This is a genomic window from Aliiroseovarius sp. S1339, from assembly GCF_023195695.1.
Classification (GTDB): Bacteria; Pseudomonadota; Alphaproteobacteria; order Rhodobacterales; family Rhodobacteraceae; genus Aliiroseovarius.
In genome coordinates, this window is record NZ_JALPQG010000008.1 from 111,353 (window position 1) to 167,541 (window position 56,189).

Consider the following 56,189-nt stretch of genomic DNA (forward strand, 5'->3'; position numbering starts at 1 on the left):
CCAAGACCTTGGTTTGGTCCACGGCAAAATTTGACGAATGGGGGTCGTGGTTGAAGTCTGTCGACACCAAGGGGCGGTCGACAATACCAAGGACGCCCTTCAAAGGTCCGTTGGCTGCGGCTATGGCTGCGGCGTTGATTTCTTCGACCGTGGTGTCGCGGGCGGCTTCAAACGTGAGGTCTACGCAGGATACGTTTGGCGTGGGCACGCGGACCGCGACGCCGTCCAGTTTGCCTGCCAGTTCGGGCAGCACAAGGCCAACCGCACGGGCAGCACCGGTGGTGGTTGGGATCATACTTAGGGCGGCGGCGCGGGCGCGATAGAAGTCGCTGTGCAGCGTGTCGAGCGTAGGTTGGTCACCCGTGTAAGCGTGGATCGTGGTCATGAAGCCTTTGTTGATGCCGACGGCGTCATTCAGTGCTTTGGCGACCGGAGCCAGGCAGTTCGTTGTGCATGATGCGTTTGAGACATGCACGTCGTCTGCGGTCAGCGTGTCATGGTTTACGCCATAAACGATGGTCTTGTCCGCGCCGGAGGAGGGGGCCGAGACCAAGACGCGGCTTGCTCCGTTTTCAAGATAAACACGCGCTTTGTCGCCTTTGAAAATGCCCGTGCATTCCAACACGATATCCACGTCGCCCCAAGGCAAGTCGGCGGGATTGCGGATCGCGGTAACTTCAATCGGGCCGCGTCCGGCGTCGATGGTAGTGTCTGTCCATTTCACTTCGTTCATGAAACGGCCATGGACGCTGTCAAATTGTAGCAGGTGGGCGTTCATCTCAACCGGGCCAAGGTCGTTGATCGCGACCACCTCGATATCATCACGACCTGTTTCATGCAGGGCACGCAAAACCAGTCGTCCGATCCGTCCAAATCCGTTGATGGCCACTTTGACTGTCATATTCATATTCCTTGCATGAGCGTCGCCTGCCGATGGAAGCGGCAAAGCCGATCTTGTGATGTGAGCGCTAACATGATCATTTTTGCCGAAAGGTCAAGAGATGATCACAGAATGGGGCGACGCGGGCTACCGCCAGAATGCCATCCATTCGGTGAAATCGAGGAACTTTTTGGATAGAAACACAAGGTTGGTGCCGTCTGCCAGTAACAGATCGCCTCCGATCAGCACCAAGATCAGAATGCCAAGAATAAGCGCGATCTGGTTTGTCACGGACTGCTCCTGCCTGTTTGGCCGTATTGTTGCAATGCCTGTCGGGCCGGGGCAAGGGGGAAAAGAAAACCCCCGCCACACAGGGTGACGGGGGGTGATTTCGAAGTGTTTGGGTCGCTTAGAACGATCCCATCTTGACCGCGACATCTGCCATACGGGTCGAAAAACCCCATTCGTTGTCATACCAGCCCATCACACGTACGGTGCGACCGCCCACGACCTTGGTCTGGTCGGGTGCGAAGATCGAGCTTTGTTCGGTGTGGTTGAAGTCGATTGAGACCTTAGGTTCGGGGTCATAGCCCAGCACGCGCGACATGGCTCCTTCCGCGGCTGTACGCACGATCTGGTTGACCTCTTCGACCGTGGTATCGCGACCTGCTTCAAATGTCAGGTCGATGGCCGAGACATTCGGGGTCGGCACGCGCATCGCGGTGCCGTCCAGCTTGCCAGCCAGTTCAGGCAGTACTTCGCCCAAGGCTTTCGCTGCCCCGGTCGAGGTCGGAATGATCGCCATGGCGGCCGCGCGCGCGCGGTAAAGGTCGCTGTGGCGGCGGTCCAGCGTCGGCTGGTCGCCAGTGTAGGAGTGGATGGTGGTCATGATTCCACGCTCGATCCCGAGCGCCTCATGCAGCACCTTGGCCAGCGGGGCTAGGCCATTGGTTGTGCATGATCCGTTCGAGACCATGTTGTGGTGCGCTTCCAGTTCTTTGTCATTCACACCCAGAACGATGGTTTTTTGCACGTTCTTGGCGGGGGCCGAGATCAGCACCTTGCGCGCGCCCTGTTCGATGTGGCGCTTGGCTTTTTCGCCGTCATTGAAATTTCCGGTGCATTCCAGAACGACGTCACAGCCGGTCCAGTCCAACTCGCCCATATCATAGGTCGACATCATCTGCATCGGGCCACGACCCACATCCATGGTGCCATTGCCCAGCGAAATCTCGTTCGGGAACCGTCCGTGGATGCTGTCGTATTTCAGCAGGTGGGCGGCTGTTTCCAGCGGGCCGGTCGCATTGACCTTGACCACATTGATGTCATTGCGGCCCGATGCCGCGATCTGCGCCAAGGTGCAGCGGCCGATGCGGCCAAATCCATTGATACCCACTGTGACGGTCATGCGTCTTCCCCTCAGGTTTGGCCCGATGGCCACGAAACTTTCCGCTGATATAACGACCGACGCGCCATGTCCCAACCCGCAAAACGCGTTTGATGCGAGCTTGTTAGCGAAAACATGACGAGTCGTTCGGTCGTTAGCGCAAACGACCCAGATCAATGCGCCACATCGCAAATTCGTGGTGAGTGCTTTTCACCGCCACAGAAAGCCACTAGGTTTTCCGGAAAGATCACGAAAAGGGTGAATTTGATGAGTGGTTTGATCGCGCTTCTGGACGATGTGGCAGGTATTGCGAAAATTGCGGCAGCGTCGGTGGACGACGTGGCCGGGCAAGCGGCCAAGGCTGGGGCGAAAGCGGCCGGGGCGGTGATCGACGATGCCGCCGTCACGCCGAAATACGTTCAGGGGTTCGAGCCCAAGCGCGAGCTGCCGATCATCGGGCGCATCGCGTGGGGATCGATCAAGAACAAGCTGATCATCCTGCTGCCAATCGGGCTGCTATTGTCGACGTTCGCGCCGTGGCTGATTGCTCCGCTTTTGATGCTGGGCGGGGCCTATCTGTGTTTCGAAGGGGCGGAAAAGGTCTGGCACGTCCTGTTCCCCCATGAAGAAACTTGGGACCACGCCGAACATGACATTGGCGACCCGGCCCATCTTGAGAAAGAGAAGATTGCCGGTGCGATCAAAACTGACTTTATCCTGTCGGCCGAGATCATGACCATTTCGCTGGCGGCCATCCCTGAAAGCAACATCTGGATGGAGGCGGCCACACTGGCCGTCGTCGCAATCGGGATCACAGTGATTGTTTACGGGTCGGTGGCGTTGATCGTAAAAATGGACGACGTTGGCTTGTATATGGCACAACATGCCAAGCTGTCGGCCGCACGCGCCTTCGGGCGTGGCGTCGTGAATGCGATGCCGGGGCTTCTAAAGCTTTTGATGGTTATTGGAACGGCCGCGATGGTCTGGGTGGGTGGCTCTATCATCATTCACGGGCTGCAGGAACTCGGCTTGCATCAACCCTATCAGATCATCCACGACATCGCCGTCGCGGCCGCCCTTGCGGTGCCCAGCATGCCGGGCTTTGTGGAGTGGTTCGTGACAGCGGCGCTGGACGGTGTTGTCGGGCTGGTGATTGGCGTGCTGATCATCCCCATTGCAACGCGTGTTATCGGGCCGGTTTGGGCATCCGTGGCCAAGGGGAAGGCCTAAGCGGTCGGCGCGAACGCAAGGGAAGCAAAAGTTCGTCTGTGCTGTTTGTTAAGGAAGGGTTCGCGGGACAGAGTGAGCTTTGCCTTCAATTGGGCAAATAACTGGTTTCGAGAGACGGGTATCTGATCAGCCGCAACAATTGCGACCCTAAAACGGTGGTTTCTGGTCACGAAGGGCGGCGCAGCTTGCCAGTCATCCTGAGGCCATCGCGCATGTTGAGGCCCAGCAAGGTAATGTTCACCGCGCCCGCGCTCAATTCCAGCGCCTGGACGACGTAGAACCCTGTGTCAAAGGCCCCCGCCTGCGCCTTGAACGACAGGTAGAGCGCCGACGGAATCAGGATCAAGATGCCATTGGCGGCAACGATGGGCATGCGTTTTTGTTTTTTCGCGACCAGGGGCCCGCGGCGCTTTTTCGAGAGTTGGAAACCTGAACCGCCCACCGCCGCAAGCGCCGGAACCAAGATCAGAAAACCCCACGGGATCAGGCTTTTGACTGTTGTAACCGCCGCAACGCTTGCGAAGAGTTCTGACAGAGCGGTGGACAGCCAGAAAGTAAGGATCATCAAGAGGGCGATGCCGCCAGCGATAGGGTGAACGACTTTAAGCATTGCGGTGCTCCTTAGGTTGAAGTGAATGTATATAGCTTGCTATATACTATTGCATAGCAAGCTATACAAGTAGTAAGCTAGGTGCATGGAGTTTTTGAAAAAACAATCAGCGGGATACCTTGCAAACCACATGGCACGGCTGTTTGCGCGTGGGTTGGCGGCGCGGATCAAGCCGTTGGGTCTGTCCATAGGCGCTTTTCCGGCGCTATTGGAGCTTTGGGAAAAAGATGGTCAGACGCAGAAGGAACTGGTCGTCCGGCTCGACATTGAGCAGGCAACCATGGCCAACACACTGGCACGGATGGAACGTGACGGGCTGATCGTCCGCAAGAGGGATGAAAGCGACGGACGGGTGCAGCGCGTTTGGCTGACCGATTGCACACGTAGCCTGCGAGGGCCTGCCATCGAAGCGGCGACCGCGGTCAACACCGCCGCACTCAGTGGTCTGTCGGAAGACGAACAACGTCATTTGATCGCGCTGATGCAGAAGGTCATCGCCTAAGTCGGGTGATCAACCGCAAATGCTCTGGTATGATCCTGTGAAAACCACCGAAATCAATGCCATCTGAGGACGCCGTTCGAAACACAAGCAGTCGTTGAAGGTTTATGCGTCTCCCATGTGGGCAGCCATTCTTGGGGCGGCAGAAAATCGGTAGATCGGGCGCAACGTCGGCGCTGTCCAGAATAGAAAACGCCCCGCCAAAGGTCTGGCGAGGCGCTTCAGTTTGCTGCTGTTGAGTGACTTAGCCCAAGAGGTCTTTGGCTTTGGCGACGACGTTTTCCGCCGTGATACCAAACTTCTCAAACAGGGTGCCCGCGGGCGCAGACGCGCCGAAGCTGTCCATCCCCACGAAGGCGGCTTTGGCCTCGCGGCCACGTTCGCCCAGAAGCCAGCGATCCCAGCCGCCATCACGCACGGCAGCCTCAATGCCGACGCGCACAGGGCCGGGGGGCAGAACCTTGCGGCGATAGGCTTCGTCTTGCTGGGCAAACAGTTCCATACAGGGCATGGACACAACGCGGGTGCCGATGCCTTGGGCCTCAAGTGTCGCACGCGCTTCCATCGCCAGCGACACTTCAGAGCCGGTCGCGATCAGGATCACCTGACGCTTGCCAGCTTCTGCATCCGCCAGAACATAAGCACCCTGCGCCGTGAGGTTGCGTTGCTTATATTCGGTGCGCACGGTCGGCAGGTTTTGCCGGGTCAGAACCATCGTCGAGGGCACCTCTTTCGAGGTCAGCGCCAACTCCCAAGCTTCTGCCGTTTCCACCGTGTCCGCTGGGCGGAAGGTGTAGCTGTTAGGGGTCGCGCGGCAAATCGCCAGATGCTCGACCGGCTGGTGCGTCGGGCCGTCTTCGCCAACGCCGATACTGTCGTGGGTCATCACGAACACGGTCGGGATTTTCATCAGCGACGCCAGACGCATGGCTGGGCGGGCATAATCGGTGAAGCAGAAGAACGTGCCGCCATAGGGGCGCATACCGCCATGCAGCACCATGCCGTTCATCGCAGCGGCCATGCCGTGTTCGCGGATACCCCAATAGATGTAGCGACCCTTGCGGTTGTCCGTGTCAAAGACGCCCAGATCACCGGTCTTGGTGTTGTTCGATCCAGTCAGGTCTGCCGATCCGCCAACGGTTTCCGGCATCACCGGGTTGATCACCTCAAGCGCCATTTCCGACGATTTTCGGGTGGCAACCTTGGGCTTGCCTTCGGCCACCTGACGTTTCAGGGCACGCACGACGCCGCCAAGTTTCTTGGGCACATCCAGCGCATAGGCGCGATTGAACTCGGCCTGTTTGCGTTCGCTGATCGACGCAAAGCGGGCTTCCCACTCAGCACGCGCCTCGGCCCCCTTGGCGCCGATGGCTTCCCAGGCTTTCTTCACATCATCAAGAACCTGGAACGCTCCAAGCGGTGCGCCATAAGCCTCTTTCGCAGCTTTCAGCTGGTCGGCGTCGGTCAATGCGCCATGCCCCTTCGAGGTGTCCTGCGCCGCATGACCCAGCGCGATATGCGTCTTGCAGGCGATCATCGACGGTTTGTTGGTAGACTTGGCCTTGGTGATCGCAGCGTCGATCTGTTCTGGATCGTGGCCGTCGATTTCCTGAACATGCCAGCCCGCCGCTTTGAAGCGCATAACCTGATTGGTGCGGTCAGACAGCGAGACTTTGCCGTCGATCGTGATGTCATTGTTGTCCCAAAACACAACCAGCTTGCCCAGCTGGTGACGCCCGGCCAGACCGATGGCTTCGTGGCTGATGCCCTCCATCAGGCAGCCGTCGCCCGCGATCACATAGGTGTAGTGATCCACGATCTTCTTGCCGAAACGGGCGCGTTGAATTTCCTCGGCCATGGCAAACCCCACGGCATTGGCAATGCCCTGACCCAGTGGGCCGGTGGTCGTTTCAACGCCCGAGACGTGGCCGTATTCCGGGTGACCGGCGGTGATCGCGTCCCACTGGCGGAAATCCTTGATCTGCTGCAGGGTCACATCTTCATAGCCCGTCAGGTGCAACAGCGAATAGATCAGCATCGAGCCGTGACCGGCCGACAGGATGAACCGATCGCGGTCCGCCCAACGCGGCGCGGACGCATCAAATTTCAGGTGATTTTCAAAAAGCACCGTTGCCACATCGGCCATGCCCATCGGCATGCCAGAGTGGCCCGAGTTTGCGGCAGCAACCGCATCCAGTGTCAGCGAACGGATCGCAGTGGCTTTTTTCCAGTGATCGGGGTGGCTTGCGCGCAGTGTGGCGATGTCCAACGGTCAACATCCTTTGACAAAGTTGAGGTTGGACCCCTGATAACAGCCATTTGCCAAGGGTCAAGCCAAGGTGCATGTCGCCCGCCAAGTGACTGGAATAGAACGAGGGGCGCATTTTCAAATGCGGTCGGTTATGATTGTCGTATTGACGCGTAAGGCCGATTCGCCCGCATGTCTTGCGTTGTCAGGTTGACAGGCATGTGACAAGATCGGGCAAACAAACTGGTTCAGGGCAGAACATGAGCGACATTTCCGAATTGGAAACCCGCATCACCACCGCGCTCGAGCGGATCAGCAGCGGCCTTTCGGCGCTGCCCCCTCAGGCAACGGGTGCGGATGATGAGATTGCGCGGCTGAAAGCTGCGCTAGATGATGAACGCACCACCAACAGCCAGATGGCTGAACGCTTGAAAGCGGTGCAGCACAGCCGCACTGAAGAAGCGGACCGGTTGCACAAAGAACTCGAACGTCTGACCGCGCAACTGGCGACCGACGAAGTGGTCATCACCAAGATGCGGCAAGCGAATGCCGATTTGCGGGCCAACAATGATGCGTTGCGCAATGCAGTTGGGGACGGTGTGGTGGATGCCGAACTGGTCAACGCGTCTATGGCGACCGAACTTGAAGGGCTGCGCGTCGCGCAAGCTGCCGACCGGGCCGAACTGGATGCGGTGCTGGGCGAGCTAGGGCAATTGATTGCTGAAAACGACCCCGACGCGCCGACCGAGTCTAAGAAGGAGGGTACCGATGCCTGATATCAACATCACCATTGGAAGCCGCACCTTCGACGTGGCCTGTCAGGAAGGCGAGGAGCATTTCCTGATCACGGCAGCCAAGCTGCTGGACAACGAAGCCTCGGTTCTGGTCAGCCAGATGAGTAATCTGACCGAAAGCCGGATGCTGTTGATGGCCGGACTGATGCTGGCCGACAAAACGGCCGGGCTTGAAGACAAGGTTAAACTGGCCGACAAGAAAGTGACGGATATGGAAGCCCAGATCTACGCGTTGCAAAATGCGGCACCGCAAAAGGTCGAAGTGCCGGTCATTCCCGATGCGGTCACAGATACTTTGGCCGAAATCGCAGCCCGCGCCGAAGCCGTCGCTGCGGAAGTTGAAGAACGCGCCTCATGATATTGAATGTCCGCAATGCGTGTGCCCTTTGCGCCTGTCTTGTTATGTCAGCAAGCGCGTTCCCTGCTTGGTCGAGCGATTCCCTGCAAACTGTGCACTACGCCTGCGAACGCGGGGCAATCGTAGCTGCCACCTATGTCAACAGCGCGGATGCGTCGTTTGCTGTGGTCTCTGTCGAAGGGCAGCAGGTGGGGCTTACGCAGATCCAGTCAGCGTCGGGCGCGAAATACACTCAGGACGCAGATGGTGTGGGCTATATCTGGTGGACCAAGGGCGACGAAGCGTTTCTGACTTGGGGCAATGCCCAAAGCGGTGAGGACGAAACGCTTCTGTCGCAATGTAAGGCGCGGTAAACCAACCCGCGTGAACGGGATTAGCCGTTCGCTTCGCGGATCTTGTCTGCGGCTTCCTTGTTATAGGCGACACCGTTTTCATCAAACAGCGTGTCCAGCTCGCCCGACAACGTCATCTCGGTGATGATATCGCAGCCACCCACGAATTCACCCTTCACGTAAAGCTGCGGGATGGTTGGCCAATCCGAATAGTCCTTGATGCCTTGGCGGATGCCCTCATCGGCCAGCACGTTCACATCGGCGAAGTCCACACCCATGAAGTTCAGAACCCCGGCCACGCGGGACGAAAACCCGCATTGCGGCATGTCCTTAGTGCCTTTCATGTAAAGCACAACATCGTTGGCTTTCACGGTATCTTGGATCTGTGTTTTTGCGTCGGTCATATTATCTGTCCTTTCGGGTATGCTTTATCATACCGCGTGAATATTCCTGCGGATTCTTGGTCACATTAAAACCCGGTCGATGATAGGAATTTTCCCCGCTCATGCCCGTGTCAATCATAGTTTCGCCTTGTCCCGGTTCGGTGCCTTTGTTTTGCGTCGCTGGTGGATATTTTACCCTGTGCCATATTTTTAAAATGAAGGCAGAGACAACCAGCACAGAAAACAAAATCCACCAGCCCCAGAACGCCATCACTCGGGCACTTTTGTGGTCAGTGCCAGCGCGTGCAGCTCGCCCTGGCTGCCAGCCATCTTTTCTTTCAGCGCTGCATAGACGGCGCGTTGCTGTTGCACACGGTTCTGGCCGCGAAAGCTTTCGTCCACCACTTCGGCGGCATAGTGATTTCCGTCACCCGCCAGATCGGTGATGGTAATTTTTGCGTCCGGGAAGGCCTCGCGGATGAGGGCTTCGATTGCGGATGCTTCCATGGCCATGTTCGGAACCTCGTTTGTGTTTCAACTCAATCTAAGATCGGGGGCAGGGCGCCGCAAGGGCTAGCGGCGCGTCGCGGCGTCACGAAAGCTGGTCAGCACAGCGCGGGCGTCGGACAATAGCCCCGCTTGCTCTGCATCGGCCAATCCGGGTGCCGTCCAGGCAGGGTTGGGGAGAAGGGTGTTTAGCATCTTCTGACGCGCTGCTTCCTGCGTCGGGCTGAGTGGCAGGTTTTCGGCCACGCGAAACATCTCGATCATGTCGCAGATCGCGCGCATCCGGCGATAGGCTTCGGAAATGTCCTCTAGCAACTGACGGTCTTTGCGCCAGCGCTTGCGCGGGAAGATGTGGGTCATCACATAAGGCCCGGCCCCTTTGCAGTCAAATCGCGCACAGCCGGGAAACCCTTGATCTTCAAGGGTTTCATGGATGCGGCATAGGTTATCGGCGCCCAGATGACGGCACGGGGCAAGCGCAGGCTTGGCGAAGGCAAAATCGTCGCCCGCGTCAAAGCCCGGCGACACGCAGCATAGCCCGGCACAGGACGCGCAATCGGCCACCAACGCAGTCATGTCCTGTGGGTCGGGTAGGGCTGTCATGGGATCATCGATGTGCCTGATCAAATCCTGTGCGGAAGATCTGGGCCAACTCATCCAGCGGCGCTTCTGAGCCACCCATCTTGACCGTATCGCCTGTAAAGCGACCGACAGAGGCGATGGGGATGCCCAACTTGCCCGCCTCGATCATCAAAGCCTCGGCCTGATCGAAGTTACAAGCCACCAGATAGCGCGCCTGATCTTCTCCGAACAGGGTCGGCGTGTCGGCAGTGTCGAGCGAGACCCCCACGCCTCCCGCTTCGGCCATTTCAAATGCAGCGATCGCCAGACCGCCATCAGACAGGTCAGAACAGGCTTTGATCAGTTCGCGATTGGCGCGGATGAAGTCGCCGTGCTTTTTCTCGGCCGCAAGGTCCACTTGCGGGGCGTCGCCGTCTTCGCGGTTGAAGACCTCGGCCAGCAGGGCGGATTGGCCCAGATGACCAGTGGTCTCGCCAATGACCATCGCGACATGGCCGTCACGGGCCACACCGTCGATCATGTCGTCAAGGCTGTCCAGAAGCCCGACGGCACCGATGGTCGGCGTGGGCAGGATGCCTTGACCGTCAGTTTCATTGTAAAGCGAGACGTTGCCGGACACGATGGGAACGTCCAGCGCCGCGACAGCTTCACCAATGCCTTTGATGGCACCCACAAGCTGGCCCATGATCTCGGGCTTTTCGGGGTTCCCGAAGTTCAGGTTGTCGGTTGTGGCAAGGGGCTTCGCGCCGACGGCAGTCAGGTTGCGGTAAGCCTCGGCAACGGCTTGTTTACCACCTTCAAACGGGTTCGCCATCACATAGCGCGGCGTCACGTCCGAGGTGAAGGCTATCGCCTTGTCGGTTCCGTGCACCCGCACGATGCCGGCGCCCAAACCGGGTGCGCGGACGGTATCGGCCATGACCATGTGGTCGTATTGCTCATAGACCCATTGCCTCGCCGCGTAGTTGGGCGAGCCAATCAGGGCCTTCAGCCCATCAATCGCGTCGATTTCGGGCACGTCTGAAAGCGGTTCAACGGCAGGTGTTTCGACCCATGGGCGATCATATTCGGGGGCGCGACCAGATAGGGGGGACAGCGGCAGGTCGGCTTTGACCTCGCCGTTGTGCATGATCAAAAAACGATCTTCGGCAAGCGTTTCACCGACGATTGCGAAGTCAAGATCCCACTTTTCGAACACGGCGCGGGCTTCAGCCTCTTTTTCGGGCTTCAGCACCATCAGCATCCGCTCTTGGCTTTCGGACAGCATCATTTCATAGGCGGTCATGTTGTCTTCGCGCTGGGGCACGTCTTCAAGGTTCAGCTTGACGCCCAGACCGCCTTTGTCGCCCATTTCGACCGCCGAGCAGGTCAGGCCAGCGGCACCCATGTCCTGGATCGAGATGACAGCGCCGGTCTGCATCAACTCCAGCGTGGCTTCCATCAGGCGCTTTTCGGTGAAGGGGTCACCGACTTGCACCGTGGGGCGCTTGTCTTCGATCGTGTCGTCAAACTCGGCCGATGCCATCGTCGCGCCGCCCACACCGTCGCGTCCTGTCTTGGCACCCAGATAGACGACAGGCATGCCGACGCCGGAGGCGGCGGAATAGAAAATCTTGTCGGTGTCGGCCAAGCCCGCGGCAAAGGCGTTCACAAGGCAGTTGCCGTTATAGGCGGGGTGGAAGCGAACCTCGCCGCCCACATTGGGGACCCCGAAACAGTTGCCGTAGCCGCCGATGCCTTCGACGACCCCGTTGACCAGTTGCTTAGTCTTGGGATGATCAATCTCGCCAAAAGACAGGGAGTTCATCGCGGCGATGGGGCGCGCGCCCATGGTGAACACGTCGCGCAGAATGCCGCCAACGCCGGTGGCCGCACCCTGATAGGGTTCGATATAGGACGGGTGGTTGTGGCTTTCCATCTTGAAGACCACAGCCTGACCATCACCGATATCGACGATGCCCGCGTTTTCTCCGGGACCACAAATGACCTGAGGGCCTTCTGTGGGCAGGGTGCGCAACCATTTCTTCGAGGACTTATAGGAACAGTGCTCGTTCCACATGGCCGAGAAGATGCCAAGCTCGGTGAACGTCGGCTCGCGACCAATGATTTCGAGGAGCAGGTCGTATTCGTCCGGCTTCAAACCGTGTGCGGAAATCAGGTCCTCGGTGATCTTCGGCTCTTGCATGCCTGTTTCCCCCTTAGGCTTTGGTTGGCGCCTTTTATGCGATGCGTGCGTAATGGGAAAGAGCAAAGGCGTTGGCTGCAAAGGCGCGAACAGGCGTTTGCGAAAAAAAAGAGGCCGGGCAAAGCCCGGCCAAGTCCAACAGGGAGGTAAAAACCGACTAAAGCAAAGCTCACCATCGGCTTTGAATAAGAATTAGGGCTCATAGGTCTCTGGATCAAGGGAAATTGCTGCATTGCAGCTATGCAGTCTGCGCATATCAGCGCGCAAAAAATGGGACGCAATCGCGAATAGGTAGAGCAGAGTCGCGATATTTCCTGAATTTATAACGGGTTAAGTGTTTTTTGCGGTGGACGATTGTATGCAGCGGCGTGGAGGGGCAATTTCTGACTGTTGCAAAGAAACATCAATATCGGAAGGGCAGGAATGCATATTTGCATTGAAAATTTAGCCTTGGCGATTCTTCCGATGCTCAACCAATTCCTCAACCACAAAGTCGCGGAACGCTTCGATCCGTTTAGAGGACCGTAGCTCTTCGGGATAGGCGAGGAAAACAGGGATTTTCTTGCTTTCGACGCTGGGGAACACACGCTGTAGCTGCGGTATGTCTTGTGTGACGTAATCCGGCAGCATACCGATCCCAAGATTGTGCAAGACAGCTTGAAGCACGCCGAAATAGTTATTCACGGTCAGCAGAGACTTCACGTCGTGTGTCAGCAGGTCGCGCGCCAGGTCTGCACCCGCCCTGACTTGAGCAGACGAGGTGTTTTGGCAAATCAGCCGATGTTCGGACAGATCATCGAGTGTTTCGGGGGTGCCGTTCTTTTCCAGATAGGCAGGCGTTGCATAAAGGCGCATATGCACGTCCATCAGGCGCTTGCGGATCAGGTCGGCCTGGCTGGGCTCTTTCATGCGGATCGCGACGTCGGCTTCGCGCATCGGCAGGTCAAGCACATGCTCTTCCAGCATCAGGTCGATCTTCAGGTCGGGATATTTCTCGTAAAGCTTGGGCAGGCGCGGGGCCAACCACAGCGAGCCGAAGGCGGTGGTGGTGGTAACGCGCAATTCGCCGAACACTTCTTCTTTGCTATCACGGATGCGCGCGACGGCGGCTTCGATCCGCTGATTGATCGATCGCGAGGCATCAAATAGCAACTCACCTTGTTCGGTGAGAATCAGTCCGCGAGCGTGGCGGTGGAAAAGCGTGGCATTCAGGCTTTCTTCCAGCGCTCGAATTTGTCGCGACACCGCAGACTGTGACAAATGCAGCGCGTCACCCGCATGGGTCAACGACCCGGCATCAGCCACGGCATGAAATATTCTGAGCTTGTCCCAATCCATGGCGAAAGAACCAGTATTTGTTAGCGCATAAAACTTGCACAGTGTTATCATCAGAACAGTGATGAGTGCCAGCACGGATTGTGATGTGAAATGATTTGATAGGTCATAGGTTTTGACCTATCATTCTCTCAATCCAGTTATCACTCTAACGTATTGGGAGGTGCGTCATGGGCAAGCCAGACATCACTCTGAACGACCGATTTGATCTGACCAAGCAGCAGGTGCTGTTGAATGGCACGCAAGCCTTGGTGCGCCTGATGCTGATGCAGAAGGAACGCGACCGGGCGGCCGGACTGAACACGGCGGGGTATGTCACGGGGTATCGTGGCTCGCCCCTGGGGGCTGTGGATCTTTGGATGGGGCGTTCCAAAAAGGTGTTGGAACCCAACGACATCAAATTCCATCCCGGTCTGAATGAAGATCTGGCCGCGACCGCGCTGTGGGGCAGCCAGCAGGCTGAACTGCGCGGCGAGGGCACGCATGATGGCGTGTTTGGCCTGTGGTATGGCAAGGGGCCGGGCGTGGACCGCACCGGTGACGTGATGCGCCATGCCAATATGGCCGGCACCAGCCCGCATGGTGGCGTGCTGATGGCGATGGGCGATGATCACACCGGCGAAAGCTCGACCGTGTTGCACCAGTCTGACTGGGCGATGGTGGATGCCTATATCCCGGTTCTCAGCCCGGCGGGTGTGCAGGAAATTTTGGATTACGGCATCTATGGTTATGGCCTCAGCCGTTTTGCGGGCGTTTGGGCGGGTCTGAAGGTAATGAAAGACACGGTCGAGGCGACCTCGGTCGTCGATGGCGATCCAAACCGGATGCAGCTTGTCACACCTGATTTCGACATGCCGGATGGCGGGTTGAACATTCGTTTGGCTGACCAGCCGGTGCCGCAAGAAGCGCGGATGATCGACTATAAACGCTTCGCCGCCGAGGCTTATGCCCGCGCCAACCGGATTGACCAGCGCAAGTGGGGCAAACCCGGGGCCAAGATTGGGTTCGTGGCGGCTGGCAAGAACTGGCTGGATCTCGTGCATGCGATGGGCCTTCTGGGCATCGACGAAGCCGAGGCCGAACGCCTGGGCCTGACCACCTACAAGGTCGGCCAAACCTTCCCGCTGGATATGGAAAGCTTCCACGAATGGGCCGAGGGGCTGGACCTGATCGTGGTGGTCGAAGAAAAGCGCAAGCTGATGGAAGTGCAGATCAAGGAAGCGATCTTTGACGACCGCGACGGTCGGCGCGTCTATGGCTGGCACAAGGGCGACACGTGGGAAAACGGCCGCCGGTTGGAGCTTTTCCCGACCCGCTATGCGTTGGACCCGATCATGATTGCCGAGAAAATCGGAGACATCTTGATTGAAGAGGGGCGCGGGACCGAATCCGTGAAGGCGGGCCTGACAATGTTGGCCGAGGCGAAAGGCGCGGACAATGCGCCCAATATCGCGGCACGCTTGCCGTTTTTCTGTTCGGGCTGCCCACACAATACTTCAACCAAACTGCCGGATGGGTCGCGCGCCTACGCGGGTATTGGCTGTCACTATATGGTGCAGTGGATGGATCGCGATACCGTCGGGTTCACCCAGATGGGCGGCGAGGGTGCCAACTGGATTGGCGAGGCACCGTTTTCGAAAACCGGGCATGTGTTCCAGAACCTGGGCGACGGAACCTATAACCATTCGGGCAATCTGGCGATCCGGGCGGCATTGGCGTCGGATGCCAACATTACCTACAAGATCCTTTACAACGATGCGGTCGCGATGACGGGCGGGCAGACCAACGAAGGTGGCTTGGACGCAGAGCGTATCGCGCGTGAGGTGCAGGCGATGGGCGTGAAGCACATCTTCCTTGTCTATGACGACAAAGAGGATGTGGACCTGTCAGCCTTCCCTAAGGGACTGTCGCACCACACCCGTGACGAGTTGTTGACAGTTGAAAAGAAATGTCGCGATATCAAGGGTGTCTCGGTCATTCTTTACATCCAAACCTGCGCGGCAGAGAAACGCCGTCGCCGCAAGCGCGGGCAATTCCCTGACCCGGATAAACGTGTGTTCATCAACACCGACGTCTGCGAGGGCTGCGGCGATTGCGGGGTGCAGTCGAACTGTGTCTCGATCGTGCCAGTGGAAACCGAGCTGGGCCGCAAACGCGCCATTGACCAATCCAGTTGCAACAAGGACTTCAGCTGTGTGAACGGCTTCTGCCCCAGCTTCGTGACCGTCGAAGGGGCCAAGCTGAAGAAATCGGCGACCGCCGAGGTGGACATTCCTGATCTGCCAGCGCCAGCGCTTCCCGCCATTGACGGCACCTTTAACACGGTGATCACCGGCGTTGGTGGCACAGGCGTCGTGACCATCGGCGCCATCATGGCGCAGGCGGCCCATATCGACGGCAAGGGCGTCGGCATGATGGAGATGGCAGGCCTTGCCCAGAAGGGCGGGGCTGTCACAGTTCATTTGCGCCTTGCCAACGCACCGGAAGACATCTCGGCCATTCGCGTGGCAACGGGGGAATGTGATGCGCTGATCGGCTGCGATCTGGTGGTGTCGGCTTCGTCCACTACCTTGGGTCTGACCAAAACCGGACGCACCGGGGCCGTCGTAGACAGCCACGAAACCGTGACGGGCGAGTTCACCCGCAACACCGATTTCGCCATTCCGGGCGACCGTCTGCAATTGTCGCTTGAAGCGCGGCTGCGCGACCGTCTGTCGATGTTCGACGCGACCGAGCTGGCGCGGGTGCTGATGGGGGACAACATCTTTTCGAACATGATGGTGCTGGGGGCCAGCTGGCAGGCGGGCATCGTGCCGCTGACCCACGATGCGCTGATGTATGCCATCGAGTTGAATGGTCAGGCGATCGACCGCAACAAGCACGCTTTTGAGCTGGGTCGTTGGGCCGTTCTGCACCCGGAAGAAGCCGAGAAGATGGTTGTCGGTGAGGTGGTTGAAAAGCCCAAGACGCTGGCCGAGATCATCGACTTCCGTGCAAATCAACTGGTCACCTATCAGAACAAGCGGCTGGCGAAACGCTATCGCGCCTTTGTCGATCAGATGCCCGACGCGTTGAAAGAGCCGGTGGCGAAAAGCTATCACAAGCTCTTGGCGTATAAGGATGAATATGAGGTCGCGCGCATGTTATGCGACACCCGTGCCAAGGCCGAGGCCGAGTTCGACGGCGATCTGAAGCTGACCTATCACCTCGCCCCGCCGATCCTGAGTGGGACGGACGCCAACGGACGGCCCAAGAAACGTGGCTTTGGAAGCTGGTTTGAGAAGTCGGCCCCATGGCTGGCCAAGATGAAGAGCCTTCGCGGCACGCCGCTTGATCCCTTCGGCCGATCCGAGGAGCGCTGCACGGAACGTGCGCTCATTTCGGAATTTGAGGCCGACATGAAAACCGTTCTGGCAGGGCTGACCGACGACAATCTGTCCGTTGCGCGCGACTTGGCAGAGCTTCCCTTGTCGATCCGCGGCTTTGGTCCGGTGAAAGAGGCGAATGTCGAAAAGGCGGCTGCACGTCGGGCAGAGCTTTTGGCTCAGTTCAGCGGGCAAGCACCGCTGGTGCAGGCTGCCGAATAAGGATTGCGCCGCCGCTGGCCCAAGCCATGCGGCGACGCGACACCTGCTTGATGGGCGGATTTTCAACCCAAGCCCATTTCCACAATGGATTTCCGTCGCGAACAGACATATGCCTTGTGCAAAGGCAACACGGACGGGACCAAAGACAATGGCAGTAGGTATTTTCGATTCAGGTCTGGGTGGGCTGACGGTGCTGGACGCTGTCACCAAGCGACTGCCCGATGTTGATTTCGTCTACTACGCTGACAGCAAGCATGCGCCTTATGGTGTGCGCGACGCCGATGACATCTATAATCTGACGACCACCGCCGTTCAGGCTTTGTGGGATCAGGGCTGCGATCTGGTGATCCTTGCGTGCAACACGGCCTCGGCGGCAGCGCTGCGCCGGATGCAGGAAAGCTGGGTTCCCGGCGACAAGCGTGTGCTGGGCGTTTTTGTGCCGTTGATCGAGGCGATGACAGAACGGAACTGGGGCGACAACTCGCCGCCGCGCGAAGTGGCGGTGAAACATGTGGCGCTGTTTGCCACGCCCGCCACCGTGTCCAGCCGTGCGTTCCAGCGTGAACTGGCTTTCCGGGCGATCGGCGTGGATGTGGAAGCGCAAGCCTGCGGTGGTGTCGTCGATGCGATTGAAGAGGGCGACATGATCCTGGCCGAAGCGCTTGTGCGCAGCCATGTGGACGCCTTGAAACGCAAGATGCCAAAGCCCGAGGCCGCGATCCTTGGCTGCACCCATTACCCGCTGATGGAGCAAGTGTTCCAAGACGCGCTGGGCAAGGACGTGCAGGTTTACAGCCAAGCCAATCTGGTGGCCGAAAGCCTTGCCGACTATCTTGGCCGTCACCCCGAAATGTTGGGCGCGGGCGCGGGGTCGAAGTTCCTGACCACCGGCGACCCTGACCGGGTGTCCGACCGTGCCACCCAGTTTCTGCGACGAAAGATCACGTTCGACGCGGCCTGATTGAAGCGGGCCGACAAAACCACTACATCTTTCGCGAAGTCTCAGGAGGTCATGATGACCCACAAAATCGCCATTCTTGGTGCGTCCGGCTATACCGGCGCTGAACTTGTCAGGTTGATCGCAACCCATCCGACGATGGAAATCGTCGCCCTGTCTGCCGACCGCAAGGCGGGGATGGAGATGGCAGATGTCTATCCGCAGCTGCGCCACCTCGATCTGCCCAAGCTGGTCAAGATGGATCAGATCGACTTTGCGGATGTTGACCTGGCCTTCGCGGCCCTGCCGCATGGGCTTAGCCAAGCGCTGGTGCGTGATCTGCCCAAGTCGGTGAAGGTCGTGGACCTTGGTGCCGATTTCCGGCTTCGCGACCCCGCGGACTATGAGAAATGGTATGGCGCGCCGCATGTGGCGACCGAGCTTCAGAAAGAAGCGGTCTATGGGCTGACCGAGTTCTACCGCGACGACATCACATCTGCGCGATTGGTGGCCGGCACCGGCTGCAACGCGGCGACGGTGCAATACGCGCTTCGCCCGTTGATTTCAGCGGGCCTGATCGACCTTGACCGGATCATCTGTGATCTGAAGAACGGGGTGTCCGGGGCCGGGCGGTCTTTGAAGGAAAACATGCTGTTTGCTGAACGTTCGACCGATGTGCAGGGCTATGCGCAGGGTGGCACGCACCGGCATCTGGGCGAGTTCGATCAGGAGTTTTCGCTGCTGGCGGGCCGTCCGGTTCAGATTATGTTCACGCCGCACCTTGTGCCGGTGAACCGCGGCATTCTGGCCGATTGCTATGTCGACGGGGATGCGGACAAGATCCACGCAGCCTTGGTTGAGCAATATCAAGACGAACCGTTCGTGACTGTGCTACCCAAGGGCCAATTGCCCGGTATGGGGCACGTCATGGGGTCGAACCAATGCCATCTGGGCGTTGTAGGCGACCGCGTTCCGGGGCGTGCTTTGGTGGTGTCGGCGTTGGACAATCTATGCAAAGGATCGTCCGGTCAGGCGATGCAAAATGCCAACCTCATGTTGGGCGAGGATGAGACGACGGGGCTGATGATGCCCCCGGTCTTTCCATAAGTCTTTGAAAAGGAGCCGACCATGGCCGGTTTGAAAAGTCTGAAGAAAACACGACGAATCCAGATCATTGTTCTGGCATTCGTGGCGCTCGGGATCTCCACCGGGTTGATCGGCTATGCGCTGAAAGACGGGATCAACTATTACCGGTCCCCGACCGAAGTTCTGGCCGAACCGCCCAGCGAAAACGAGGTGTTTCGCATGGGTGGTCTGGTGTCAGACGGCACACTTGTGCGTGGTCAAAGCGAAACGGTGACCTTTTCCGTCACCGACGGTGGGGCGGTTGTGCCGGTCAGCTACACTGGCGTGTTGCCTGATCTGTTTGGTGAAAACCAAGGCATGATCGGCACTGGAAGCTATGTAAACGGCACATTCCAAGCCACGGAAATCCTTGCCAAACACGACGAAGATTATATGCCGAAAGAGGTTATCGACAGCCTCAAGGAAACCGGTGTCTACGTCGAGCCGACCTCCTGATTTGAGGTTTCTTAACGCTTCTTAACCAGCCTTACCCCCATGTTTGACATGCGGGGTATAGGCGCAAATGAAAAGCGTTGAAGAAATAGCGACCGAGATTGTCGCTCGCGAGGGTGGCTATGTAAACGACCCGGACGATCCGGGTGGCGCGACCAAATACGGCGTGACGATCCACACCATGCGGCACCTTGGGCTGGATCTGGATCGCGACGGGCAGGTGACATCGAAGGATGTCAAAGCCCTGACCCGTGATCAGGCCCGCGACATCTTCCTGAAGCATTATTTCCAGAAACCCCGACTGGCGGAGCTTCCGCGCCCGCTGCAGGCCTCCGTGTTCGATATGTATGTGAATGCGGGCGGCAATGCCGTGCGTGTGCTGCAAAAGCTGTTCATCAAAATGGGGTATGAGCTGGCGGTCGATGGCGCGCTTGGCCCGAAAACCCTTGGCGTGGCGCGCGCCGCGATGAAGGTAGCACCCGACCATCTGGTGGATGCCTACGGGATTGAACGGCGCAACTATTACTATCGGCTGGCGGACCGCCGCCCAACATCTCGCAAATACGCCAAACGCCGCGATGGTGGAAAGGGCGGATGGATCACCCGCGCTGAAACCTTCTTGTCCGAAAAATACCACTTCTCAGATCAGGATCACCGCAGAAGGATCGCAGCATGGGCTTGATTGGCAATGTTTTCAATATCCTGTTCGGGCGCGGCGGCAACGTTATCCGCGAAACCGCAGAAGTGTTTCGCGAAAACACCGAGGCCGCGTCTGGCCGCGCGACCGACGTCCAGATGGCCGCGATCGACGCCTTCCGGGCCGAATTCAACGCCGCCCAAGGCGGGCGATTCAATCGTTTCATGGATGGTCTGAACCGGGTGCCTCGTCCTGCGCTCGCGTTGTCGACGCTTGGTCTTTTTGCCGCAGCGATGGTCAGCCCCGACTGGTTTGCGGCGCGAATGCACGGCATCGCGATGGTTCCCGAGCCTCTTTGGTGGCTCATGGGAGTGGTGGTCAGCTTCTATTTTGGCGCGCGCCACCAGATCAAAGGGCAAGAGTTCCAGCGCGCAATTGCGACAGCCTTGTCGCGGGAAAACGAGTTGTCAAAGGCGTCGTCCAGCCGACCCAAACCGCCTTCTGTCTTCAAGCCTGCGCCCTCAACGAGTTCAACGCCCAACAGCCCGCAGCGGGTGCAGGATGGCGTCAACATCTCGGATAATGCCGCTCTGGCCGATTGGCAGGAGGCACAGCGTGGCGGGTGAGGTGATCCTGAAACTTGTCGCAGAACACGGGCCTTGGGTGTTGTTGGTTTTCTATCTGCTCTACCGAGATTTTCAAAAAGATCAGGCAACGCGGGCGGTGTTGGACAAGAACACCTCTATTTTGATCGAGATCACGACGATCATCCGCGAACGCCTGCCCGCAGGTGGGGGGCGATGATCAGGGCGGTTTGGCGACTTAGAAACTGGGTTTGGACCGTTGTGGTCGGATCTCGGTTTCAGAAATCTATTGAACAAAACCAACATGCAGCAGCCGAACTGGATGCTGTTGTGCGAGAGGTCTTGCAGAAATGAAACAGGCGTTCGGTTTAATGATGTGCCTCGCGGTGCTGTTGCAGCTTGGCTACCGCGTGGCGGGCTATGACGCGATGTATCAGATCGGATACGGGGCAATCACCCTGATGGGGTTGATGATCTCGCTGACCTTCTTGTGGCTGTACGTGCAGCGCGCGACCCCGCTGGCACTGGGCATGGCCTATAGTTGGTCGGGGGCAAGTCTGGTGCTGGGCTGGTGGTGGATTTTCGCTTTGATGGGCGAGCCGCCATTTATGGAGCAAAACTCCGCGCATCTTATCCCGCTGTCGCTTTATCTTTCAGGCGCTTTGCTTCACTTCAGCGTGATCCATCGGTCGTTCGGATGTCATGGTATGACGTTCCTGTGGCCGGTGCTGGGGGCCGTGATCTTGTCGACGGTCATTTTTATGGCCGTTTAATGCCCACAAACCCGTGACCAGACGCCGCAGAGGGCTAGGCCCCGCCCGCGACTCCCTTTATGGTCGCTGACATGATTACAGAGCTTGGACATTTTGCGCTGATATTGGCGCTAGGCGTGGCGATCGTGCAGACGATTGTGCCACTGATTGGGGCACATAAAGGCTGGCGAGGCTGGATGGAACTGGCGGTGCCTGCCGCGACGATCCAGTTCCTTCTGGTGCTGGCGTCGTTCCTCGCGCTGACATACGCATTCGTGACGTCAGACTTTTCACTGCAGTTGGTTACGCTGAACTCGCATTCTGCGAAGCCAATGCTGTACAAAGTGTCGGGCGTTTGGGGCAACCACGAAGGCTCGATGCTGCTTTGGGTGTTGATCGTGACGCTGTTTGGCGCGATGGCCGCTTGGTTTGGCGGCAACTTGCCGCAACGCCTGAAAGCGCGGGTGCTTGCTGTGCAAAGCTCGATCGCAGTGGCGTTTCTAGCCTTTGTCCTTTTCACGTCGAACCCATTTATCCGCATCGCGCAACCGCCGTTTGATGGCCGCGATCTGAACCCGCTTTTGCAAGACCCCGGTTTGGCCTTCCACCCGCCCTTCCTGTATCTGGGCTATGTTGGCCTTTCCATGGCGTTCTCATTCGCCGTCGCCGCTTTGATCGAGGGTCGGATCGACGCGGCCTGGGGCCGTTGGGTGCGTCCGTGGACGCTGGCCGCCTGGATATTCCTGACCATCGGGATCGCTCTTGGCAGTTGGTGGGCTTACTATGAGCTTGGCTGGGGCGGTTTCTGGTTCTGGGATCCGGTTGAAAACGCGTCGTTCATGCCGTGGCTCTTTGCTGCCGCGCTGTTGCATTCGGCCATTGTGGTCGAAAAACGCGAAAGCTTGAAAAGCTGGACCATCCTTCTGGCCATCCTTGCCTTCGGGTTCTCGCTGATCGGCACGTTTATTGTGCGCTCGGGCGTCATCACGTCTGTGCACGCCTTTGCCACGGACCCCGAACGCGGCGTGTTCATCCTGATGATCCTCGCCTTTTTCACCGGCGGCGCGCTGACGCTTTTTGCCGCCCGCGCCAGCACGATGGAGGCGCGTGGGGTCTTTGGTTTCGTCAGTCGCGAAAGCGCTCTGGTGCTGAACAACATCCTGTTGGCTGTGTCATCCCTTGTTGTCTTTGTGGGCACGATCTGGCCGTTGATCGGCGAGATTTTCGGTCGCAAAATCTCGGTCGGCGCTCCGTTCTTCGAGGCAGCCTTTACCCCCTTTATGGTGGTGCTTGCTTTGGCATTGCCAGTCGGGGCCATGTTGCCGTGGAAACGCGCCAAGCTTGGCCGTGTGGTGAAGACACTGGTGCCTTTCTTCGTTCTGGCGGTTGCGATTGGGGCGTTGGTCTGGGCGATGCAAACTGAAAAAACGGCGCTGGGGCCCATTGGCATGTTCCTTGGCACCTGGTTGGTGGCCGGGGCGCTTGTTGATCTGGCGGGCCGGACCGGGCGGGGATCGGTTTCGAACCGTCTGTCGCGTCTGACGCGTCTACCGCGGTCCGACTGGGGCAAGCTTGCGGCGCATTCCGGGTTCGGGATCACCGTTATGGGCATCTCGGGTTTGATGGCGTGGAGTGTTGAGGACATCCGCGTGGCGGCAATCGGCGAAACTTTCTCTGTCTCCAGCTATGAAATCACTTTGGTGGATGTCAGAAGCGAACAGGGGCCGAACTATATGACCACAAAGGCCGAGATGCGCGTCACCCAAGACGGGCAACCGCTGACAACCCTTTATCCTGAAAAGCGCGTCTATCCCGTGCAGGCGATGCCGACCACAGAAGCCGCGATTTCGAACGGGTTTTGGCGGGACATCTATCTTGTCATCGGCGATCCGCAGGATGATGGTGGCTGGGCCGTGCGGACCTTTATCAAGCCCTTCGCCAACTGGATATGGGCGGGGTCGATCATCATGGCGCTGGGTGGGTTCATCAGCCTGACGGATCGCAGGTTCCGCGTGGCGGCCGGAGCGGCCAAGACGCGTGCGCAAGGAGTGCCGGCGGAATGAGGCGTATCATTATTTCGGGCCTTCTGGCCGCCACCCTCGCGGTTTCTCCTGTCTTTGCCGTAAACCCGGACGAGGTTCTGGATGACCCAGCCCTTGAGCAGCGGGCGCGCAACATCTCGGCGGACCTTAGATGTGTGGTCTGCCGGGGCGAGAATATCGACGAAAGCAACGCCCCAATCGCGCACGATCTGCGGCTGTTGGTGCGCGAACGTCTGGTCGAAGGCGACAGCAATGACGAGGTGGTGGACTTTATCGTCGAACGCTATGGCGAATACGTTCTGATGAAACCCAACACATCGGGTGCAAATGTGATCCTTTGGGCGGCTGGCCCTGCGCTGTTTATCGTCGCATTGCTCGCAGCCGGGCTTTATCTGCGCCGCCGCTCGCAAGCCAAGGACACCGCAACGGCGCTCTCGTCGGACGAAGAGGCGCGTCTGAAAGTGCTGATGAAGGATTGATCCCGCCCAGGTCCGGCGTGGTTCACCTATTTTTTGCAATGTGACGGGGCGTTTGTCTTTACCTGACCGATTGGTCGGGTAAGCTGCCCGAAATTTGCGGGAGGATCCAATGAACTACGAAACGATCACGGTCGAGGTGACCGACGGGTTGGCAGTGCTGACGTTGAACCGCGCTGATGTCATGAACGCGCTGAACACTCAGATGCGTGCGGAAATGACCCATGCGATCAAGGAAGCCGGCGAAACGGCACGCGCATTGGTAATAACTGGTGCCGGCCGGGCCTTCTGTTCCGGTCAGGATCTGGGCGACCGCGCAAATGTGGCTCATGTCGATCTGGAGCGCACTCTGCGCGATGAATACGAGCCATTGCTGGACGCGATCTATAACAGCCCCATTCCCACCATCGCTGCCGTCAACGGCGCAGCGGCGGGGGCAGGGGCCAACATCGCATTGGCTGCGGACGTTGTCATTGCCGCCGAAAGCGCCTTTTTTATGCAGGCATTTTCCCGCATTGGCCTGATACCGGACGCGGGCGGCACATATTGGATGCCGCGCCAGATGGGTTTCGCCAAAGCGATGGGCGCGTCCCTTTTTGCCGAAAAGACCCCCGCGTGTGAGGCGGCCGATATGGGGCTGATCTGGGAATGTGTCGCGGATGATGAGTTCGAGGCTGTTTGGCGCAAACGCGGCGAACAACTGGCGAAGGGTCCGACCCTGTCCTATCGCAATATCAAGAAAGCCCTGCGCAGCTCGATGAGCAATACGCTGGACGAACAACTGGCACTTGAGGCGAAGCTACAAGGCGAATGCGGCAATTCACGCGACTTCAAAGAGGGCGTGTTGGCGTTTCTTGAGAAGCGCAACCCCAATTACGAGGGACGCTAGGGCCTAGGCCTGATCCCAAGGCTGTCGCCCGTCTTCAAAGACATCCTTGCCGCGTTCAAATAGCGTCGGATCGTCAAGCGCACCAGCGTAAATGGCTATGGCGTCTGGCATGCGGGACGTCGCTTTCAACAGCGGCGATCCGCAATCGCGACAGAATATGAATTCCAACATCGATCCCGAATCCGCCCTTTGGCGATAGGTTTTTGTCGGCCCCTTGGTCATCAGCGCATCGCGGTGGACCATCATTTGCGGGGCGTGTCCGGCCCCGGTCACGTGTTGGCAATCTCTGCAATAGCATTGGATTGTGAAGCGAATTTCGCCGGTATAGTCGAACTGGCACGCTCCACACAGGCAGCTGCCAGATAGATACTGAGACATGTCCAACCTCCTTGATTGATAGAGTAGCCAGTAGCTTGATGCGCGCCATGAAAACAAAAAAAGCCGCCAAAATCGGCGGCTTTTTTCTGGTTCGGAGGAACGGCGTCTTAGCGCTTTGCGACATCCACATAATCGCGCATCGTCTCGCCCAGATACAACTGGCGCGGACGACCGATTTTTTGTGCCGGATCGCCCAGCATCTCTTTCCACTGCGAAATCCAACCGACAGTGCGGCTAAGCGCGAAGATCGGTGTGAACATCGAGGTGGGGAAGCCCATCGCCTCAAGGATGATACCCGAATAGAAGTCGACGTTCGGATACAGTTTCTTCTCAACGAAATAGGGATCTTCCAGCGCAATGCGCTCAAGCTCTTTCGCGACTTTCAGGGTCTCGTTGTTGTCGATGCCCAGAAGGCCCAGCACCTCGTCAGCACTTTCCTTCATGACCTTCGCACGCGGGTCGAAGTTCTTGTAGACGCGGTGGCCAAAGCCCATCAGGCGGAACGGGTCGTTCTTGTCTTTGGCGCGTTCGACGAATTCGGGGATGCGATCCACGGTGCCGATTTCGCGGAGCATTTCAAGACAGGCTTGGTTGGCGCCACCGTGGGCGGGGCCCCAAAGGCAAGCGATACCTGCGGCGATACAGGCGAACGGGTTGGCGCCTGACGACCCGGCCAGACGCACGGTCGAAGTCGACGCGTTCTGTTCGTGGTCAGCATGCAGGGTGAAAATCCGGTCCATGGCTTTGGACAGGATCGGGTCCACGACATATTCCTCGGCCGGGACGGCAAAGCACATACGCAGGAAGTTCGACGCATAGTCCAGATCATTCTTCGGATACACGAACGGTTGGCCGACCGAATATTTGAAGGCCATGGCTGCGATTGTCGGCAGTTTGGCGATCATGCGGATCGCGGCGACTTCACGTTGCCATTCATCATTCACATCAGTCGAGTCGTGATAGAAGGCAGACATTGCCCCAACGACGCCAGTGATGATCGCCATTGGGTGGGCGTCGCGGCGGAACCCGGTGAAGAATTTGATCATTTGCTCGTGGACCATCGTGTGATTGGTCACGCGGCTTTCGAAGTCCAACTGCTCGGCTTGGGTTGGCAGTTCACCGTACAGCAGCAGATAGCAGACTTCGAGGAAATGCGACTTGTCGGCCAGCTGGTCGATCGGATAGCCGCGATACAGCAGCTCGCCCTTGTCACCATCGATGAAGGTGATGGTCGAATCACAGCTGGCAGTCGATGTGAAGCCGGGGTCATAGGTGAACACGTCACCCTTTGCATACAGTTTGCGGATGTCGATCACGTCGGGGCCCGCTGTGGGCGAATACATCGGCAGTTCCAGCTCTTTGTCACCAAATGTAAGCTTCGCAGTTCCGGTCGGTTTGGCCATCTATTTATTCCCTTCGTGTTCGTATCTATCCACGTCCACCCCGGATGGGTCGGTCGCGTGTGCTTGTTCTATGCGCTTGCATCTTCAAGGCGGGCAACAGTTTCGTCACGGCCAAGAACAAGCATCATATCAAATACGCTTGGGGTCACGGCGCGACCGGCAAGGGCTGCACGCAAGGGAGCAGCCAGTTTGCCAAACTTGGTCCCGTGAGCTTCGGCAAGCCCGTTCAGGATCCCTTCCAGCGTGTTGCGATCCCAGCTAGCATTTTGCAGCTGCGGCGTCAATTCTTTCAGTATACCACGGGATACTTCATCCAGTGCCTTTGCTGCTTTCTCGTCCTGTTCGATGGGGCGGGTAATGGTTGCAAAGTGCGCTTTTACAAGGAGTTGCGGGAATGTCTTCGCCCCCGTTTTCAACACATACATCGCGTCCGCTAAAAGTTGACGTTGCTGCGGTTGCAAAGGGAATTGCCCGGTTGCGGCCAAAAAATCCTCAAGCTCGGCCATCACTTCGGCATCGTCCATCGCCGCAAGGTGTTGCCCCGATAGGTTGTCGAGCTTTTTGAAGTCAAACCGGGCCGGGCTTTTGCCGATTCCCTTCAGGTCAAACCACTCCAACGCCTGCGCGTCGGTGAAAAATTCGTCGTCCCCGTGGCTCCATCCCAGACGCGCCAGATAGTTGCGCATCGCGCGGGCGGGGTAGCCCATGGCTTGGTATTCTTCGACCCCCAATGCGCCGTGGCGTTTGGACAGTTTTTTGCCGTCGGGGCCGTGGATCAGCGGAATATGCGCCCAGACCGGCACGTCCCACCCCATCGCCTGATAGACAAGCTGTTGACGTGCGGCGTTGTTCAGGTGGTCATCGCCGCGAATGGCATGGGTCACGCCCATGTCGTGATCATCCACAACGACAGCCAGCATGTAGGTAGGTGTGCCATCAGACCGTAAACAAATCATGTCGTCCAACTGATCGTTGCGGATCGTGACATCGCCCTGCACGGCATCCTTGATGATCGTCGCCCCCTCGCGTGGGGCTTTCAGGCGGATAACATAGGGGGCATCCGGGTGCGTCGCGGGGTCGGCGTCGCGCCACGGCGATTGGAACAACGTCGATTTCCCAGCTGCGCGCGCCTCGTCACGAAACATTTGAATTTCGTCCTGCGTGGCAAAACACTTATAGGCATGGCCGTTTGTCAGCATCTGGTGTGCCATTTCGGCATGGCGTTCGGCGCGGTCGAATTGGCTGATCACGTCGCCGTCATGGTCAAGACCAAGCCACTCCATGCCCTTCAGGATCGCCGCTGTCGCCTCGGGTGTGGAACGGGCGCGGTCGGTGTCCTCGATCCTCAGCAGGAATTTTCCGCCATGGCCACGGGCAAAGAGCCAGTTGAACAGCGCGGTGCGCGCGCCGCCGATATGCAGGTATCCGGTGGGCGAGGGGGCGAAACGGGTGACGATCTGATCGGTGGACATGAAGCGTTAACCTTTTGGAAACCATACGGGCGTTACTGAGGTATCAACACGCGCTGCGCGCGCGATGAAACCCCGGACAGGGCCAGTGTTGCGGTGAAACCGTCGGCCCGAGCTTGTCCCGACAGGCTTTACGCAAAACAGAGGCTGTGAACAAGGGTGCTGGTCCACAACGTCTTGACGCGGATAGAGGAAGAACGCGGTCGCTTCATGCATTGGGCGCCTCTGTTTTTGGGCACCGGCGTCGGCACCTATTTCGCGCTGCTGTCCGAGCCGACGGGGCCGATTTATGCCAGCCTAATTGCGTTTGTCGCATTCTGCGCGCTTATCGCTTGGCTTTGGCCGTGGGGATTTGGGCCACTTGCCATCGCGGTCGGTTTGGTTGGGTTTGGTTTTTGTCTGGCAGGCGCGCGGGCGCATTACGTCGCCGAACCGGTGTTGGGGTTCCGCTATTACGGCCCGGTCGAAGGTCGGATCGTCAAGATCGACCGCTCACAATCTGATGCGGTGCGGCTGACGCTGGACCGGGTGCGGCTGGATGATGTCGGCCCGACGATGCACGCAACCACCGTGCGGGTGTCGCTGCATGGTGATCAGGGCTATCTGGCCCCGGCAATCGGCCAGCGCATCGCGATGACTGCGCATCTGTCCGGCCCCAACGGCCCGGTTGAGCCCGGCGGGTTCGATTTTCAACGCATGGCATGGTTTCGCGGGATCGGAGCGGTAGGCTATGCGCGGGTGCCGGCCTTGTTGCTGAAACCACCCGAGCCGGGCATCGCCCTTGCGGTATCGCGTATGCGCCAGAACATATCGGCTTGGGTGCGTGGGGTGCTGCCGGGCGAAACGGGGGCGTTTGCGGCGGCGATCACCACGGGTGATCGTTCCGCCATGGGCAAAGACACGATTGGGGCGCTGCGTGCGTCTAATCTTGCCCACCTTCTTGCGATCTCTGGCCTGCATATGGGGCTATTGACGGGCTTCATCTTTCAGGCCATGCGCATGGTGCTGAGTCTTTGGCAAAGCGTCGCCCTTCGCTATCCGATCAAGAAGCTGGCGGCCTGCGCGGCTATTCTGTCGGGTGCGTTCTATCTGGCTCTGTCTGGCGGCAATATCGCGACCGAGCGCGCCTTTGTCATGGTCGCCACCATGTTCGTCGCCATCCTGTTTGATCGCCGCGCCCTGTCCTTGCGCGCCGTCGCCATGGCGGCGATCATCGTTTTGACGCTGCATTCCGAGGCCTTGGTTGAGCCCGGCTTCCAGATGTCGTTTGCTGCCACGACGGCTTTGGTTGCAGTGTTTGGCTGGCTTCGCGACAGGGCACGCAATGACGGCGCATGGCGAGCATCCAAATGGGCGCGCCCGGTGCTTGCGGTTGTCATATCTTCCTTTGTGGCGGGCATGGCGACGGCTCCGTTTGGCGCGGCGCATTTTAATCAGATCAGCCATTTCGGCTTGCTGGCGAACCTTTTGTCTGTGCCGATAATGGGCGCGCTGATCATGCCTTTGGCGGTGCTGGCTGCGCTGTTGTCGACGGCCGGGCTTGGCTGGTTGCCGGTCAAGCTGATGGGGCCGCCGATTGACTGGATCATCGGGGTGGCGCGGTTTGTGTCGTCGCTGGATGGCGCGACTGGACAGGTGCCCGCCCCGCCGGATGCGGTGTTGCCCATGGTGGCGGTGGGCGGGATCTTAGCGACGTTGTTGACCCGCCGTGCGCGCCTGATGGCGTTGGTGCCGTTTGTCGCTGCTGCGCTTTTGTGGTCGCAGGCCACGCGCCCGCCAGTGTTGATCAGCTCGACTGGCGGGCTGGTTGGGGTGATGACAGACGCCGGGCGTGACCTGTCCAAACCGCGCGGCGAAGCCTTCGCGGCCCTGTCATGGTTGGAAAATGACGGCGATGCGGCAGATCAGGAAACCGCTTTTGCGCGTGTCGGACTGACGGGGAAGCCCGGGCATTTGACAGCAAAGCTTGGCGGAGCGGTGCTGATCCACCTGACAGGTCGCGGCGCTGGCGATAGGGTGCTGGATGCCTGCGGCGAAGCCGATCTGGTCGCGCTGTCGGGCAAGCCGACAACGGACCCACCCGCGAACTGCACTCTTTTGGACCGCGCTGCCCTTTCAAAAACCGGGGCTGTGGCCCTGTGGCCTGATGCTGATGGGTTTCGCATCGAAACCGCTCGCGCACGCGCCGGAAACCGGCTTTGGACGCGTTAAGGCGCAAGCCTGTTGCCCGCCATGCGCAAAGCCCCTAGCTTTCCGGCAAAGGAGCATAAAAATGGTCGAGACAGCAGGGCGCATCACCCTTTGGGGGGTCGAGGTTTTTGTGGCGGCTGCCGACGAACGCTCGATCTCGGTTGCGGCGCGGCGGCTGGGGGCAAGCCCGTCATCTGTCAGTCAACAACTGACCAACCTGGAAACCGCACTGGGCGCTCCACTTCTTGACCGTTCGGCCCGCCCGATGAGCCTGACACCTGCCGGGGCGTTGTTTTTAAAACGGGCGCAGGCGATCCTGAACGAAGCCGAGCAGGCCCGTGCCGAGCTGGCGCTTGGGGCCATGTCACACCTGTCTCGCTTGCGTCTTGGGATGATTGAAGATTTCGACGCCGACGTCACGCCGCGGCTTCTGTCGGATCTGGCCGGTGAGATGAAAACCACGCGGTTCCTGTTGGAAACAGGCGCTTCGCACCGATTGCATGACCAGTTGGACGCGCGTGCGTTGGATGTGATCATCGCGGCAGACACAGGTGCCTCGGCCCCATGGATGGAGGTGCACGCGTTGATGGAAGAGCCATTCGTCGCCGCAGTGCCGAAGGGCCTGATCAACAAGGGCGATCCAATACAGATACTGCGCGATCTGCCATTGGTGCAATACACCGCGCGCCATCATATGGGGCGGATGATTTCGGACCACCTTGCACGCCACAACATCCGACTGAACAACCGGTTCGAGCTAGACAGTTACCACGCCATCATGGCGATGGTGGCCGCAGGTGCAGGCTGGTCGATCATCACGCCTTTGGGCTTTTTCCACGCGCACCGCTTCCGGGCGCAAACTGATCTGATCGAACTGCCCTTTGCGCCAATGACCCGGCGGATCAACCTGACAGCCCGCGAAGGGGTGCTGGGCGAGCTGCCGCAAGACATGGCCGCCCGTGCCAAGCTGATATTGAGTGAGATGATCGTGGACCCTGCCGCCCAGACCTATCCTTGGCTGCGCGACAAGCTGGTACTGCTTTAAGCAGCGTTTATTTCGGCCGTTGGGGCTTTGACCTCTGCGGCCGCGGCGACAAGTGCGTCGGCAATGAAATCCAGATCAGGCTGTTTCAGGCGCACCGGAAGGCGCGTGTCACAGGCGCGCATCAGCATCGCGCGGGTTTGCGGCAACTCGCCTTGATCGCCAATAAATTTCCAGTTCCAAAAGGCACGCGCGTTGTCGGTGCTCATCCCGAAGACCTGAACCGCGACACCGCGCTGTTTGGCGGCCTCTTGAAACGCCAGCGTGTCGGCGTCGCTCATTCCAACAAGGTTAAACTGGATGGAATCTGGCGCACGCGTTTCGGGGGCGAGTGGTGATGGTACGTCGATCCCTGCACTTTCGTTCAGTCTTGCGGCCACATAATCGTGGTTTCTCAACCCGTCGGTGACACGCCGCTCCAACTCCCCCAGCTGAGGGCGAATGACTGCCGCCGACAGGTTTGACAGCCGTGTGTTGTAAAGCGGCAGTTGATTTTGCCAGCGCGCGAAGGCGTCGGCCAGCGCGGTCGTATTATCGCCGTGGGGTGTTTTGTGTTTCTTCCAATTGTGCTCGTAAGCGCCGGACATGATGACCGCGCGGGCGATCAGATCAGCGTCATCGGTGATCAGAATTCCCCCTTCGCCCGCGTTCAGCATCTTGTAGGACTGGAACGAGAAACAGCCGATCTTCCCAATCGTGCCGATCTTGCGCCCGTGCCACAACGTGCCCAGCGAATGGGCGGCGTCCTCGATCACCGGCACACCGCGCGCATCACACAGCGCCATGATCGCATCCATGTCTGAGGTATGGCCGCGCATGTGGCTGATGATGACCGCCTTGATGTCGTCTGTTAGCTTGGCCTCGAAATCGGCCATATCGATGCGATAATTGTCTTTCACATCTACCAGCACTGGTTGGCAATCCGCGTGGACGACCGAACTGGGCACAGCCGCAAAGGTGAACGCCGGGACCAAAACCTTGGCGTCGCGGGGCAGGTCCAGCGCCTTCAGCGACAAAAACAGCGCCGCCGAGCAACTGGCCACGGCCAGCGCGTATTTCGCGCCCATAAGGTTGGCAAATTCGGCCTCTAGCAGGCTGACCGGCGCGTCGTCTGCAGCGGTATAGCGAAACAGGTCGCCGGATTGCAAAAGCCGGTCAATTTCGGCGCGGGCGGCTTCGGGGATGGGTTCTGCGTCATAGACGTTGGGGGCAAGGGTCAAAATCCGGCTCCTGCTCTTGTGGACGAGAATCGGAATTATTTCGATTTTCCGAAACTCTTCTTCGGAGAATCCGTAAATGACTCCACCGCAAAAAACCAGAGGAATGTTGGTGACGGCCCGTGCATTAACGGAACCCGCCGACGCAAATAGTTATGCGTCGGCGGGTTCCGTTCACAGAAGCTTAGACGTTCAGCAGCAGATGTTCGCGTTCCCAAGGGCTGATGACTTGCAGGAATTCATCATATTCCGTGCGTTTCACGATCGAGTAGACGCGGGCGAATTCCGGTCCAAGCACCTCGTGCATTTTCTTGGCCTCGTCGAACAGGTCAAGCGCGTAGCCTTGGTCGCGGGGAATATCCTCTTCGCCCTCATAGGCGTCGCCTTTAAACTGTGCGGTTGGGCGTTTTTCTTCGATCAGGCCCAGATATCCGGCGGCAAGGCTGGCGGCGATGCCTAGATATGGGTTGCAATCCATCCCAGCGATCCGGTTTTCCACTCGCCGCGCCTTGGGCGAGGACAGAGGCACGCGGATACCTGTCGTGCGGTTGTCACGCGCCCATTCAAGATTGATGGGGGCGGCGTTGTCCTTTACGTAACGGCGGTAGCTATTCACGTAAGGTGCCAACACGGCCACCACGCTGGGCAGGTGATTTTGCATTCCCGCGATGAAATGGAAGAACGCGTCTCGGTCGCCGCCTTGCGGACCCGAGAAGATGTTTTCGCCCGTTTCTCTGTCCAACACCGAATGGTGGATGTGCATGGCCGAGCCGGGTTCTTCAGCGATCGGCTTGGCCATGAACGTGGCAAAGCAATCGTGGCGCAATGCAGCCTCGCGGATTAGGCGTTTGAAATAGAACACTTCGTCAGCCAGTTTAATCGGGTCGCCGTGGATCAGGTTGATCTCAAGCTGGCCTGCACCACCTTCTTGGGTGATGCCGTCGATTTCAAACCCTTGCGCTTCGGCGAAATCATAGATGTCGTCGATCACTGGCCCAAATTCATCGACTGCCGTCATCGAGTACGCCTGACGCGCCGCCGCAGGGCGACCCGAGCGGCCCATCATCGGTTTGATTTTCTCGGCCGGGTCGATGTTGCGCGCGACAAGATAAAACTCCATCTCGGGCGCGACCACGGGTTCCCAACCCTTGGCGTGATAAAGGCCAACAACACGTTTCAAGACATTTCGCGGGCTGAATGGAATGGGCTGGTCGTTGCGGTCGAACGCATCGTGGATCACCTGAAGGGTCCAGTCGCCGGTCCAAGGCGCGGCCGTGGCCGTCGACATATCGGGGACCAGGGTCATATCACGTTCGATGAAGCCTTCTTCGCCCGCCGCTTCGCCCCAGTCACCTGTGATGGTCTGATAGAACACGCTGTCGGGCAGGTGAAAATAGTCCTGACGCATGAATTTGCGGGCGGGCACGGCCTTGCCGCGCGCAATACCGGGCAGGTCCGAGATGATGCATTCGACCTCGTCCAGCCGTTTGCCGTCCAGATAGTCCTGCGCGGCCTCGGGCAGGGCTTTCATCCAGGCATTGGTCTCTGCTTTCAACTTGTCCATTACCTGTCCCCTTTGTTCAGGATATCTGCCATTTGATTTGCGAATTTCTGGGCGTCGATGACCTGCGCCAGACCATCCTCGGCCTTTGCCAGAATATCTTCTGATATATTGCCGCGACCGCGGTATTTGATCAAAGCGTCGATCATCTGCGCGGTGAATTCCGGGTGAGGCTGGATCGTCATGATCTTGTCTCCGATCATCAGCCCTGCATTTTCGCAAAACTCGTTGGAGGCAAAGACGCGCGCGCCCTCGGGCAATTCAACCACCTGATCTTGATGCCAAGCATTCAGCGCGATTTTTTCGCCGTTGATGTCATAGACCTGACGCCCCACAGCCCAGCCGCCATCAAACTTCTGCACCTTGCCGCCAAGGGCTTGCGCGATGATCTGGTGGCCAAAGCACACACCCACAAGCGGCAGGTTCGCGTCGCGAATTTGGCGAACCAGTTCTTCCAGCGGCGCGATCCAGTCGTGATCTTCATAAGCGCCGTGTTTTGAGCCTGTGATCAGCCAGCCATCTGCTGCATCGGGTCCGTCGGGGAAAAGACCATCCACCACACTGTAGGTCGTAAAGTCATAGCCATGCCCGTCCAGAAGGCGGGTGAACATCTGGCCGTAATCGCCAAGATCATCGCGCACTTCGTCAGGGGAATGGCCGGTTTGAAGGATACCGATCCGCATGAATCACCAAATTTGATCAAATTATGAGTTGGACCCTAGCCGAGCCGTTCGACCGGGGCAAGGGGGCAAATCTGCTGACCGGGTTATGCGGCTGGCAGGACTGCGCGGTCGCTTTTTTATAGATGGTGGCGTCGGCCCGTGGAACAACGTTACCGCATCATCGTGCGCATGAAGCCGGGTCTGCGGATGACGGCTTGCGGCAAGTGCCGGTTCAGCCGTTTCCCGATTGTCCCGAAAATCGTGATCACCACCAGCGTCAACAGGATGAAGAAACCTGCCAGAATGGGATAAGGGATGAACGGGTTGAAGGTTTTGTCGGCAAAGTAGCTTGCATAATATAGCGCGTCGCCCCGTTGCGCCCACACCGGAAAGCCCGAGAAGAAGACCAGCGCGGTGGCGTGGAACAGAAAGATAGCCTCGTTCGTATAGGCGGGCCAAGCCAGGCGCAGCATCGACGGCCAGACGATCCGCGTGAACCGCGTGCGCCCGGTTATGCCATAGGCGTCCGCAGCCTCAAGATCGCCCTTCGGGATCGACTGAAGTGCGCCGTAAAAGATTTCGGCGGTGTAGGCTGTGGTGTTCAGGAACAATACCAGCGTCGCACCCAACCAAGCCGAGGTGAACGGCGCAAAAAACGGAAAGCTTTGCTTCAACACGACGAAAACCGCATAGGCAAAGAACATCTGGATAAACAGGGGCGATCCGCGAAACACGTAGATAAAAAATTCAGCAGGCTTGCGCAGCCACGCGTTCTGGCTGTTCTTGGCCAGTGCCATACCGGTCGCCGCAAAAAAGCCAAAGACAATGGCAATCAGGCCGAAATAGATGTTCCAGATCATGCCCGAGCCGATCAACGTCACCTGTTCGCACAGGGTGAAATCCTCGCGCGGAAGCAGCCGTTCGCCGATGCCGAGCGACCGGAGCGCATAGTCCTGAACGGTTTGAAGGCAACTCATTGGGCAGCCTTTCGTTGCGCTTCGCCAGCAGCGGTGGCCTGACCGTGCGACAGGCGGCGCGAGATGCGTTTGAACACGCGTTCGCTGATCGATGTCAGCATCAGATAGAACACGAGTAGCGCGAAGAAATAGATCGCGTGCCAGTTGCCATGCGGATATTCAGTAAACCTCGCGGTCTTCAACCCGCCAAGCTCCTTCGCCCAATAGACGATATCCTCGACCCCCAAAAGGAACAAAAGCGGCGTGGCTTTGACGAGGATCATCCACAGGTTAGACAGGCCGGGCAGGGCGTAGATCCACATCTGCGGCACGAGGATGCGCCAAAAGGTCTGGCGCTGGTTCATGCCATAAGCTTCAGCGGTTTCAAGCTGGGCACGGGGCACAGCCCGCATCGCGCCATACAGCACATTGGCCGCAAACGCGCCGAACACGATGGCAAAGGTCAGCACCGCGAGCGAAAAGCCATAGGCCTCGTGCATCCACTGGGGGCTTGTCGACAGGGGCAGTTTGGCCTGTGTGCAGACCACGAAGTCGCTGCCTTGGCGGATCGGCTCGGACCAATCGGGGCATTTAACTTTGTGGCGCAGATATTCAAACGCCTGATCCAGAGCGATCACGAAAAACATAAAAAACGCAATGTCGGGCACGCCGCGCACAATCGCCGTATAGGTCTTGCCCAGCAGGCTCAGCGGCAAGAACCGTGACCGCGCGGCGGCGGCACCGGCAAAACCGAACATCAGCGCCACCGGCGCGGTGATCAACAACAGCACAATCACCGTCAGGAAGGACGCGTAAAAGCCCATGTGCTTCCCAGTGGTCAGGTAGCAGCTGAGCCAGCTAAAGCCCTCAAGCGTTGACGGATCGGTGCAGTAGGAAAACATTGCGGATACCGGTTGGAAATCAGGCCACGCCGGACGGACGGTGTCAGTTCGGGTGGCAAAAAAGGCCCGCGCGGCAGTTGAGCGCGGGCCAAAAGATCAGTTTAAAACTGCGAGGAGACTTCCCACTTGGCAATCAACTCGTTCAACGTGCCGTCGTCCTTCATGGACTGGATGGCTTTGTCGAACATGTCGCGCATGTCCGCATCGCTTTCGCGAAAGCCCATGCCGACGCCGCCGCCGATGGCTTCCATCCGCTCCAACATCACCAGCCCGTCCGAGCCGACCATCGTATCAAGGAAGCTTTTGTCGGCCAGAACCGCATCAGCTTCGCCGCTTTTCACAGCGGCTACGGTTTCTTCGGGGGTCGGGAATTCGACAAGGGTCCAACCCTGTTGGGCCACAAACGCGGCTTGAATGGTGGTCGCCTGCGCGGCCACAACAGCCGATGCCGGGTCAACGTCAGTCGACATGGCAAGGTAAGCCGAGGGGTCTGGCGGGGTGTAGGGCTGAGTGAAGTCAATCACTTCGTCACGTTCGTCGGTGATCGACATGCCTGCGATGATGGCATCATAGTTGCCCGACACGAGGTTAGGGATGATCGAGTCCCATTCGTTTTTGACCCATTCACAGGTCATTTCAGCGCGTTTGCAAAGCTCGTCGCCCAATTCGCGCTCGAAGCCGTCAATCTCGCCGGCGTCGTTGACAAAGTTCCACGGAGCATAGGCGCCTTCGGTGCCCAGACGCACGGTCTTGCCGTGGTTGTCGGCCATCGCGAAGCCTGCCGTGACCGCAAGCGCTGCGGTCGAAAGGATCAGCTTTTTCATTAGTTAACTCCCTTTGAGTGTTGGTTGATTGTTTGATTATGCAAGTCAGCCCGGTTGGGTGGCCGACAGGAACTGTTGAAGTCGCTCGCTTTTTGGCGACCCGAACAGCGTTTCGGGGGGGCCTTCTTCTTCAATAAGACCCTGATGTAGAAAAATGGTATGATCGGATACGTCAGCCGCCAAGCGCATATCGTGGGTGACGATTACCATGGTGCGCCCCTCTGACGCCAAATCCTTAATGACCTTGACCACCTCTTGTTCCAGCTCCGGATCAAGCGCCGAAGTCGGCTCGTCAAACAACAGCGCTTTGGGCTCCATGCACAACGCGCGCGCAATGGCGGCGCGTTGTTGCTGCCCACCGGACAGTTGTGCGGGCCAGACATCGCATTTGTCGCCAATGCCAACTTTCGCCAGATAGGCGCGGGCCTTTTCTTCGACTTCCGCCTTGTCGCGACCCAGCACCGTGACCGGCGCTTCCATCACGTTTTGCAGGATGGTCATATGGGACCAGAGGTTAAACTGTTGAAATACCATCGAAAGGTTGGTGCGAATACGGGTGACCTGTGCGCGGTCGGACGGGTGGCGATGCAACGCATGGCCGCGCCATGTAATCGGCTCGCCTTCAAAAATCACGTCCCCCTGCTGGCTGTCTTCAAGCAAGTTCGCGCAACGCAGCAGTGTTGACTTGCCCGACCCCGAAGACCCGATCAGCGACACGACGTGCCCACGTTCGGCCACCAGATCGACGCCTTTCAAAACCTCAAGCGCCCCATAACTTTTATGGAGATCGCGGATTTCGATGACGGGCGTTGCTGTGGTGGGGCTTTGGGCAGCTTTGTCTAGTGGCACGTATGAACCTAGTGGTGAAACAAATGGTGTGACAACGGAGTAGGGCGCATATTTACCTGAAATGCAACGGCGAAAAGGCGGGGAAGTTGCGTAAATCTGGGCGGATCGGCGGTTCAGCGGTCATATTGCGCAGTGCTAAGTGCTGCCCGCGCGCATGAGTGGAAGCCGAGGATGGCGACGCCCGCGGGCTGGTATCAGCGGCGCTTGTCTCCGGATTCACGGGCGCTCCCATCGCGGCGCAGAGGGCGATAACCAAGCTATTGAATCAGCCAGCGCCACCGTTCATGGCCTTGGCCGCGCGCAGGCGTGCTTCGTTGCTTTGAAGGTCCGTGATGCCCAGAAAACGCGGGATCATCCGCATCAATGCGTCCTCTTCCGCCGTGCGCACGCCGTCGGCCAGCACGACAGACCAAGCGGCTTCGATCACCGCGATGCGGTCATCAAGTCGGACGCCGTCTTTGACCGCATTGGTAAAGCGCACAGTGTCGGGCGCGGCGGCCTCGACCTCTTCCGCCTCGTGCAAAAGGGCGACCGCGGCGTCGGGCGTCAACCCATAGCGTTTGGACAGAATGCGGGTGATCTCGTCGATTTCACTCGCGCCATAAGCGTGGTCTGAACGGGCAAGCCGCACCAGGATGGCGGTGATCGCAAGACGCGCGTCATCGTCCCCCAGCGGGGCGGGATCAGGTTGCGTCAGTTTGGTCAAAAGAGCTCGGATCATCAGGGATATCTACGTGCGTTTTAAGAAAATGTCAGGAGTCAGAGGACTTACGAGCGATCACTTAGCCGTCATATCCACCGATAATGATCAAATCGCAGATCGCAGCAGGTTCGCGGAACGCCTTCGCCGCTTGGTATTCATCGCTGTCATAACAGGTTTGGGCGGCTTCAAGGCTTGGAAATTCGATCACGACATTGCGCGTGCGGCTGGTGCCTTCGCGCGCGTCAAATGCACCGCCGCGTACCAAAAATCGCGCGCCGAACGTGGCGAACGGCGCAGCATTGGCGGCGATGTATTTCTGATAAGCGGCGTCGTCGCTGACGTCGACCCGTCCGATCCAGTAACCTTTGGGCATGACAACCTCGTTCAAATTCAACTGCCCAAACTGTCCAGTGAATAGCGGATATCGTCAACGGCAATTCCGCCGGGGTCGTGATGGGTCAGCGTGACCGCCTTGGCTGGCGGGGTGATCAACAGTCCGATCTCGTTCACGCCGTGGGCTGGATGCAGGTCATGCTGCGCGATCCTTGCACCGGTGGGATCGTAAAACGTTAGCGTCACTGTCCCCGGTGCGGGGCGCGTGCCCAAAGGGTCGGCATAATCGGCGTGCAACTTGATTGCGAAGGCCGAGGTCCCGCCTTCAAACACCAGCGCCAACGCGCCTTCACCCCGCCCAGAGCGTTTCTCAAACCCATCAGGCCCAAGCGGGAAAGCGGCGTTGGAGCCGAATCCTGCGTGATAGGCGACCGCAATTGCGGCGTGTTTTCCGCCCATGCTGGCGCGGGCTGGTAGGCTGAGTTGGCCGTCAAGCACATCAAACCCGTCAACAGCGCGTAAGCTTTGCCCATGTAGCTGTGCACCGATGGTCAAACCGGGAAAGGTGAGCAGGCCCTGCACGATCTGTCCGGGCTCCGGCAGCGTTGCAAAGTCTTCAAAATCGACAAGACCCGGCAAGTGCCCGGCGAGATCGCTGTAGTCGACTGATGTAATTTCTCCGCCCAGAAGGGGTGTGGCGATGCAGACCAAGAGGGTGGCCAACGCCCGGATCATACCAGACGCTCGACCTCTTTCGCGGCGCGCACGAAGTCGGCGAACAGGGGGGCCGGGTCGAACGGTTTTGACTTCAGTTCAGGGTGGAACTGCACGCCGATGAACCACGGGTGGTCCTTCCATTCGACGATTTCAGGCAGGCGGCCATCGGGTGACATGCCCGAGAAGTGCAAACCGCACTCTTCCAACTGTTCGCGGTATTTGGTGTCGACCTCATAGCGGTGACGGTGGCGTTCTTCGATGGTGGTCGTGCCATAGACCTCCGCCACCTTTGAGCCTTCCGCCAGCGTCGCGGTATAGGCACCCAGTCGCATCGTGCCACCCTTGTCGTCGGACACATCGCGTTTCACCCGGTAATTGCCCTGCACCCATTCCTTCAGGTGATAAACAACTGGCGTGAAACGATTTTCACCGGATTCATGATCGAATTCTTCGGACCCAGCATCCTTGATCCCGGCCACATTGCGCGCGGCTTCAACCACCGCCATTTGCATCCCAAGACAAATGCCCAGATAGGGGATTTTGCGTTCGCGGGCGAATTGTGCGGCCTTGATCTTGCCTTCTGTGCCGCGTTCGCCAAAGCCGCCGGGCACTAGGATGGCGTGGAAACCAGCCAGATAGGGGGCGGGGTCTTCCTCCTCAAACAGCTCGGCGTCCACCCATTCCAGCTTCACTCGAACCCGGTTTGCCATGCCGCCATGCATCAAAGCCTCTTTGATCGACTTATAGGCATCCTCTAGCTGCGTGTATTTGCCAACGACCGCGACGCGCACTTCGCCTTCGGCGTTGTGAATGCGGTCTTCGACATCTTCCCAGCGACGCAGGTCGGGTTTGGGGGCGGGGGCGATCTGGAACGCATCCAGCACGGCCTGATCCAGACCGACATGGTGAAACGCCATCGGGGCCTCATAGATCGACTTCAGGTCATAGGCCGGGATCACAGCGTCAAGGCGGACGTTACAAAACAGCGCGATCTTGGCGCGCTCTTTTTCCGGGATGTTGTGTTCGGCGCGGCAGACCAGCACATCCGGCGCGATGCCGATCGAGCGGAGTTCTTTTACCGAGTGCTGGGTGGGTTTCGTCTTCAACTCGCCCGATGCTGCAAGGAAGGGCAACAGCGTCAGGTGCATAAAGATACATTGGCCGCGCGGGCGTTCCTGACTGAATTGGCGGATGGCTTCAAAGAAGGGCAGGGCCTCGATATCGCCGACCGTGCCGCCGATTTCACACAGCATAAAATCGACCTCGTCATCGCCGATTTCAATGAAATCTTTGATTTCGTTGGTGACATGCGGGATCACCTGGATGGTTTTACCCAGATAGTCGCCGCGCCGTTCTTTTTCCAAAACGGTTGTGTAAATCCGGCCTGAACTGACCGAGTCCGTGTTGCGCGCCGCTACCCCGGTGAAACGCTCGTAATGGCCAAGATCCAGATCGGTTTCTGCACCGTCATCGGTAACAAACACTTCGCCATGTTCAAACGGGCTCATCGTGCCGGGGTCGACGTTCAGATAGGGGTCAAGTTTGCGCATCCGCACTGAATACCCACGCGCCTGCAACAGCGCACCGAGGGCAGCGGCAGTCAGCCCTTTGCCCAAAGAAGAAACAACACCACCGGTGATGAAAATGTAACGTGCCATGCGTCAGGCTGCCCCCGTGAAGTCGGCGCAAATGCGCCTTTGATTATTGGCTCTCGAACTCTGCAAATGGCCATAAAAATGGCTCAAGCGAATCCGCTTTCCACGGGGTTAAAGAGATAACCGATTCCGATGCCCCGCGCAACAAGATCGCAAGATGATGGGGCGGATAATCTGCCCCTCCTCAAGGTATTGTGGGTATTAACGCGTTTCGAGATTAAGTTGTGACACAACTTGGTCTCGAAACGTTCACAACATCAGGAAGTTTTGATCGTTTCGCGCCAAACCTGTTCGCAAGTTTTTCGCGAAACGCTTTAGTCCGCGCGGGGCGGGGTCAGGCTGTCATCTGCGCTGGTCGGCGGAAGCATATCTGTCACGTCCGGCAGGGCGGGCGCGTCGCCCTCAGCCGCCGGGGCTTCAATGCCCAGCGTGTCGATAACCGAGCTGTCAGCCGAATTCTTCGCCGCAATAACCGTCAGCGTGATCGAGGTGCCAAGAAAGGCAATCGCAAAGACCCAGGTCAATTTGCCCAATGCCGTTGCGGCCCCGCGTGATGACATGACGCCACCACCACCACCGCCGCCACCGATGCCCAGGCCGCCGCCCTCTGACCGTTGCAAAAGCACGATCCCGATCAGGCCAAGGGCCAGGATCAGGTGAATGACGAGGATGACGTTTTCCATAAGGGACGCTTCCGTGGCTGGAGGTTCGTTCGATCTGCGGGGCTATGTAGGGGAAAAGCGGAAGGGGTGCAAGAAGCGCTGGGCGCCCAATGTGCAATTGTGGTGCGCGATTGTCGTCCACATGCGGATTACGGGTTTCAAGCCGCGTCATGTGCAGCTATGACCAGTGCGGGTTTTCTTTGTGATAGGAAAAAGACCATGGCCAATGTTGTCGTCGTAGGCGCCCAGTGGGGCGATGAAGGAAAAGGCAAGATCGTTGACTGGCTCAGCGAACGTGCCGATGTGATCGCGCGCTTTCAGGGCGGCCACAATGCGGGCCACACGCTCGTTGTGGAAGGCGAGGTTTACAAGCTGCACGCCCTGCCATCCGGCGTGGTGCGCGGCGGCAAGCTGTCGGTGATTGGCAATGGGGTCGTGCTGGACCCCTGGCACCTGTTGAACGAGATTGAGACGATCACCAAGCAAGGTGTCGTCATCTCGCCCGAGACGCTGATGATTGCCGAAAACACGCCGCTGATCCTGCCGTTCCACGGTGAATTGGATCGCGCACGTGAAGAGGCGGCCAGCAAGGGCACCAAGATCGGCACCACCGGGCGCGGTATCGGCCCCTGCTATGAAGACAAGGTCGGTCGCCGTGCGATCCGTGTGGCCGATCTGGCTGACCACGCAACGCTTGAGGCCCGCGTCGACCGTGCGCTTCAGCATCACGACCCGCTGCGCAAAGGTCTGGGGATCGAAGCGATCGACCGCGACGCGCTGATTGCACTGTTGAAAGAGGTGGCACCGAAGATCCTGCGCTTCGCCGCGCCGGTCTGGAAAGTGCTCAACGAGAAACGCAAGGCGGGCAAGCGGATTCTGTTTGAAGGGGCGCAAGGCGCGCTTCTGGACATTGACTTCGGCACCTATCCCTTTGTGACCTCGTCCAACGTGATCGCCGGGCAGGCGGCGACGGGCGTGGGCCTTGGCCCTGGCTCGATCGACTACGTGTTGGGCATCGTGAAGGCCTATACGACCCGCGTGGGTGAAGGCCCGTTCCCGACCGAACTTGACGACGCGGACGGCCAACGCCTTGGCGAACGCGGCCATGAATTTGGCACCACGACCGGGCGCAAGCGCCGCTGTGGTTGGTTCGACGCGGCCCTTGTGCGCCAAACCTGCGCCACCTCGGGTGTCTCGGGAATTTCGCTGACCAAGCTCGACGTTCTGGACGGGTTTGAGACGCTGAAAATCTGCGTGGGATATGAGCTGGACGGCAAGCGGATGGATTATCTGCCCACCGCCTCCGATCAACAGGCACGCTGCACGCCGATCTATGAAGAAATGCCCGGCTGGTCAGAAACGACCGAAGGCGCGCGCAGCTGGAATGATCTGCCTGCCAACGCGATCAAATACGTGAAACGGGTGGAGGAACTGATCGACTGCCCGGTCGCTCTTTTGTCCACCAGCCCCGAACGGGACGATACGATTCTTGTCACCGACCCGTTTGCCGATTGATCGGGCGCGGGTAAATGGCATTGGGATACAAAGCACGTAAGCGATTGTCTTTGCTGGTTTTACTGGTGGGGCTGCCGCTTTACATCATCGTCGCTGTATCGGTGGTCAACCTATTTGAGCGCCCACCGATCCTGCTGGAATTGCTGGTCTATATTGTACTCGGGTTCCTGTGGATGATCCCGCTGCGCAAAGTGTTTCTGGGGGTCGGGAAACCTGACCCGGACGCGGACCCCGACAGCTATCCGCATGACCCGGTAGACCCGAACAAGAAGAAGTAGGGTTGGAGGCAAGACGCACAGGACGATAGCTTCGAAGCTACAGACATAAAAAACACGGCCAGAAAGAGGCCGTGTTTTTTCGTTTTCTTCTAAGAAAGACTTAAGCCGTTTGGCGACCGCTTTCATCAGATTCGTCGCCTTCTGCCAAGGCATAGCGGCCCGGTGCGATTTTGCTGATGCGACCTGCACGCAGCAAACGACCGAAGGCGCGCAAGGCTTCTTCGCGCGATATGCCGCCATTCACATTCAGGCCAACCACCAGCCGCAACACATGCGGACGGCTGAATTGCGGCAGACCCTGCACTTTGGTCGCATAGGTGGCCGCAGCCTCCATCAGGCCGTTCATATCCGAGGCATCCGCACCGTTCACATAAGCCGCAAAGCCATCCTGCGACGGATCGGCGGATACGGCAGGACCGCTTGCATTCGCCCCATCAATCTGGGTCTGTCCAGCAACCGTTTCAGCTTTGCTGCCGGGTTTGCGGCTGACACGGCGCGGGCGCACGATGCGCACGGCCTTGTTCGACTTGGTTTCAACATCTGCGTCGTCACCAGCGTCATCGTCGTCATCAGCGCTATCAACGCGCTGCTCTGAAACCAGAACCAGCGGTGCCATCCGAAGCGAACTGCCTTTGGCCTCGGTGTTCTCGGGGCGCTTGGGGCGTACGGCGCGGGCCAAATCTTCGCGATAGGGGTCTTCTTCGTGCTCGTCAGTGTCAATTTCACCGGCGTCTTCATCCGCGCGCTTGGCCTGAACCGCCGCCTTCAGATGCTCGATCGAGTTGCGACGGCGCGAGACCTCTTGGCTGTCCATCTTGTCATTGGTTTCCGCCAGGATACGATTCAAAGTCTCGTCGCTTTGATCAGCACCACCTTGGTCAAACACCTGATCGCGACGTTCGCGACGGGCTTCGGTCTTAACCTCATGGTCGATCATGTTCATCAGCGTCAGCGTCGAATGATCGTCGCCGTCTGCGTCGCCTTCGTCAGAGTCCGTTGTGTCGGCGGTTTCCGCGTCCAGAATGGTCGCGTCTTCCACAATTTTCGGAGTGACGGATAGTTCTTCGGTGCCGTCGTCGCGGCGCATCCGCTTGACGCGCACAACACGATTGACCGGTGTCAGGGTGGGGCCGGCTTCGTCGTCGAAGGTGTTTTCCAGCAGGTTGGTGACGCCGTCTTCCAATGTGCCGCCGGTGGCGTCTTCATCATCATAGTTGTCATCAAAGCTGGCGGCGGCGTCGGTTTTACCGTCCTGCGCGTTCAACTGCGACAAGATCGCGTCAACGTCACCGTCGGTTTCTGCCTTTACACTGTCGTCAGCTGACAGAAGCAGCGGGCCGCCCTTAGTATTGTCTTCTTCCTGCTCGGCGTCGACTACATCAGTGGCACCGGGGTCTTCATCAGCCAGAGCGACCTCTGGCTGGTCCTGCTGATCGTCGGTTGGCACCTCATCAGGTTGAACAATAACCTCAGCAACCTCAGCGTCGTGGCTTTCTGCTGCCGCCAAGTCTGTTTCGCCATTGCCTGTTTCATAGAACGGCTCGGTATCCGGGTCGTCAGAAAAACTGTCCAAGTCGGTGACGTCTGCGGCCGCACGAATCCGGTCCAGTTTTTCTTGTGCGCTTTCTACCTCGACATCGTCAGTCACGACTGCTGCGACGTCTGCTTCGGTTTTCTCGGCTTGGACAGCGGCTTCAACTGGGGCTTCGGCTGCGACTTCTGCAGCAGGGGCGTCTTCAGCAGGGGCCGATTCGGGCTCTGCGATCTCGGCTGTCTTCTCTTCTTCAATCTCGTCGGCTGGCTGATCGGCCGTGTCGTCTTCCAAAAGCGCGTTTCCCGCCACCAGCGTTGCGCCGGTTTTGGTCACAGCCGTCAGGGCAGAGTCTTCCTGACGCAGAACCACGCCATCCTCTTCCACACGCGCCTCGACCCGTTTTTGCACTTCGCGTTCGGCGATTCGGTGCAGGACTTCGGCATCGGGGGTTGGGGGTTCAGCGCCAAAATAACGGTCATCTGCCGCCAGATCACGGAAATACTCCGCAATGGATTTCATTGTCCCAAATGGCTCGTCGAATCCTTCAAGCGTGCACGAAAAGGTGCCATAGGAAACAGTGAGGATTTTGCTGTTACTCACCATGGATAACTCACTTTCTCCTCCGAAACTGCACAGGTATACAGACTGTACATGGTTCCGGGAACTTAAACAAAACCGCTAAAAAATCACGGTATTTTTCCGGACAAATCCGTTCTTAAAGGCAGATTGGGAGACAATTGTGTCCATAATGAGATATTTTCGTCAATTTTCCTACAATGTGACCTTGTTGGGCGGAGGTGCGGTGAATCCCGATATTCTTTCACAGTGCGTGGACCTTGCGCCAGAGCTTGTCGCCGCCGATGGCGGGGCGGATCAGGCGCTGGAATTGGGGCATGTTCCAGTGGCGGTTGCGGGCGATATGGATTCTGTTTCTGCCCATGCGCGTGAAACAATCGGCGCGGATCGCTTTGTCGAGACGCCGGACCAGAATCGCACCGATTTTCACAAGACGCTAGATCTGATCGACGCGCCGGTAGTGCTGGGTGTTGGGTTCATGGGAAAACGGCTGGACCATGAATTGGCGTGCTACAACACGCTGGTACGCATGCCTGAAAAGCGCGTCATCTTGGTGGGCGAGGTCGACATCTGCTTCCATTTGAACGGCGAACTCAAGATGGCGTTGCCGGTTGGCACACGGTTTTCACTGTTTCCAATGGCGAGGGTGAATGTGCGCGCAACCGGGTTGGTCTGGCCGGTTGAGGATCTGGAAATGTCGCCTTGGGGTATGATCGGCACATCGAATGAAACGAATGCCCCGAACGTCAACATAAAGGTGGACGGACCGGGGCTGTTGGTGATCCTTCCCCGCGCGCATTTAACCGATGCCATTGCGGCTTTGACCCCGCCCAAAGCTTAGCAGTTTGGCACGTTCACGGCCAAACCACCCAAAGACGTCTCCTTATACTTTTCCGACATATCCTGTCCGGTCTCGAACATCGTCTTGATGCAGGCGTCCAGCGGAACAAGATGCGTTCCATCTCCGCGCAGCGCCAGTGACGCGGCAGACACGGCCTTGATCGCGCCCAACCCATTGCGTTCGATGCACGGCACCTGCACCAGCCCGCGCACCGGGTCGCAAGTCAGGCCCAAGTGGTGTTCCAGTGCGATCTCGGCGGCGTTTTCGATCTGCATAGGGGTGCCGCCCATGACGGCACACAGCCCGGCGGCGGCCATGGCGCTGGCCGATCCAACCTCGGCCTGACAGCCGGCTTCGGCCCCCGAGATCGAAGCGTTGTGTTTGACGATCCCGCCAATCGCGGCGGCGGTCAGCAGAAATTCGTGAACCCGTGATGGAGCCGCGCCGGGCACGTGGTGCAACCAATAGCGCACCACCGCTGGCAGCACGCCCGCCGCGCCATTGGTCGGGCTGGTCACGACTTGCCCCCCGGCGGCGTTTTCTTCGTTCACCGCCATCGCATAGACGCTCATCCAATCGTTGATGATGTGCGGGGCGGACAGGTTCATCCCCTGTTCGGCCATCAGGCTGTTGTGGATCGCCATCGCACGGCGGCGCACCAAAAGGCCGCCCGGCAGAATGCCGTCCTGGGACAGGCCACGGTCGATGCAGTTGTTCATCACCTCCCAAATCCGGTCCAACCCTTCTGCCAGCTCGTTCGGGCTTCTATGTTCCAACTCATTGGCGCGCTTCATTTCGGCGATGGATTTGCCGGAGGTCTTGGCCATCTCAAGCATCTGTACGGCCGAATCGAACGGGTAGGGGTGGATTTTTGCGTCACGCGCATCCAGCACAGCTTCGCTGGCTTGTTCAGCTTCGGTCACCACAAAGCCGCCACCGATGGAATAATATGTTTCGCGCACCACCACGTCGCCTTGCGCGTCCGTGGCCATCAACTGCATCCCATTGGCATGGCCGGGCAGGGGTGTTTCGTAGTTGAAGATCAGGTCGGTTTTCGGAGCAAAGGCAAGCGGCCCCAGCCCTTCGGGGTTAACGGTGCCGGTGCGCGCGATCTCGGCCAATGTGGCCTCGGCTTTGGTATGGTCGTAGCTTTCGGGCAGGAACCCGGCCAGACCAAGGATGGTTGCGCGGTCGGTCGCGTGGCCGACCCCGGTGAACGCCAGCGATCCATGCAGCGAAGCCTGAAGGCCGACAACCTTGAAAGGCTGCGCGCGCAGGTGATCAAGGAAGCGCCCAGCAGCCACCATCGGCCCCATCGTGTGGGACGAACTGGGGCCTACCCCAACTTTGAACATGTCGAAAACGGACAGGAACATGATGACCTCGCGCAGTAAGTTGTTCGGACTACAGTTATCATTCCCGGCCGTAATGTCCGCGCGAAAACGACGCTTTTTGGGTCAGTCCGGCCGGGTCAACACAAATGCGGCCCCAGCGCCCATCAAAATGCCCTGTGCCAGCAAGACCCAGACCGGCGCGCCAAGGATCAAGGACACGATGAAAACCAGCGACATCATCGACACGGCCAGCGTTTTCGCCCGTCGTGAAATCGCGCCGCGCTCTTCCCAATCCTGAATGGCGGGGCCGAAATGGGCGTGGTCAATCAACCATGCGCGCGCTTTGGGACTGCCTTTACCAAAAGCGAACGCCGCGACCAGCAGGAAAGGTGTGGTGGGCAGGACCGGCAGGATGACACCTAACAGCCCCAAAGCCACCGCGCCCCAACCCAAGGCGATATAAAAATATCTGCTCATTGATCTTCGCGATCCTTGCGGGTCTTTCGTTGCGCCAGCTTTGGGCGAAGCGGTCAGGATTGTCCACCCAAGCGCCGCGTGCGCGAAATTCAGCGACGCGCGGCGTTAGCCCCTCGCCACCTTGTCTGATGCGTTTTATAACACGCTGGACTCACAACATGCGCCACAAGGGGAATCGCTGCCATGTCCGGAGAACTCTCACCCATCGACACCGCCAAATTCGTCGCCGCCAAACGCGCGGTCCAGTATGTCGAGGATGGCATGCGCGTGGGGTTGGGCACCGGATCAACCGCCGCCTGGATGGTGCGTTGCCTGGGCGAACGGGTCCGCACCGAGGGGCTGAAGATTACCGGCGTGCCAACCAGCACCCGCACCGCCGAACTGGCGCGTCAGGTGGGGATTGAGGTGACGACGCTGGATGACGCCAAGTGGCTGGATCTGACCATTGATGGTACCGATGAATATGACCCTGACCTGTGCCTGATCAAAGGCGGCGGTGGTGCGCATTTGCAAGAAAAGGTCGTCGCCACGGCGTCAGACCGTATGGTGGTGATCGCCGATCCAACCAAAGCCGTTGATATGCTGGGGGCATTTCCGCTGCCGATCGAAGTGATTCCGTTCGGCCTTCAAACCACCAAAGGGCTGGTCGAGGAATTGCTGGGCGCGATGGACGTTCTGGGCGCCGACGCGATCCTGCGCGAAAGTGGCGGGGTGCCGTTTGTGACGGACGAGGGCAACCACATTATCGACCTGCATCTGAAACGCATCAACGATCCGCGCAAGCTGTCGATGGTGCTTAATCAAGTGCCGGGCGTCGTGGAAAACGGGTTGTTCATCGACATCTGCGATGCGGTCGTGATCGGCCACGGCGATGGCCGGGTCGAGGTGATCGACATCAACGAAGGCACCCACGAAGAAGAACGGATCGAGTTTGCCGACAGCGGCAATATCTTCGCCGATATTTGATCCAAACTGCGCCCGTATCTGGCGCGCGCAATCGTGAACCATGTGACATCGCAGGCACTGGAAAACCTCTGGGGAAACTCATAGCTTCCAGCGGACGATGAATTGCGCCCCGGGGTTCGGTCCCATGGGCAGAAAAGGCGGATGGATATGAGCGGATTTGACTATGACCTCTTCGTAATCGGTGGCGGATCGGGCGGCGTGCGTGCGGGTCGGCTGGCAGCCGAAGGTGGTGCTAAGGTCGGACTGGCCGAAGAATTTCGGATGGGTGGAACCTGCGTGATCCGGGGCTGTGTGCCCAAGAAGCTCATGGTCTTTGCGTCGCAATTTGGCCCGGCTTCTGGCGATGCGCGCGCCTATGGCTGGCAAGGCAACGCGCGCGGCGAATTTGACTGGGCGGGCACCTTCCGCCCCGCTCTGCACGCCGAACTCGACCGGCTAGAGGCCATCTACACCCGCAACCTTGGCAATTCTGGCGCGGATATTTTCAATGCACGTGCAACAGTGAAAGACGCCCACACGGTCGAGCTGTCGACCGGTGAAAGCTTCACCGCAAAGCACATTCTTATTGCCACCGGTGGCCGCCCCTTCTTGCCTGACACACCCGGCGCAGAGGAGCTTGGCATCACCTCAAACGAGGTCTTTAACCTTGACGAATTTCCCAAACGCATCCTGATCGTCGGCGGTGGATATATCGCCTGCGAGTTCGCCTGCATCTTCAACGGGTTGGGGTCCAACGTGGCACAGTGGTATCGCGGCGCGCAAATCCTGCGCGGTTTTGACGACGAGGTGCGTGGCTTCTTGGCCGAGCACATTCGCGAACGCGGTGTCGACCTGCATGTGGGGCTGGAAGTCGAACGTATGGAACGTCGAGACGGCGCGATATGGGTCAAAGGCACAGACGGGCGCGAAGAGATGTTCGACCAAGTTCTGTTCGCCACGGGACGCGTTCCAAACGCCGATGGCCTTGGGCTGGAAGAGGTGGGCGTTAAGCTTGGCCGCTCAGGCGCGGTTGCGGTGGACGACTACAGCCAGACCTCGGTTCCTTCGATCTATGCGGTGGGGGATGTGACGAACCGGATCAACCTGACGCCGGTCGCGATCCGCGAAGGCATGGCCTTTGTCGAAACGGTCTTTAACGGCAACCCCACCAAACCCGACCATGAAAACGTCGCCTCAGCAGTGTTCACGCAGCCAGAGTACGGCACCATTGGACTGTCCGAGGAAGACGCGCGCAAGTCCGAGAAGATCGACGTTTATTGTGCGGCGTTCCGTCCCATGCAGAAAAGCTTCATCGGGGTGAATGAACGGGTGTTGTTCAAGCTGATCGTCAGCCAGAAAACTCAGAAGGTTGTGGGATGTCATATCGTCGGCGACGGCGCGGGTGAGATGATCCAACTTGCCGCAATTGCTGTGAAGATGGGCGCGACCAAACAGGATTTCGACCGGACCGTCGCGGTGCACCCGACCATGTCGGAAGAAATCGTTCTGATGAAGACGCCCACCCGCAGCGATTAAGGCCCAGACCAAGGTCGCGATGCGAAAGCACAGGAAATTCAACTCAAAAGGGGGTGCATCGCGTCCCCTTTGCCTTGAAATCTGCGCCTTAAAGGGTCAGGTATAGCTCGAAACCATTTACGTGGAAGGAATAGGACCAGATGGCCAGTGATAATGGCGGCCCATGGGGCGGCGGTGGAAACCGTGGCGGCTCGGACGGGCGTCCCCCCTCGAACGGTGGGGGCAACCGTGGCGGTAAAGAACCATCGCAAATGCCCGAGATTGATGAGCTTATGAAAAAGGGCCAGGAACAGCTGCGCGTGCTTATGGGTGGCCGGGGCGACAAACGTCGCGGCGGCGGCGCAGGCGGTGGCGGCGAAGGCCCCAGTTTGGGGCGTGGCTCTATTCTAATCGTTGCCCTTGTGGCGGTGGCCGTCTGGGTTTTTGCAAGTTTCTACCGTGTGGACACGTCAGAACAATCGGTCGAGCTTCTGTTCGGCGAACGTTACGGCGTTGGGCAGGAGGGTCTGAATTTCGCACCCTGGCCTGTTGTCACCAAAGAAATTTATCCGGTGACACGCGAAAACGTCATCAACATCGGTGACGGCAACAATGAAGGTTTGATGCTGACGGGCGACGAAAACATCGTCGACATCGACTATCAGGTTGTCTGGAACATCTCGGATGTCGAAAAGTTCGTGTTCAACATGGCGGGTCCGGAAGACACCATTCGGGCAGTATCAGAATCAGCGATGCGCGAGATTATCGCCCGCTCGCGTCTGGCCCCCATCCTGACCTCGGATCGTGGTGTCATTGCGCAAGACCTTGAAAGCCTGATCCAGTCAACGCTGGACGGCTATCAATCGGGCGTGAACATCGTGCGGGTTAACTTTGACCGTGCCGACCCGCCCGAGGATGTTATCGACAGCTTCCGCGAAGTGCAGGCCGCTGAACAGACCCGCGATACGTTGCAGAAGCAGGCGGATGCTTATGCAAACCGCGTGGTTGCCGAAGCTCGTGGTGCAGCTGCCCAGTTGATGGAGCAAGCCGAAGGCTACCGCGCACGCGTCGTGAACGAAGCCGATGGTGAGGCCGCGCGCTTTATCGCTGTCTATGACGAATTCGCCAAGGCACCTGACATCACGCGCAAACGGCTTTATCTCGAAACCATCGAGAAAGTTTTGCGAAACGTGGACAAGGTGATCATTGACGATGGCGTCGGTGGTGAAGGTGGCGTTGTGCCTTATCTGCCGCTGAATGAACTGACGCGCAAACCCGCGCAAACCGACGGAGGGTCGAACTAATGAAACGCACTCAAATCGTCCTTTTCGTTCTGGTTGCGCTGGTGTTCGGCGCTTTGCAGACGATCTACATCGTGGATGAACGCGAGAAGGCGCTGCGCCTGTGGTTCGGTGAGGTTCAGGCAGAGATTTCTGATCCCGGCCTGTATTTCAAAATCCCCGTGCTGCATGAGATCGTCAAATATGACGACCGAATCCTGCCCTTGGAAACCAGCAAGCTTGAGGTGACACCCGCAGACAGCCGCCGGCTTGAAGTGGACGCCTTTGCGCGCTGGCGCATCGCGGATCCCAAACAGTTCCGCCGTGCGGTCGGTGCAAGCTCGATCGCAGGTGCTACACCCCGTCTGGAACGTATCTTGAATGCCGAGTTGCGAGAGGTTCTGGGTAAAGTGGATTCGGGCGCGGTTCTGTCCGCTGACCGGGTTCTATTGATGAACCAGATTCGCGACCAAGCGCGCATACAAGCGGCATCGTTGGGTGTTGAGATCATTGACGTGCGGATCAAACGTGCCGATCTGCCCAAGCAAAACCTTGAAGCGACCTTTGAGCGGATGCGTGCCGAACGTCAGCGTCTCGCCGCAGATGAAATCGCGCGCGGTAATGAAGCCGCCCAACGTTTGCGGGCCACCGCAGACCGGACCGTGGTTGAAACCGTGTCCGAGGCCCGCAAGCAGGCCCAGATCATCAGAGGTCAGGCGGACGCCCGCCGCAACGGTATTCTGGCCGATGCATTGGGTCGCGATCCGGAATTCTATGCCTTCCTGCGCTCGCTTGAAGCCTATGAAAGCTCGTTGGGCGGCTCCAATTCTTCGATGGTCATTTCGCCCGACAGCGAATTCTTTGATTATCTGAAATCGGATACGGGCCGCTGATGTCTGTGATCCTTTTGGGGATCGGGCTTGTGCTCGTGATTGAGGGGCTGGTGTTCGCACTGGCCCCTTCGCGTCTGGACGATCTGGTGCAGTTTATGGCCGAGATGCCGCGCGATCAAAGGCGCGTGATTGGCCTCGTGGCGCTGGCATTGGGTGTTATGCTCGTGTGGTTGTCGCAGACTTAGAGCGCCAATTGTTACAGCTTGGGCGGTTTGTGTCAGATTGGCCATTTCGCATAATTTACTTGATATGTGGGGCAGGTCGTATATCCGTGCCCGAGTTATTGAAAAAGCAGGCCCATGAATCATACACCAGACTTTCCGCCAACAACCCATAACGCAAAATCAGCGAAAGACTGGGTAAAGACCTTAGCAACCTATCGCGAACCCAACCAGTGGCGCAGCGCATTTGAACTTGGTGTCAGCATTGGCCCGTTCATTGTCTTGTGGGTATTGGCGTGGCTGTCGATGTCGGTCAGCCTTTGGTTGACGCTGGCAATTTCGATCGTCAACGCATTGTTTTTGTTGCGCCTGTTCACCATTCAGCATGACTGCGGCCACGGCGCGTTTTTCAAACAACGTGCGCTTAGCGACTGGGTCGGGCGCGTCCTTGGGGTTCTGACCCTGACACCATATGCCGTCTGGCGGCGCACTCATTCGATACACCACAGCGCGGCTGGCAATCTGGGCAAGCGTGGCATTGGCGACATCATGACCCTGACAGTTGACGAATATAACGACTTGTCCCGGTTCGAACGTCTAAAATACCGGGTCTATCGTAATCCGGTCGTCCTGTTTGGGTTTGCGCCAAGCTATCTTTTCCTGCTGCAAAACCGCCTGCCGTTCGGCCTGATGGACAGCGCCCGGTATTGGATCAGCGCGATGGGCACCAATCTGGCGATCGTCGTCGGTCTGGCTGTGATCTGGTATTTCGGCGGTTTTGCGGCGGTTTTCCTGATTTTCCTGCCCACGACCATTCTGGCCGCAACGGCTGGCATGTGGCTCTTCTATGTGCAGCACCAATTCGAAGACACGCATTGGAGCACCGAAGAAGACTGGCAGCTTCACGACGCTGCGCTTGAGGGCAGCTCGCATTATGTCATGCCGCCGATTTTGCAATGGTTCAGCGCCAATATCGGCATTCACCATGTGCATCATCTTTACAGTCGCATCCCGTTCTATCGGCTGACCGAGGTGCTTCGCGACCATACCGAACTGGCCCAAGCCAACCGGATGACCATCCCGCAAAGCCTATCCTGCGCACGGCTGCATCTGTGGGACGCTCAGCGCAAACAGCTTTTGTCGTTCTCGCAAGCCCGCGCGATTTACGGATAGGCTTAAGGAACAGCGCGGCGGCGGGCGAGCTTTGGCTAGGCCGCGCGCGACCTGACAAGCATAACACCGCATTACAGACGTTCACATGCCGGTGAATAATGTTCAGGAACTTTGCGTTGCGCTTTTTCGTTCCTATCTAGAGACTATTGTTAATCGGGCAGAGGCTCGAAACTGTTTCTTGAAAGGAGAGAGGTGTGAAAGTGCAGGCTATTTCCCCAGACCATGTTCAGATGCGGGGCATGCGCGCTTTTGTCGGGTTAATCATGGCGCTGGCTGTGGTCCTTGCAACAGGGCTTCGGGCCGAGGCGCGCGGCGCCCCGAACAGCTTTGCCGATCTGGCCGAACAGGTCAGTCCGGCAGTGGTGAACATCACAACATCGACCATCGTCGCCCAGCGGACCGGCAACCAGCCGATGATCCCCGAAGGCAGCCCGTTCGAGGATTTCTTCCGCGACTTCCTCGAACGCAATCAGCCCGGTGGGCCAGATGGCAACGGCAACCAGCAACGCCAGCGACGCAGTCAAGCGCTTGGGTCAGGCTTTGTGATTTCGGAAGATGGGTTCATCGTGACCAACAATCACGTCATCGAAGGCGCGGATGAGATCCTGATTGAATTCTTCAACGGTGCGGGCGAACTGCCCGCCAAAGTCATCGGCACCGATCCCAACACCGACATTGCCCTTTTGAAGGTGGAAAGCGACAAGCCACTGGCCTTCGTGAAGTTTGGCGATAGCGACATCATGCGTGTTGGCGATTGGGTGATGGCGGTTGGCAATCCGTTGGGGCAGGGCTTTTCGGTGTCTGCCGGGATCGTGTCGCAACGCAACCGCGAATTGTCCGGTGCCTATGACGACTACATCCAGACCGACGCGGCGATCAACCGGGGCAACTCAGGCGGGCCGCTATTTAACATGGATGCCGAGGTTGTTGGCGTGAACACGGCGATCCTCAGCCCCAATGGCGGCTCGATCGGGATCGGTTTCGCGATGTCGTCGGCTGTGGTGAAACGTGTTGTGGACCAGCTGAAAGAATTCGGCGAAACCCGCCGCGGCTGGCTTGGCGTGCGCATTCAGGACATCACCGACGATATTGCTGAAGCTTTGGGTCTGGAAAGCACTAATGGCGCGTTGATCACTGACGTGCCGGATGGTCCAGCCAAGGACGCGGGCATTCTGCCCAATGACATTATCTTGTCCTTTGACGGCACCGAAGTCACTGATACGCGCGAGTTGGTACGTATAGTTGGTAATGCGCCGGTCGGCAAAGCTGTGCGTGTGCTGATCTTGCGCGATGGTCAGACCGAGACGTTGAAAATCACGTTGGGCCGTCGCG

Annotated in this window: 56 protein-coding genes (2 of these 56 running past the window's edge); 28 read left to right on the top strand and 28 right to left on the bottom strand. The window is 58.5% G+C overall.

Going from position 1 to position 56,189, the window contains the following annotated elements:
• The 3 genes from gap (MUY35_RS13230) to gap (MUY35_RS13240) all read right to left on the bottom strand — a co-directional run.
• On the bottom strand, positions 1-901 hold the 5' portion of the coding sequence (gap, locus tag MUY35_RS13230; RefSeq protein ID WP_248369336.1) for a type I glyceraldehyde-3-phosphate dehydrogenase. 98 nt of this gene lie to the left of the window's left edge; 901 of the gene's 999 nt are visible here — the first part of the coding sequence; it begins with the start codon at positions 899-901; its stop codon lies off the left edge, out of view.
• A 126-nt stretch (positions 902-1,027) separates the two neighbouring features.
• Positions 1,028-1,171: a hypothetical protein gene (locus MUY35_RS13235; RefSeq protein ID WP_248369338.1), complete on the bottom strand. Its 144-nt coding sequence runs from the start codon at positions 1,169-1,171 to the stop codon at positions 1,028-1,030.
• 118 nt (positions 1,172-1,289) lie between these two features.
• Positions 1,290-2,288 (bottom strand): type I glyceraldehyde-3-phosphate dehydrogenase, encoded by a 999-nt coding sequence (gene gap / locus MUY35_RS13240; RefSeq protein WP_248369340.1) that lies wholly within the window; start codon positions 2,286-2,288, stop codon positions 1,290-1,292.
• A gap of 246 nt (positions 2,289-2,534) precedes the next feature.
• On the opposite strand from gap (MUY35_RS13240), the gene MUY35_RS13245 reads away from it, so the two are divergent.
• Positions 2,535-3,497 carry a DUF808 domain-containing protein gene (locus MUY35_RS13245; protein WP_248369342.1) on the top strand — a complete coding sequence of 321 codons (963 nt, stop codon included), beginning with the start codon at positions 2,535-2,537 and terminating at the stop codon, positions 3,495-3,497.
• A gap of 166 nt (positions 3,498-3,663) precedes the next feature.
• Here the strand turns inward: MUY35_RS13245 and MUY35_RS13250 are convergent, their stop codons facing one another.
• Positions 3,664-4,107, bottom strand: a complete 444-nt coding sequence (locus tag MUY35_RS13250; protein ID WP_248369344.1) for a hypothetical protein — start codon at positions 4,105-4,107, stop codon at positions 3,664-3,666.
• An 85-nt stretch (positions 4,108-4,192) separates the two neighbouring features.
• On the opposite strand from MUY35_RS13250, the gene MUY35_RS13255 reads away from it, so the two are divergent.
• Positions 4,193-4,609, top strand: coding sequence for a MarR family transcriptional regulator (locus MUY35_RS13255; protein WP_248369346.1), 417 nt, complete (start codon positions 4,193-4,195; stop codon positions 4,607-4,609).
• Positions 4,610-4,850: 241 nt separating this feature from the next.
• Here MUY35_RS13255 and tkt read toward each other — a convergent pair whose 3' ends face one another.
• On the bottom strand, positions 4,851-6,875 hold the full coding sequence (gene tkt, locus MUY35_RS13260) for a transketolase (RefSeq protein WP_248369348.1): 2,025 nt from the start codon (positions 6,873-6,875) through the stop codon (positions 4,851-4,853).
• A 239-nt stretch (positions 6,876-7,114) separates the two neighbouring features.
• Between tkt and MUY35_RS13265 the strand changes: the two genes are divergently transcribed.
• From MUY35_RS13265 to MUY35_RS13275, 3 genes are read left to right on the top strand one after another with little or no spacing between them, the layout of a single operon-like run.
• A complete protein-coding gene (locus tag MUY35_RS13265; protein WP_248369350.1) occupies positions 7,115-7,630 on the top strand; it encodes a hypothetical protein in 516 nt (171 codons plus the stop codon).
• A complete protein-coding gene (locus tag MUY35_RS13270) occupies positions 7,623-8,006 on the top strand; it encodes a cell division protein ZapA (RefSeq protein ID WP_248369352.1) in 384 nt (127 codons plus the stop codon). Before MUY35_RS13265 ends, MUY35_RS13270 begins: the two co-directional genes overlap by 8 nt.
• A complete protein-coding gene (locus tag MUY35_RS13275) occupies positions 8,003-8,359 on the top strand; it encodes an MliC family protein (protein WP_248369354.1) in 357 nt (118 codons plus the stop codon). Before MUY35_RS13270 ends, MUY35_RS13275 begins: the two co-directional genes overlap by 4 nt.
• A 20-nt stretch (positions 8,360-8,379) precedes the next feature.
• Here MUY35_RS13275 and grxD read toward each other — a convergent pair whose 3' ends face one another.
• From grxD to MUY35_RS13300, 5 genes are all read right to left on the bottom strand, one after another.
• Positions 8,380-8,742: a Grx4 family monothiol glutaredoxin gene (gene grxD / locus MUY35_RS13280; protein WP_248369356.1), complete on the bottom strand. Its 363-nt coding sequence runs from the start codon at positions 8,740-8,742 to the stop codon at positions 8,380-8,382.
• Between the two features lie 249 nt (positions 8,743-8,991).
• Positions 8,992-9,234, bottom strand: a complete 243-nt coding sequence (locus tag MUY35_RS13285) for a BolA family transcriptional regulator (protein ID WP_248369359.1) — start codon at positions 9,232-9,234, stop codon at positions 8,992-8,994.
• Positions 9,235-9,294: 60 nt separating this feature from the next.
• Positions 9,295-9,831: a hypothetical protein gene (locus MUY35_RS13290; RefSeq protein ID WP_248369361.1), complete on the bottom strand. Its 537-nt coding sequence runs from the start codon at positions 9,829-9,831 to the stop codon at positions 9,295-9,297.
• 4 nt (positions 9,832-9,835) lie between these two features.
• On the bottom strand, positions 9,836-11,995 hold the full coding sequence (gene purL, locus MUY35_RS13295; RefSeq protein WP_248369364.1) for a phosphoribosylformylglycinamidine synthase subunit PurL: 2,160 nt from the start codon (positions 11,993-11,995) through the stop codon (positions 9,836-9,838).
• A 444-nt stretch (positions 11,996-12,439) separates the two neighbouring features.
• On the bottom strand, positions 12,440-13,333 hold the full coding sequence (locus MUY35_RS13300) for a LysR family transcriptional regulator (protein ID WP_248369367.1): 894 nt from the start codon (positions 13,331-13,333) through the stop codon (positions 12,440-12,442).
• Between the two features lie 167 nt (positions 13,334-13,500).
• Here MUY35_RS13300 and MUY35_RS13305 point away from each other — a divergent pair, with 167 nt between their 5' ends.
• The 11 genes from MUY35_RS13305 to MUY35_RS13355 all read left to right on the top strand — a co-directional run bounded on the left by MUY35_RS13305 (position 13,501) and on the right by MUY35_RS13355 (position 24,812).
• Positions 13,501-16,917, top strand: a complete 3,417-nt coding sequence (locus MUY35_RS13305; protein WP_248369369.1) for an indolepyruvate ferredoxin oxidoreductase family protein — start codon at positions 13,501-13,503, stop codon at positions 16,915-16,917.
• Positions 16,918-17,065: 148 nt separating this feature from the next.
• Positions 17,066-17,878: a glutamate racemase gene (gene murI, locus MUY35_RS13310; RefSeq protein WP_248369371.1), complete on the top strand. Its 813-nt coding sequence runs from the start codon at positions 17,066-17,068 to the stop codon at positions 17,876-17,878.
• 54 nt (positions 17,879-17,932) lie between these two features.
• Positions 17,933-18,961 carry an N-acetyl-gamma-glutamyl-phosphate reductase gene (gene argC / locus MUY35_RS13315; protein ID WP_248369373.1) on the top strand — a complete coding sequence of 343 codons (1,029 nt, stop codon included), beginning with the start codon at positions 17,933-17,935 and terminating at the stop codon, positions 18,959-18,961.
• A 30-nt stretch (positions 18,962-18,991) separates the two neighbouring features.
• Positions 18,992-19,435, top strand: coding sequence for a cytochrome c maturation protein CcmE (gene ccmE, locus MUY35_RS13320; protein ID WP_248369537.1), 444 nt, complete (start codon positions 18,992-18,994; stop codon positions 19,433-19,435).
• Between the two features lie 67 nt (positions 19,436-19,502).
• Positions 19,503-20,114 (top strand): holin-associated N-acetylmuramidase, encoded by a 612-nt coding sequence (locus tag MUY35_RS13325; protein WP_248369375.1) that lies wholly within the window; start codon positions 19,503-19,505, stop codon positions 20,112-20,114.
• A complete protein-coding gene (locus tag MUY35_RS13330) occupies positions 20,105-20,695 on the top strand; it encodes a holin family protein (RefSeq protein ID WP_248369377.1) in 591 nt (196 codons plus the stop codon). Before MUY35_RS13325 ends, MUY35_RS13330 begins: the two co-directional genes overlap by 10 nt.
• A complete protein-coding gene (locus MUY35_RS13335; RefSeq protein WP_248369379.1) occupies positions 20,685-20,873 on the top strand; it encodes a hypothetical protein in 189 nt (62 codons plus the stop codon). The genes MUY35_RS13330 and MUY35_RS13335 overlap by 11 nt, the downstream gene beginning before the upstream one ends.
• A 130-nt stretch (positions 20,874-21,003) precedes the next feature.
• Entirely contained in the window at positions 21,004-21,426 is a 423-nt protein-coding gene (locus MUY35_RS13340) for a hypothetical protein (protein ID WP_248369382.1), read from the top strand.
• Between the two features lie 71 nt (positions 21,427-21,497).
• Entirely contained in the window at positions 21,498-23,468 is a 1,971-nt protein-coding gene (locus MUY35_RS13345) for a heme lyase CcmF/NrfE family subunit (RefSeq protein WP_248369386.1), read from the top strand.
• Positions 23,465-23,926 carry a cytochrome c-type biogenesis protein gene (locus MUY35_RS13350; protein ID WP_248369389.1) on the top strand — a complete coding sequence of 154 codons (462 nt, stop codon included), beginning with the start codon at positions 23,465-23,467 and terminating at the stop codon, positions 23,924-23,926. Before MUY35_RS13345 ends, MUY35_RS13350 begins: the two co-directional genes overlap by 4 nt.
• Before the next feature lie 109 nt (positions 23,927-24,035).
• Positions 24,036-24,812 (top strand): enoyl-CoA hydratase-related protein, encoded by a 777-nt coding sequence (locus tag MUY35_RS13355; RefSeq protein WP_248369391.1) that lies wholly within the window; start codon positions 24,036-24,038, stop codon positions 24,810-24,812.
• Positions 24,813-24,815: 3 nt separating this feature from the next.
• Here MUY35_RS13355 and MUY35_RS13360 read toward each other — a convergent pair whose 3' ends face one another.
• From MUY35_RS13360 to gltX, 3 genes are all read right to left on the bottom strand, one after another.
• Entirely contained in the window at positions 24,816-25,190 is a 375-nt protein-coding gene (locus tag MUY35_RS13360; RefSeq protein WP_248369394.1) for a GFA family protein, read from the bottom strand.
• A gap of 107 nt (positions 25,191-25,297) precedes the next feature.
• On the bottom strand, positions 25,298-26,593 hold the full coding sequence (gene gltA, locus MUY35_RS13365) for a citrate synthase (RefSeq protein ID WP_248369397.1): 1,296 nt from the start codon (positions 26,591-26,593) through the stop codon (positions 25,298-25,300).
• A 68-nt stretch (positions 26,594-26,661) separates the two neighbouring features.
• Positions 26,662-28,065 carry a glutamate--tRNA ligase gene (gene gltX, locus MUY35_RS13370; RefSeq protein WP_248369399.1) on the bottom strand — a complete coding sequence of 468 codons (1,404 nt, stop codon included), beginning with the start codon at positions 28,063-28,065 and terminating at the stop codon, positions 26,662-26,664.
• A gap of 207 nt (positions 28,066-28,272) precedes the next feature.
• Between gltX and MUY35_RS13375 the strand changes: the two genes are divergently transcribed.
• Positions 28,273-30,273: a ComEC/Rec2 family competence protein gene (locus tag MUY35_RS13375; protein ID WP_248369401.1), complete on the top strand. Its 2,001-nt coding sequence runs from the start codon at positions 28,273-28,275 to the stop codon at positions 30,271-30,273.
• 61 nt (positions 30,274-30,334) lie between these two features.
• On the top strand, positions 30,335-31,297 hold the full coding sequence (locus MUY35_RS13380; protein ID WP_248369403.1) for a LysR family transcriptional regulator: 963 nt from the start codon (positions 30,335-30,337) through the stop codon (positions 31,295-31,297).
• Here the strand turns inward: MUY35_RS13380 and MUY35_RS13385 are convergent.
• The 12 genes from MUY35_RS13385 to secG form a co-directional block, all read right to left on the bottom strand.
• The gene (locus MUY35_RS13385; protein ID WP_248369405.1) at positions 31,294-32,514 is read right to left on the bottom strand and encodes an aminotransferase class I/II-fold pyridoxal phosphate-dependent enzyme; all 1,221 of its coding nucleotides are present in this window, start codon (positions 32,512-32,514) and stop codon (positions 31,294-31,296) included. The genes MUY35_RS13380 and MUY35_RS13385 overlap by 4 nt on opposite strands.
• Positions 32,515-32,695: 181 nt before the next feature.
• Complete coding sequence (locus tag MUY35_RS13390; RefSeq protein WP_248369407.1) at positions 32,696-34,075, bottom strand: glutamine synthetase family protein; 1,380 nt, start codon at positions 34,073-34,075, stop codon at positions 32,696-32,698.
• Positions 34,075-34,755 (bottom strand): type 1 glutamine amidotransferase, encoded by a 681-nt coding sequence (locus MUY35_RS13395; RefSeq protein WP_248369409.1) that lies wholly within the window; start codon positions 34,753-34,755, stop codon positions 34,075-34,077. The genes MUY35_RS13390 and MUY35_RS13395 overlap by 1 nt, the downstream gene beginning before the upstream one ends.
• Before the next feature lie 149 nt (positions 34,756-34,904).
• The gene (locus tag MUY35_RS13400; protein WP_248369411.1) at positions 34,905-35,711 is read right to left on the bottom strand and encodes an ABC transporter permease subunit; all 807 of its coding nucleotides are present in this window, start codon (positions 35,709-35,711) and stop codon (positions 34,905-34,907) included.
• Complete coding sequence (locus MUY35_RS13405; RefSeq protein ID WP_248369413.1) at positions 35,708-36,592, bottom strand: ABC transporter permease subunit; 885 nt, start codon at positions 36,590-36,592, stop codon at positions 35,708-35,710. Before MUY35_RS13405 ends, MUY35_RS13400 begins: the two co-directional genes overlap by 4 nt.
• Before the next feature lie 101 nt (positions 36,593-36,693).
• Positions 36,694-37,416 carry a transporter substrate-binding domain-containing protein gene (locus MUY35_RS13410; RefSeq protein ID WP_248369415.1) on the bottom strand — a complete coding sequence of 241 codons (723 nt, stop codon included), beginning with the start codon at positions 37,414-37,416 and terminating at the stop codon, positions 36,694-36,696.
• 45 nt (positions 37,417-37,461) lie between these two features.
• Positions 37,462-38,265 (bottom strand): amino acid ABC transporter ATP-binding protein, encoded by an 804-nt coding sequence (locus tag MUY35_RS13415; protein WP_248369417.1) that lies wholly within the window; start codon positions 38,263-38,265, stop codon positions 37,462-37,464.
• Positions 38,266-38,530: 265 nt separating this feature from the next.
• Positions 38,531-38,986 (bottom strand): TerB family tellurite resistance protein, encoded by a 456-nt coding sequence (locus tag MUY35_RS13420; protein ID WP_248369419.1) that lies wholly within the window; start codon positions 38,984-38,986, stop codon positions 38,531-38,533.
• A 61-nt stretch (positions 38,987-39,047) separates the two neighbouring features.
• On the bottom strand, positions 39,048-39,341 hold the full coding sequence (locus MUY35_RS13425) for a DUF1330 domain-containing protein (RefSeq protein WP_248369421.1): 294 nt from the start codon (positions 39,339-39,341) through the stop codon (positions 39,048-39,050).
• 17 nt (positions 39,342-39,358) lie between these two features.
• Complete coding sequence (locus tag MUY35_RS13430) at positions 39,359-40,024, bottom strand: hypothetical protein (RefSeq protein ID WP_248369423.1); 666 nt, start codon at positions 40,022-40,024, stop codon at positions 39,359-39,361.
• A gap of 8 nt (positions 40,025-40,032) precedes the next feature.
• Positions 40,033-41,676, bottom strand: a complete 1,644-nt coding sequence (locus tag MUY35_RS13435) for a CTP synthase (protein ID WP_248369425.1) — start codon at positions 41,674-41,676, stop codon at positions 40,033-40,035.
• A 311-nt stretch (positions 41,677-41,987) separates the two neighbouring features.
• Positions 41,988-42,356, bottom strand: a complete 369-nt coding sequence (gene secG / locus MUY35_RS13440; RefSeq protein WP_248369426.1) for a preprotein translocase subunit SecG — start codon at positions 42,354-42,356, stop codon at positions 41,988-41,990.
• 198 nt (positions 42,357-42,554) lie between these two features.
• Here secG and MUY35_RS13445 point away from each other — a divergent pair, with 198 nt between their 5' ends.
• Together MUY35_RS13445 and MUY35_RS13450 are read left to right on the top strand one after the other, a co-directional pair.
• Positions 42,555-43,850 (top strand): adenylosuccinate synthase, encoded by a 1,296-nt coding sequence (locus MUY35_RS13445; protein WP_248369427.1) that lies wholly within the window; start codon positions 42,555-42,557, stop codon positions 43,848-43,850.
• A 14-nt stretch (positions 43,851-43,864) separates the two neighbouring features.
• Entirely contained in the window at positions 43,865-44,128 is a 264-nt protein-coding gene (locus MUY35_RS13450; RefSeq protein WP_248369429.1) for a DUF2842 domain-containing protein, read from the top strand.
• Between the two features lie 100 nt (positions 44,129-44,228).
• Here the strand turns inward: MUY35_RS13450 and MUY35_RS13455 are convergent, their stop codons facing one another.
• Entirely contained in the window at positions 44,229-46,265 is a 2,037-nt protein-coding gene (locus MUY35_RS13455) for a hypothetical protein (protein WP_248369431.1), read from the bottom strand.
• 145 nt (positions 46,266-46,410) lie between these two features.
• Between MUY35_RS13455 and MUY35_RS13460 the strand changes: the two genes are divergently transcribed.
• A complete protein-coding gene (locus MUY35_RS13460; RefSeq protein ID WP_248369539.1) occupies positions 46,411-47,079 on the top strand; it encodes a thiamine diphosphokinase in 669 nt (222 codons plus the stop codon).
• Here the strand turns inward: MUY35_RS13460 and MUY35_RS13465 are convergent.
• Both MUY35_RS13465 and MUY35_RS13470 read right to left on the bottom strand, forming a co-directional pair.
• Entirely contained in the window at positions 47,076-48,455 is a 1,380-nt protein-coding gene (locus MUY35_RS13465; protein ID WP_248369433.1) for an L-serine ammonia-lyase, read from the bottom strand. The two genes, MUY35_RS13460 and MUY35_RS13465, sit on opposite strands and share 4 nt — an antisense overlap.
• An 81-nt stretch (positions 48,456-48,536) precedes the next feature.
• Positions 48,537-48,890 (bottom strand): YbaN family protein, encoded by a 354-nt coding sequence (locus MUY35_RS13470; RefSeq protein ID WP_248369435.1) that lies wholly within the window; start codon positions 48,888-48,890, stop codon positions 48,537-48,539.
• A gap of 183 nt (positions 48,891-49,073) precedes the next feature.
• On the opposite strand from MUY35_RS13470, the gene rpiA reads away from it, so the two are divergent.
• The 7 genes from rpiA to MUY35_RS13505 form a co-directional block, all read left to right on the top strand.
• Positions 49,074-49,856, top strand: a complete 783-nt coding sequence (rpiA, locus tag MUY35_RS13475) for a ribose-5-phosphate isomerase RpiA (protein ID WP_248369437.1) — start codon at positions 49,074-49,076, stop codon at positions 49,854-49,856.
• Positions 49,857-50,003: 147 nt separating this feature from the next.
• Entirely contained in the window at positions 50,004-51,371 is a 1,368-nt protein-coding gene (gene gor / locus MUY35_RS13480) for a glutathione-disulfide reductase (protein ID WP_248369439.1), read from the top strand.
• 140 nt (positions 51,372-51,511) lie between these two features.
• On the top strand, positions 51,512-52,654 hold the full coding sequence (gene hflK / locus MUY35_RS13485) for an FtsH protease activity modulator HflK (protein ID WP_248369443.1): 1,143 nt from the start codon (positions 51,512-51,514) through the stop codon (positions 52,652-52,654).
• A complete protein-coding gene (locus tag MUY35_RS13490; RefSeq protein ID WP_248369445.1) occupies positions 52,654-53,523 on the top strand; it encodes a protease modulator HflC in 870 nt (289 codons plus the stop codon). The genes hflK and MUY35_RS13490 overlap by 1 nt, the downstream gene beginning before the upstream one ends.
• Positions 53,523-53,708: a DUF2065 domain-containing protein gene (locus MUY35_RS13495; RefSeq protein ID WP_248369448.1), complete on the top strand. Its 186-nt coding sequence runs from the start codon at positions 53,523-53,525 to the stop codon at positions 53,706-53,708. The genes MUY35_RS13490 and MUY35_RS13495 overlap by 1 nt, the downstream gene beginning before the upstream one ends.
• A gap of 114 nt (positions 53,709-53,822) precedes the next feature.
• Positions 53,823-54,857, top strand: a complete 1,035-nt coding sequence (locus MUY35_RS13500; protein ID WP_248369450.1) for a fatty acid desaturase — start codon at positions 53,823-53,825, stop codon at positions 54,855-54,857.
• Positions 54,858-55,087: 230 nt separating this feature from the next.
• Positions 55,088-56,189, top strand: the 5' portion of a protein-coding gene (locus MUY35_RS13505) for a Do family serine endopeptidase (protein ID WP_248369543.1). 356 nt of this gene lie beyond the right edge of the window; the window shows 1,102 of its 1,458 coding nt (coding positions 1-1,102); it begins with the start codon at positions 55,088-55,090; its stop codon lies beyond the right edge, outside the window.

Bases quoted from the DNA above. Each gene is read 5' to 3' on its own strand.
- gap (WP_248369340.1), bottom strand. From the start codon at position 2,288: ATGACCGTCACAGTGGGTATCAATGGATTTGGCCGCATCGGCCGCTGC.
- MUY35_RS13245 (WP_248369342.1), top strand. From the start codon at position 2,535: ATGAGTGGTTTGATCGCGCTTCTGGACGATGTGGCAGGTATTGCGAAA.
- MUY35_RS13250 (WP_248369344.1), bottom strand. From the start codon at position 4,107: ATGCTTAAAGTCGTTCACCCTATCGCTGGCGGCATCGCCCTCTTGATG.
- MUY35_RS13255 (WP_248369346.1), top strand. From the start codon at position 4,193: ATGGAGTTTTTGAAAAAACAATCAGCGGGATACCTTGCAAACCACATG.
- MUY35_RS13265 (WP_248369350.1), top strand. From the start codon at position 7,115: ATGAGCGACATTTCCGAATTGGAAACCCGCATCACCACCGCGCTCGAG.
- MUY35_RS13270 (WP_248369352.1), top strand. From the start codon at position 7,623: ATGCCTGATATCAACATCACCATTGGAAGCCGCACCTTCGACGTGGCC.
- MUY35_RS13275 (WP_248369354.1), top strand. From the start codon at position 8,003: ATGATATTGAATGTCCGCAATGCGTGTGCCCTTTGCGCCTGTCTTGTT.
- grxD (WP_248369356.1), bottom strand. From the start codon at position 8,742: ATGACCGACGCAAAAACACAGATCCAAGATACCGTGAAAGCCAACGAT.
- MUY35_RS13285 (WP_248369359.1), bottom strand. From the start codon at position 9,234: ATGGCCATGGAAGCATCCGCAATCGAAGCCCTCATCCGCGAGGCCTTC.
- MUY35_RS13290 (WP_248369361.1), bottom strand. From the start codon at position 9,831: ATGACAGCCCTACCCGACCCACAGGACATGACTGCGTTGGTGGCCGAT.
- purL (WP_248369364.1), bottom strand. From the start codon at position 11,995: ATGCAAGAGCCGAAGATCACCGAGGACCTGATTTCCGCACACGGTTTG.
- MUY35_RS13300 (WP_248369367.1), bottom strand. From the start codon at position 13,333: ATGGATTGGGACAAGCTCAGAATATTTCATGCCGTGGCTGATGCCGGG.
- MUY35_RS13305 (WP_248369369.1), top strand. From the start codon at position 13,501: ATGGGCAAGCCAGACATCACTCTGAACGACCGATTTGATCTGACCAAG.
- murI (WP_248369371.1), top strand. From the start codon at position 17,066: ATGGCAGTAGGTATTTTCGATTCAGGTCTGGGTGGGCTGACGGTGCTG.
- argC (WP_248369373.1), top strand. From the start codon at position 17,933: ATGACCCACAAAATCGCCATTCTTGGTGCGTCCGGCTATACCGGCGCT.
- MUY35_RS13325 (WP_248369375.1), top strand. From the start codon at position 19,503: ATGAAAAGCGTTGAAGAAATAGCGACCGAGATTGTCGCTCGCGAGGGT.
- MUY35_RS13330 (WP_248369377.1), top strand. From the start codon at position 20,105: ATGGGCTTGATTGGCAATGTTTTCAATATCCTGTTCGGGCGCGGCGGC.
- MUY35_RS13340 (WP_248369382.1), top strand. From the start codon at position 21,004: ATGAAACAGGCGTTCGGTTTAATGATGTGCCTCGCGGTGCTGTTGCAG.
- MUY35_RS13345 (WP_248369386.1), top strand. From the start codon at position 21,498: ATGATTACAGAGCTTGGACATTTTGCGCTGATATTGGCGCTAGGCGTG.
- MUY35_RS13350 (WP_248369389.1), top strand. From the start codon at position 23,465: ATGAGGCGTATCATTATTTCGGGCCTTCTGGCCGCCACCCTCGCGGTT.
- MUY35_RS13355 (WP_248369391.1), top strand. From the start codon at position 24,036: ATGAACTACGAAACGATCACGGTCGAGGTGACCGACGGGTTGGCAGTG.
- MUY35_RS13360 (WP_248369394.1), bottom strand. From the start codon at position 25,190: ATGTCTCAGTATCTATCTGGCAGCTGCCTGTGTGGAGCGTGCCAGTTC.
- gltA (WP_248369397.1), bottom strand. From the start codon at position 26,593: ATGGCCAAACCGACCGGAACTGCGAAGCTTACATTTGGTGACAAAGAG.
- gltX (WP_248369399.1), bottom strand. From the start codon at position 28,065: ATGTCCACCGATCAGATCGTCACCCGTTTCGCCCCCTCGCCCACCGGA.
- MUY35_RS13375 (WP_248369401.1), top strand. From the start codon at position 28,273: ATGCATTGGGCGCCTCTGTTTTTGGGCACCGGCGTCGGCACCTATTTC.
- MUY35_RS13380 (WP_248369403.1), top strand. From the start codon at position 30,335: ATGGTCGAGACAGCAGGGCGCATCACCCTTTGGGGGGTCGAGGTTTTT.
- MUY35_RS13390 (WP_248369407.1), bottom strand. From the start codon at position 34,075: ATGGACAAGTTGAAAGCAGAGACCAATGCCTGGATGAAAGCCCTGCCC.
- MUY35_RS13395 (WP_248369409.1), bottom strand. From the start codon at position 34,755: ATGCGGATCGGTATCCTTCAAACCGGCCATTCCCCTGACGAAGTGCGC.
- MUY35_RS13400 (WP_248369411.1), bottom strand. From the start codon at position 35,711: ATGAGTTGCCTTCAAACCGTTCAGGACTATGCGCTCCGGTCGCTCGGC.
- MUY35_RS13405 (WP_248369413.1), bottom strand. From the start codon at position 36,592: ATGTTTTCCTACTGCACCGATCCGTCAACGCTTGAGGGCTTTAGCTGG.
- MUY35_RS13410 (WP_248369415.1), bottom strand. From the start codon at position 37,416: ATGAAAAAGCTGATCCTTTCGACCGCAGCGCTTGCGGTCACGGCAGGC.
- MUY35_RS13420 (WP_248369419.1), bottom strand. From the start codon at position 38,986: ATGATCCGAGCTCTTTTGACCAAACTGACGCAACCTGATCCCGCCCCG.
- MUY35_RS13425 (WP_248369421.1), bottom strand. From the start codon at position 39,341: ATGCCCAAAGGTTACTGGATCGGACGGGTCGACGTCAGCGACGACGCC.
- MUY35_RS13435 (WP_248369425.1), bottom strand. From the start codon at position 41,676: ATGGCACGTTACATTTTCATCACCGGTGGTGTTGTTTCTTCTTTGGGC.
- secG (WP_248369426.1), bottom strand. From the start codon at position 42,356: ATGGAAAACGTCATCCTCGTCATTCACCTGATCCTGGCCCTTGGCCTG.
- MUY35_RS13445 (WP_248369427.1), top strand. From the start codon at position 42,555: ATGGCCAATGTTGTCGTCGTAGGCGCCCAGTGGGGCGATGAAGGAAAA.
- MUY35_RS13450 (WP_248369429.1), top strand. From the start codon at position 43,865: ATGGCATTGGGATACAAAGCACGTAAGCGATTGTCTTTGCTGGTTTTA.
- MUY35_RS13455 (WP_248369431.1), bottom strand. From the start codon at position 46,265: ATGGTGAGTAACAGCAAAATCCTCACTGTTTCCTATGGCACCTTTTCG.
- MUY35_RS13460 (WP_248369539.1), top strand. From the start codon at position 46,411: ATGAGATATTTTCGTCAATTTTCCTACAATGTGACCTTGTTGGGCGGA.
- MUY35_RS13465 (WP_248369433.1), bottom strand. From the start codon at position 48,455: ATGTTCCTGTCCGTTTTCGACATGTTCAAAGTTGGGGTAGGCCCCAGT.
- MUY35_RS13470 (WP_248369435.1), bottom strand. From the start codon at position 48,890: ATGAGCAGATATTTTTATATCGCCTTGGGTTGGGGCGCGGTGGCTTTG.
- rpiA (WP_248369437.1), top strand. From the start codon at position 49,074: ATGTCCGGAGAACTCTCACCCATCGACACCGCCAAATTCGTCGCCGCC.
- gor (WP_248369439.1), top strand. From the start codon at position 50,004: ATGAGCGGATTTGACTATGACCTCTTCGTAATCGGTGGCGGATCGGGC.
- hflK (WP_248369443.1), top strand. From the start codon at position 51,512: ATGGCCAGTGATAATGGCGGCCCATGGGGCGGCGGTGGAAACCGTGGC.
- MUY35_RS13490 (WP_248369445.1), top strand. From the start codon at position 52,654: ATGAAACGCACTCAAATCGTCCTTTTCGTTCTGGTTGCGCTGGTGTTC.
- MUY35_RS13495 (WP_248369448.1), top strand. From the start codon at position 53,523: ATGTCTGTGATCCTTTTGGGGATCGGGCTTGTGCTCGTGATTGAGGGG.
- MUY35_RS13500 (WP_248369450.1), top strand. From the start codon at position 53,823: ATGAATCATACACCAGACTTTCCGCCAACAACCCATAACGCAAAATCA.